Source organism: Mycobacterium sp. GA-1841 (assembly GCF_001954135.1).
In the GTDB taxonomy this organism is placed as follows: Bacteria; Actinomycetota; Actinomycetes; order Mycobacteriales; family Mycobacteriaceae; genus Mycobacterium.
The window spans coordinates 1-56137 of the sequence record NZ_MBEQ01000010.1; the positions used below are offsets into that span (position 1 = coordinate 1).

58 protein-coding genes (1 of these 58 cut by a window edge) are annotated in these 56137 nt (G+C 67.1%); 32 read left to right on the plus strand and 26 right to left on the minus strand.

Going from position 1 to position 56137, the window contains the following annotated elements; all coding sequences use genetic code 11:
• Positions 1-58 precede the first annotated feature (58 nt).
• On the minus strand, positions 59-1126 hold the full coding sequence (moaA, locus tag A5740_RS02595) for a GTP 3',8-cyclase MoaA (RefSeq protein WP_076191253.1): 1068 nt from the start codon (positions 1124-1126) through the stop codon (positions 59-61).
• A complete protein-coding gene (locus tag A5740_RS02600) occupies positions 1123-1515 on the minus strand; it encodes a YccF domain-containing protein (RefSeq protein ID WP_076191255.1) in 393 nt (130 codons plus the stop codon). The genes moaA and A5740_RS02600 overlap by 4 nt, the downstream gene beginning before the upstream one ends.
• A gap of 163 nt (positions 1516-1678) precedes the next feature.
• On the opposite strand from A5740_RS02600, the gene A5740_RS02605 reads away from it, so the two are divergent.
• Together A5740_RS02605 and A5740_RS02610 are read left to right on the plus strand one after the other, a co-directional pair.
• Positions 1679-2089: a cold-shock protein gene (locus tag A5740_RS02605; protein ID WP_076191256.1), complete on the plus strand. Its 411-nt coding sequence runs from the start codon at positions 1679-1681 to the stop codon at positions 2087-2089.
• 85 nt (positions 2090-2174) lie between these two features.
• The gene (locus A5740_RS02610) at positions 2175-3179 is read left to right on the plus strand and encodes a glutathione S-transferase family protein (RefSeq protein WP_076191258.1); all 1005 of its coding nucleotides are present in this window, start codon (positions 2175-2177) and stop codon (positions 3177-3179) included.
• On the opposite strand, the gene A5740_RS02615 is transcribed toward A5740_RS02610, so the two are convergent.
• Positions 3168-3674, minus strand: a complete 507-nt coding sequence (locus tag A5740_RS02615) for a DUF2771 domain-containing protein (RefSeq protein ID WP_076191413.1) — start codon at positions 3672-3674, stop codon at positions 3168-3170. The genes A5740_RS02610 and A5740_RS02615 overlap by 12 nt on opposite strands.
• Positions 3671-5299, minus strand: a complete 1629-nt coding sequence (locus A5740_RS02620) for an MFS transporter (RefSeq protein WP_254849058.1) — start codon at positions 5297-5299, stop codon at positions 3671-3673. The genes A5740_RS02615 and A5740_RS02620 overlap by 4 nt, the downstream gene beginning before the upstream one ends.
• A gap of 141 nt (positions 5300-5440) precedes the next feature.
• Here A5740_RS02620 and A5740_RS02625 point away from each other — a divergent pair, with 141 nt between their 5' ends.
• A complete protein-coding gene (locus tag A5740_RS02625) occupies positions 5441-6223 on the plus strand; it encodes a DUF3027 domain-containing protein (protein WP_076191415.1) in 783 nt (260 codons plus the stop codon).
• Between the two features lie 7 nt (positions 6224-6230).
• Here A5740_RS02625 and A5740_RS02630 read toward each other — a convergent pair whose 3' ends face one another.
• Positions 6231-6683, minus strand: a complete 453-nt coding sequence (locus A5740_RS02630) for an SRPBCC family protein (protein WP_076191262.1) — start codon at positions 6681-6683, stop codon at positions 6231-6233.
• Between the two features lie 9 nt (positions 6684-6692).
• The gene (locus tag A5740_RS02635) at positions 6693-6953 is read right to left on the minus strand and encodes a DUF2530 domain-containing protein (RefSeq protein WP_076191264.1); all 261 of its coding nucleotides are present in this window, start codon (positions 6951-6953) and stop codon (positions 6693-6695) included.
• 85 nt (positions 6954-7038) lie between these two features.
• Between A5740_RS02635 and A5740_RS02640 the strand changes: the two genes are divergently transcribed.
• Genes A5740_RS02640 through A5740_RS02650 form a run of 3 tightly spaced genes read left to right on the plus strand, consistent with a single transcriptional unit; the run spans position 7039 to position 8584 of the window.
• Complete coding sequence (locus A5740_RS02640) at positions 7039-7470, plus strand: MarR family winged helix-turn-helix transcriptional regulator (RefSeq protein ID WP_076191266.1); 432 nt, start codon at positions 7039-7041, stop codon at positions 7468-7470.
• Positions 7467-8288: an RNA methyltransferase gene (locus A5740_RS02645; protein WP_076191268.1), complete on the plus strand. Its 822-nt coding sequence runs from the start codon at positions 7467-7469 to the stop codon at positions 8286-8288. The genes A5740_RS02640 and A5740_RS02645 overlap by 4 nt, the downstream gene beginning before the upstream one ends.
• 20 nt (positions 8289-8308) lie before the next feature.
• Positions 8309-8584: a DUF2537 domain-containing protein gene (locus A5740_RS02650; RefSeq protein ID WP_076191270.1), complete on the plus strand. Its 276-nt coding sequence runs from the start codon at positions 8309-8311 to the stop codon at positions 8582-8584.
• A gap of 71 nt (positions 8585-8655) precedes the next feature.
• Here the strand turns inward: A5740_RS02650 and A5740_RS02655 are convergent, their stop codons facing one another.
• From A5740_RS02655 to serC, 3 genes are all read right to left on the minus strand, one after another.
• A complete protein-coding gene (locus tag A5740_RS02655) occupies positions 8656-9591 on the minus strand; it encodes a type IV toxin-antitoxin system AbiEi family antitoxin domain-containing protein (RefSeq protein WP_076191272.1) in 936 nt (311 codons plus the stop codon).
• 124 nt (positions 9592-9715) lie between these two features.
• Positions 9716-10519: a septation protein SepH gene (gene sepH / locus A5740_RS02660; protein WP_076191274.1), complete on the minus strand. Its 804-nt coding sequence runs from the start codon at positions 10517-10519 to the stop codon at positions 9716-9718.
• A gap of 71 nt (positions 10520-10590) precedes the next feature.
• Positions 10591-11697 carry a phosphoserine transaminase gene (gene serC / locus A5740_RS02665; RefSeq protein WP_076191276.1) on the minus strand — a complete coding sequence of 369 codons (1107 nt, stop codon included), beginning with the start codon at positions 11695-11697 and terminating at the stop codon, positions 10591-10593.
• A 136-nt stretch (positions 11698-11833) separates the two neighbouring features.
• Between serC and A5740_RS28165 the strand changes: the two genes are divergently transcribed.
• The 3 genes from A5740_RS28165 to A5740_RS02680 are packed head-to-tail and all read left to right on the plus strand — an operon-like array spanning position 11834 to position 14796.
• On the plus strand, positions 11834-12091 hold the full coding sequence (locus A5740_RS28165) for a hypothetical protein (RefSeq protein WP_139334890.1): 258 nt from the start codon (positions 11834-11836) through the stop codon (positions 12089-12091).
• 16 nt (positions 12092-12107) lie between these two features.
• A complete protein-coding gene (locus A5740_RS02675; RefSeq protein ID WP_076191280.1) occupies positions 12108-13130 on the plus strand; it encodes a diiron oxygenase in 1023 nt (340 codons plus the stop codon).
• 7 nt (positions 13131-13137) lie between these two features.
• The gene (locus tag A5740_RS02680) at positions 13138-14796 is read left to right on the plus strand and encodes a 4Fe-4S binding protein (RefSeq protein ID WP_076191282.1); all 1659 of its coding nucleotides are present in this window, start codon (positions 13138-13140) and stop codon (positions 14794-14796) included.
• Here the strand turns inward: A5740_RS02680 and A5740_RS02685 are convergent.
• From A5740_RS02685 to A5740_RS02710, 6 genes are all read right to left on the minus strand, one after another.
• Entirely contained in the window at positions 14793-15311 is a 519-nt protein-coding gene (locus tag A5740_RS02685; RefSeq protein ID WP_076191283.1) for an AAA family ATPase, read from the minus strand. The two genes, A5740_RS02680 and A5740_RS02685, sit on opposite strands and share 4 nt — an antisense overlap.
• Positions 15301-16053, minus strand: a complete 753-nt coding sequence (locus A5740_RS02690) for an energy-coupling factor transporter transmembrane protein EcfT (RefSeq protein ID WP_076191285.1) — start codon at positions 16051-16053, stop codon at positions 15301-15303. Before A5740_RS02690 ends, A5740_RS02685 begins: the two co-directional genes overlap by 11 nt.
• Entirely contained in the window at positions 16050-17534 is a 1485-nt protein-coding gene (locus A5740_RS02695) for an ABC transporter ATP-binding protein (RefSeq protein WP_076191287.1), read from the minus strand. The genes A5740_RS02690 and A5740_RS02695 overlap by 4 nt, the downstream gene beginning before the upstream one ends.
• Positions 17531-18148 (minus strand): ECF transporter S component, encoded by a 618-nt coding sequence (locus A5740_RS02700; RefSeq protein WP_076191289.1) that lies wholly within the window; start codon positions 18146-18148, stop codon positions 17531-17533. Before A5740_RS02700 ends, A5740_RS02695 begins: the two co-directional genes overlap by 4 nt.
• A gap of 71 nt (positions 18149-18219) precedes the next feature.
• Positions 18220-18663 (minus strand): VOC family protein, encoded by a 444-nt coding sequence (locus A5740_RS02705; RefSeq protein WP_076191291.1) that lies wholly within the window; start codon positions 18661-18663, stop codon positions 18220-18222.
• Between the two features lie 122 nt (positions 18664-18785).
• Positions 18786-19901 (minus strand): citrate synthase 2, encoded by a 1116-nt coding sequence (locus A5740_RS02710; RefSeq protein ID WP_076191293.1) that lies wholly within the window; start codon positions 19899-19901, stop codon positions 18786-18788.
• Between the two features lie 95 nt (positions 19902-19996).
• Here A5740_RS02710 and pdxH point away from each other — a divergent pair, with 95 nt between their 5' ends.
• The 6 genes from pdxH (at position 19997) to A5740_RS02740 (ending at position 26008) form a co-directional block, all read left to right on the plus strand.
• Positions 19997-20632 carry a pyridoxamine 5'-phosphate oxidase gene (gene pdxH / locus A5740_RS02715; protein WP_083653917.1) on the plus strand — a complete coding sequence of 212 codons (636 nt, stop codon included), beginning with the start codon at positions 19997-19999 and terminating at the stop codon, positions 20630-20632.
• Positions 20633-20635: 3 nt separating this feature from the next.
• Positions 20636-21937, plus strand: coding sequence for an MFS transporter (locus A5740_RS02720; RefSeq protein WP_076191296.1), 1302 nt, complete (start codon positions 20636-20638; stop codon positions 21935-21937).
• Positions 21938-22018: 81 nt separating this feature from the next.
• Positions 22019-22690 carry a TetR/AcrR family transcriptional regulator gene (locus tag A5740_RS02725; protein ID WP_076191298.1) on the plus strand — a complete coding sequence of 224 codons (672 nt, stop codon included), beginning with the start codon at positions 22019-22021 and terminating at the stop codon, positions 22688-22690.
• 91 nt (positions 22691-22781) lie between these two features.
• Positions 22782-24086: a citrate synthase gene (locus tag A5740_RS02730; protein WP_076191416.1), complete on the plus strand. Its 1305-nt coding sequence runs from the start codon at positions 22782-22784 to the stop codon at positions 24084-24086.
• Positions 24087-24135: 49 nt separating this feature from the next.
• Positions 24136-25590 (plus strand): MFS transporter, encoded by a 1455-nt coding sequence (locus tag A5740_RS02735; protein ID WP_076191299.1) that lies wholly within the window; start codon positions 24136-24138, stop codon positions 25588-25590.
• On the plus strand, positions 25580-26008 hold the full coding sequence (locus A5740_RS02740; protein WP_076191301.1) for a MarR family winged helix-turn-helix transcriptional regulator: 429 nt from the start codon (positions 25580-25582) through the stop codon (positions 26006-26008). The genes A5740_RS02735 and A5740_RS02740 overlap by 11 nt, the downstream gene beginning before the upstream one ends.
• On the opposite strand, the gene A5740_RS02745 is transcribed toward A5740_RS02740, so the two are convergent.
• Together A5740_RS02745 and A5740_RS02750 are read right to left on the minus strand one after the other, a co-directional pair.
• Positions 26009-27565: an NAD(P)/FAD-dependent oxidoreductase gene (locus A5740_RS02745; protein ID WP_076191302.1), complete on the minus strand. Its 1557-nt coding sequence runs from the start codon at positions 27563-27565 to the stop codon at positions 26009-26011.
• Positions 27566-27572: 7 nt separating this feature from the next.
• A complete protein-coding gene (locus A5740_RS02750; protein ID WP_076191304.1) occupies positions 27573-27821 on the minus strand; it encodes a DUF2630 family protein in 249 nt (82 codons plus the stop codon).
• 31 nt (positions 27822-27852) lie between these two features.
• Between A5740_RS02750 and A5740_RS02755 the strand changes: the two genes are divergently transcribed.
• From A5740_RS02755 to A5740_RS28685, 4 genes are all read left to right on the plus strand, one after another.
• A complete protein-coding gene (locus A5740_RS02755; protein WP_076191306.1) occupies positions 27853-28215 on the plus strand; it encodes an FKBP-type peptidyl-prolyl cis-trans isomerase in 363 nt (120 codons plus the stop codon).
• A 109-nt stretch (positions 28216-28324) separates the two neighbouring features.
• Entirely contained in the window at positions 28325-29224 is a 900-nt protein-coding gene (locus tag A5740_RS02760; RefSeq protein WP_254849059.1) for an OmpA family protein, read from the plus strand.
• Positions 29225-29235: 11 nt separating this feature from the next.
• Positions 29236-29391: a hypothetical protein gene (locus tag A5740_RS28680; RefSeq protein ID WP_175616140.1), complete on the plus strand. Its 156-nt coding sequence runs from the start codon at positions 29236-29238 to the stop codon at positions 29389-29391.
• On the plus strand, positions 29388-29540 hold the full coding sequence (locus A5740_RS28685; protein WP_175616141.1) for a hypothetical protein: 153 nt from the start codon (positions 29388-29390) through the stop codon (positions 29538-29540). Before A5740_RS28680 ends, A5740_RS28685 begins: the two co-directional genes overlap by 4 nt.
• Positions 29541-29544: 4 nt before the next feature.
• Here the strand turns inward: A5740_RS28685 and A5740_RS02765 are convergent, their stop codons facing one another.
• Both A5740_RS02765 and prrA read right to left on the minus strand, forming a co-directional pair.
• Positions 29545-30885, minus strand: coding sequence for a HAMP domain-containing sensor histidine kinase (locus A5740_RS02765; RefSeq protein ID WP_076191310.1), 1341 nt, complete (start codon positions 30883-30885; stop codon positions 29545-29547).
• A gap of 5 nt (positions 30886-30890) precedes the next feature.
• Positions 30891-31610: a two-component system response regulator PrrA gene (gene prrA / locus A5740_RS02770; RefSeq protein WP_076191312.1), complete on the minus strand. Its 720-nt coding sequence runs from the start codon at positions 31608-31610 to the stop codon at positions 30891-30893.
• 96 nt (positions 31611-31706) lie between these two features.
• On the opposite strand from prrA, the gene A5740_RS02775 reads away from it, so the two are divergent.
• Genes A5740_RS02775 through A5740_RS02785 form a run of 3 tightly spaced genes read left to right on the plus strand, consistent with a single transcriptional unit; the run spans position 31707 to position 37351 of the window.
• Positions 31707-33587, plus strand: coding sequence for an ABC transporter ATP-binding protein (locus A5740_RS02775; protein WP_076191418.1), 1881 nt, complete (start codon positions 31707-31709; stop codon positions 33585-33587).
• Positions 33588-33623: 36 nt separating this feature from the next.
• The gene (locus A5740_RS02780; protein WP_371454707.1) at positions 33624-35504 is read left to right on the plus strand and encodes an ABC transporter ATP-binding protein; all 1881 of its coding nucleotides are present in this window, start codon (positions 33624-33626) and stop codon (positions 35502-35504) included.
• Positions 35501-37351: an ABC transporter ATP-binding protein gene (locus A5740_RS02785; protein ID WP_076191315.1), complete on the plus strand. Its 1851-nt coding sequence runs from the start codon at positions 35501-35503 to the stop codon at positions 37349-37351. The genes A5740_RS02780 and A5740_RS02785 overlap by 4 nt, the downstream gene beginning before the upstream one ends.
• A 1-nt stretch (position 37352) precedes the next feature.
• On the opposite strand, the gene A5740_RS02790 is transcribed toward A5740_RS02785, so the two are convergent.
• Positions 37353-38459, minus strand: coding sequence for an epoxide hydrolase family protein (locus A5740_RS02790; protein ID WP_076191317.1), 1107 nt, complete (start codon positions 38457-38459; stop codon positions 37353-37355).
• A 22-nt stretch (positions 38460-38481) separates the two neighbouring features.
• A complete protein-coding gene (locus A5740_RS02795; protein ID WP_076191318.1) occupies positions 38482-39321 on the minus strand; it encodes a LuxR C-terminal-related transcriptional regulator in 840 nt (279 codons plus the stop codon).
• Positions 39322-39380: 59 nt separating this feature from the next.
• Between A5740_RS02795 and A5740_RS02800 the strand changes: the two genes are divergently transcribed.
• Positions 39381-41054: an AMP-binding protein gene (locus tag A5740_RS02800; RefSeq protein WP_076191320.1), complete on the plus strand. Its 1674-nt coding sequence runs from the start codon at positions 39381-39383 to the stop codon at positions 41052-41054.
• Complete coding sequence (locus A5740_RS02805; protein WP_076191322.1) at positions 41051-42667, plus strand: AMP-binding protein; 1617 nt, start codon at positions 41051-41053, stop codon at positions 42665-42667. Before A5740_RS02800 ends, A5740_RS02805 begins: the two co-directional genes overlap by 4 nt.
• Before the next feature lies 1 nt (position 42668).
• Here the strand turns inward: A5740_RS02805 and A5740_RS02810 are convergent, their stop codons facing one another.
• The gene (locus A5740_RS02810) at positions 42669-44174 is read right to left on the minus strand and encodes an HNH endonuclease signature motif containing protein (protein ID WP_076191323.1); all 1506 of its coding nucleotides are present in this window, start codon (positions 44172-44174) and stop codon (positions 42669-42671) included.
• A 106-nt stretch (positions 44175-44280) separates the two neighbouring features.
• On the opposite strand from A5740_RS02810, the gene A5740_RS02815 reads away from it, so the two are divergent.
• The 3 genes from A5740_RS02815 (at position 44281) to A5740_RS02825 (ending at position 47576) form a co-directional block, all read left to right on the plus strand.
• A complete protein-coding gene (locus A5740_RS02815) occupies positions 44281-44715 on the plus strand; it encodes a hypothetical protein (protein ID WP_076191325.1) in 435 nt (144 codons plus the stop codon).
• Between the two features lie 141 nt (positions 44716-44856).
• The gene (locus tag A5740_RS02820; protein ID WP_076191326.1) at positions 44857-45567 is read left to right on the plus strand and encodes a hypothetical protein; all 711 of its coding nucleotides are present in this window, start codon (positions 44857-44859) and stop codon (positions 45565-45567) included.
• A gap of 2 nt (positions 45568-45569) precedes the next feature.
• Complete coding sequence (locus A5740_RS02825) at positions 45570-47576, plus strand: YhgE/Pip domain-containing protein (RefSeq protein ID WP_076191328.1); 2007 nt, start codon at positions 45570-45572, stop codon at positions 47574-47576.
• 7 nt (positions 47577-47583) lie between these two features.
• Here A5740_RS02825 and A5740_RS02830 read toward each other — a convergent pair whose 3' ends face one another.
• Positions 47584-49056 (minus strand): carboxyl transferase domain-containing protein, encoded by a 1473-nt coding sequence (locus A5740_RS02830; RefSeq protein ID WP_076191330.1) that lies wholly within the window; start codon positions 49054-49056, stop codon positions 47584-47586.
• Between the two features lie 26 nt (positions 49057-49082).
• On the opposite strand from A5740_RS02830, the gene A5740_RS02835 reads away from it, so the two are divergent.
• The 5 genes from A5740_RS02835 to A5740_RS02855 are packed head-to-tail and all read left to right on the plus strand — an operon-like array spanning position 49083 to position 53966.
• On the plus strand, positions 49083-49814 hold the full coding sequence (locus tag A5740_RS02835) for an enoyl-CoA hydratase (protein WP_076191331.1): 732 nt from the start codon (positions 49083-49085) through the stop codon (positions 49812-49814).
• 1 nt (position 49815) lies between these two features.
• Positions 49816-50931 carry an MBL fold metallo-hydrolase gene (locus A5740_RS02840; protein ID WP_076191333.1) on the plus strand — a complete coding sequence of 372 codons (1116 nt, stop codon included), beginning with the start codon at positions 49816-49818 and terminating at the stop codon, positions 50929-50931.
• Positions 50928-53312, plus strand: coding sequence for a cation-translocating P-type ATPase (locus A5740_RS02845; RefSeq protein ID WP_076191335.1), 2385 nt, complete (start codon positions 50928-50930; stop codon positions 53310-53312). Before A5740_RS02840 ends, A5740_RS02845 begins: the two co-directional genes overlap by 4 nt.
• A 24-nt stretch (positions 53313-53336) precedes the next feature.
• Positions 53337-53516: an antitoxin gene (locus A5740_RS02850; RefSeq protein ID WP_076191337.1), complete on the plus strand. Its 180-nt coding sequence runs from the start codon at positions 53337-53339 to the stop codon at positions 53514-53516.
• Positions 53517-53519: 3 nt separating this feature from the next.
• Positions 53520-53966, plus strand: coding sequence for an SRPBCC family protein (locus A5740_RS02855; RefSeq protein ID WP_076191339.1), 447 nt, complete (start codon positions 53520-53522; stop codon positions 53964-53966).
• A gap of 10 nt (positions 53967-53976) precedes the next feature.
• Here the strand turns inward: A5740_RS02855 and A5740_RS02860 are convergent, their stop codons facing one another.
• The 3 genes in view from A5740_RS02860 to A5740_RS02870 are tightly spaced (at most 20 nt apart) and all read right to left on the minus strand, a layout consistent with a single transcriptional unit that may run on beyond the window.
• Entirely contained in the window at positions 53977-54546 is a 570-nt protein-coding gene (locus A5740_RS02860) for an isomerase (protein ID WP_076191341.1), read from the minus strand.
• A complete protein-coding gene (locus A5740_RS02865) occupies positions 54543-55568 on the minus strand; it encodes a dihydrodipicolinate reductase (RefSeq protein ID WP_254849056.1) in 1026 nt (341 codons plus the stop codon). The genes A5740_RS02860 and A5740_RS02865 overlap by 4 nt, the downstream gene beginning before the upstream one ends.
• Positions 55569-55588: 20 nt before the next feature.
• Positions 55589-56137, minus strand: the end of a protein-coding gene (locus A5740_RS02870; protein WP_076191345.1) for a cytochrome P450. The gene runs 672 nt beyond the window's last position; only the last 549 of its 1221 coding nucleotides appear in the window; its start codon lies beyond the right edge, outside the window; its stop codon occupies positions 55589-55591.

Genomic DNA, 56137 nt, shown 5'->3' on the forward strand with positions numbered 1-56137 from the left:
CTGCGGCCGCGGCGGCGGCGAAATAGCGGATCGTCACGGCGGTCGTCTGGGGTGCCATCTAACCGCCGATCGCGCTCATCGGCCGCACGGGCTGCACGAAATCGGGGTCGTTGATGCCGTGCCCCGCCGGCTTGGCCCACATGGCCGTCCGCCAGGCCGCCTCGAGCTCGTCGTCGGAGGCCCCGCCCCGCAGCAGCGCCCGCAGATCGCTCTCCTCGGTGGAGAACAGGCAACTGCGGATCTGGCCGTCGGCGGTCAGCCGGGTGCGGTCACAGGCCGAGCAGAATGCATGGGACACCGAGGCGATCACCCCGACGGTGCCGGCGGGGTGGGCAGCAGACGCGGCGACCTGCCACAGCTCGGCGGGGGCCGATCCGCGCGGCAATTCCGAGGGCCGCAGATCGAAGTGGCGTCCCAGGGTGGCCAGGATCTTCTCGGCGTCGATCACCGTGCCGCGCTGCCAGGTGTGCCCGGCGTCCAGCGGCATCTGCTCGATGATCCGTAACTGGTATCCGCGATCGAGGCAGTAACCCAGCAGATTCACCGCATCGTCGAGGCCTGACACCGGATCGAGTACGGCGTTGACTTTCACCGGATTCAACCCGGCTGCCTTCGCCGCGGCCAGGCCGTCAAGGACGTCGGTGAGCCGGTCCCGGCGGGTGATCCGGGCGAAGTGCGCGGCGTCGACGCTGTCCAACGACACGTTGATCCGGTTCAGCCCGGCCCGCTTGAGCCCGGCGGCACGGCGGGCCAGACCGATGCCGTTGGTGGTCAGGGTGATCTCGGGACGGGGTGCCAAGGCGGCCGCGGCGGCCACCACGTCTTCGAGATGACGGGTGACCAGCGGCTCGCCGCCGGTGAACCGCACGCTGGTGATGCCCAGTCGGGTCACCGCGATGCGCAACAGCCGGCTCAGTTCGTCGGCGCTCAGCAGCGCGTCGCCGGGCAGCCAGTCCAGGCCCTCGGCGGGCATGCAATAGGTGCAGCGCAGATTGCACTTGTCGGTCAGGGAGACCCGCAGGTCGGTCGCCACCCGGCTGTAGGTGTCGATCAGTGGGCCGCTGGTCGGGGCCGGCTCGAGCGGCTGGCGGGTCACGGTCGGCAGTCCGAGTGAGGTCAGCGTCATGCCGGCACCTTCGCGGAGTCGACGGGAACGATCTCCTTGCCCAGCGGCACCAGCGACACGGGGATCATCTTCAGGTCGGCCAGGGCCAGCGGGATCCCGATGATGGTGACGGCCATGGCCGCGGCGCTGACCAGGTGTCCGATGGCCAGCCAGATGCCGAACAGCAGTACCCAGATGATGTTGCCGATCAATGCGCCGGGCCGGGTCCCGGGTTTGTCGACGATGGTGCGGCCGAACGGCCACAGGGCATAGGAGGCGATGCGCAGGGAGGCGAACCCGAACGGGATCGTGATGATCAGGACGAAACAGATCAGCGCGGCCAGCAGATATCCCAGCGCCAACCACAGGCCGCCGAAGATCAACCAGATGATGTTCAGTATCACTCGCATATGCGGCGTATCTCTCCTCCAGAGGTCCTGCCAGCCTACCGAGTAATCGAGGTGAACGACCGAGTCAGGCCAGAGTACGATCGCTGCATCGCGTCCCGGCGCCGTCGGGACGCGGTCTTTATGTGTGTACGTAGTTCTGACAAACGACGAGCGGGTGAGAGCAGTGCCGACCGGCAAGGTTAAGTGGTACGACGCTGAAAAGGGCTTCGGCTTCCTGTCCCAGGAGGAAGGCGAGGACGTGTATGTGCGGTCCTCGGCATTGCCCGCGGGCGTCGAGAGCCTCAAGGCCGGTCAACGTGTGGAGTTCGGCGTGGCTGCCGGACGCCGCGGACCGCAGGCGTTGAGCCTCAAGCTCATCGACCCGCCGCCGAGCCTGAGCCGCACGCGGCGTGAGGCCGAGCGCCCTGAGCACAAGCACACTCCCGACGAACTGCACGGCATGGTCTCGGACATGATCACGCTGCTCGAGGACATCGTGCAGCCGGAGTTGCGCAAGGGGCGATACCCCGACCGTAAGGTGGCCCGCCGGGTGTCCGAGGTGGTCAAGGCCGTCGCGCAGGAGCTCGACGCCTAGAACCCGCGCGCCGAACGCCGGCTTGTGTTCGATGATCCGTCGATTTCTCGAACACAAGCCAACTTTCGACGGGCATGCTGGGGCTATGAGCTATGTGGCTTCCGGTGGCGAATTCAACCGCGACACCAACTACATCACCACGCGCATCACGCGCGATGGTGCCGACGGCTATCCCGTCGAGGCCGGCCGGTATCGGCTGATCGTGGCGCGGGCCTGCCCCTGGGCCAATCGCACGATCATCGTGCGCCGGTTGTTGGGCTTGGAAGATGCGTTGTCGATCGGTTTTTGCGGCCCGACGCACGATGCGCGCAGCTGGACGTTCGACCTCGATCCCGGTGGGGTCGATCCGGTGCTGAAGATCCCGCGGTTGCGCGACGCGTACCTCAAGCGGTTTCCGGACTACGAGAAGGGCATCACCGTGCCCGCGATCGTCGAGGTGGCCACCGGTGAGGTGGTGACCAACGACTATGCCCAGATCACGCTGGACTTCTCCACCGAGTGGACGGAATTTCACCGCGACGGCGCCCCGCAGCTGTATCCCGAGCCGTTGCGCGCCGAAATCGACGAGGTGGCCCAGCGGGTCTACACCGAGGTCAACAACGGTGTGTACCGCTGCGGTTTCGCCGGTTCGCAGGAGGCCTACGGCAAGGCCTATGACCGGTTGTTCGCCGCACTGGATTGGCTGACCGAACGCCTGAGCACCCAGCGTTATCTGGTGGGCGACACCATCACCGAGGCCGATGTCCGGTTGTTCACCACGCTGGCCCGGTTCGACCCGGTGTATCACGGCCATTTCAAGTGCAACCGGTCCAAGCTCAGCGAGCTACCGGTGTTGTGGGCGTATGCGCGGGATCTGTTTCAGACGCCGGGGTTCGGTGACACCATCGACTTCGTCCAGATCAAGCAGCACTACTACATCGTGCATTCCGACATCAACCCGACGCAGATCGTGCCCAAGGGGCCGGATCTGGCGAACTGGTTGACGCCGCACGGCCGGGAATCGTTGGTCGGCAGGCCTTTCGGTGACGGCACCCCGCCCGGGCCGACGCCCGAGGGGGAGCGGGTACCGGCCGGGCACTCAGCGAGCTGACGCCGGTTCCGGCCAGACCGTGCTGACCGACCATTCGGCGTGCGGCAGCGCGAACTCGTTGCCGTCCTGGTCCTGCACCAGGGTCAGCAGTTGGACGGCCAACCCGGTGAGCCGGCCGCGGTTGGGGTCGACGGTGGGAATGGTGACGGCCAGGGTGGTCTTGGGCGCGTAGTACGAGACCGTCGTGTCGATCGGGTTCTCGTAGACGCGCAGCAGCCGCCACGGAGCCCGCCCGATCGCGCTGGACACCGACAGCTGTACCGGGCTGTCCTCGTTGACCGGCAGTTGGCCTGTTTCCCGCGGTTCCGAGCAGTCGTCGAGGTTGAGCACGGGGCAGTACTGGAACGGGCCGATACGCACCGAGTGCCCGTGTGAGTACGCGCTGATCTGCGGCAGCTGATCGCCGTGGCCGCGGCTGAGTTTCCAGATGCCGACGCCGGTGCCGACGATGGCCAGGACCACGACGGTGGCCAGCACCGTCAGGGTGCGCTTCACCGGGCCTCCCACTGCGGGGCCGACGGGGCCGACGGCGCTGCGGTCGATGACCTGCCGCCCTGTCGGGCGGCCAGCACCGGGCGGTTGCCGCCGAGGCCGGGAATCAGCGATTCACCGCGATAGCTCACGATTGTCTGCGCCAGACCGAGTATCAGCACGGCCGTGATCGTAGTGAACCCGACTGAGAGGTCTGTATAGATCAGCACTCCGGCGGCTCCGCCGGCCACCCAGGCCAGCTGCAACACCGATTCGGACCGGCCGAAGGCCGAGGCCCGCGAGGCCTCGGGCAGGTCATCCTGCAGCGACGCGTCCAGGGACGCCTTGGCGATGGCGCTGGCGGCCGATGTGACGAGCGTGGCCCCGGCCGCCACCAGAAGGTTTCCGGTGAGCGCGGCGATCAGGGCAGCGGCGGTCACCGCGGTCGCGGCCCGGACCACCAGTTGTGCGGGACGGCCGAGTTTGAGCCGGGCGGCGGCGATGTTCCCACCGAAGTTGCCGATGCCGGCGGCGGCGCCGATGAGCCCGAGGATCAGCAGCTGTTCCCAACCGCTGGCGTCGTGCGACTTGGCGACGAAGGCGGGGTACAGAAACAGGAAGCCGACCATCACCTTGATGGTGCAGTTGCCCCACAGCGCGGTGATGGTGTTGCGGCCCAACGGTTGCCGGGCAGCTTTGGGCTTACCGGGCTTACCAGACTTTCCCGGCTGGCGGCGCAACCCGCCGGGTTCTCCGTGGTAGCTCAGGGTCGTGGGCACCTCGCCCTCGGTGACCTCGACCCATTTCGGGATCCGCATGGACAGCACCGCACCGGCCGCGGTGACCGCGACGACCACGTACAGCGCGCCGGGCAGTTGCGCGACGTTGAACAGATACTCGGCGCCCGCCGCGATACCGCCGCCGACGATGGTGCCGCCGAGAAGACCGAACGTCGTCAGTCGCGAGTTCACCCGGACCAGGTCGATGGACGGCGGCAGCACGCGCGGGGTGACCGCGCTGCGCAGCACCGAGAAGGATTTGGACAGCACCATCATGCCGAGCGCGCACGGGTAGAGCACCCAGGACGGATAGCTTCCGGTGGCGCCGTCGTAATTGGCGATCAGCACCACGATCAGTACGGTGCGCAACGCGAATGACGCGGCCAGCGCCATCCGTCGGCCGTGTTGCAGGCGGTCGAGCGCGGGCCCGATCAGCGGCGCGATCACCGCGAACGGCGCGATCGTGATCAGCAGGTACAGCGCGACCTTGCTCTTGGACTCGCCGCTGGCCGCGGCGAAGAACAAGGTGTTGGCCAGGGCGACGGCCATGGCCGCGTCGACAGCGAAGTTCGCCACCACGGGCCAGGTCAGCGCGGTCAGCCCGGATTTGTCGGCGCCGTCGGCGGTGGCGGCGCGGTGCACGAAACCGTACATGCGGGTGCCCATTTCGCGGCTCCGTGCGGCGGCCGCACGGGTGACGGTGACCTTCTCACCGGTCGCCGAGCCGGCCCCGCGGGATGGCGGCGGTTCGTCCTGCCGGGAGTACGCGGTGGTGTGTTGCTCGTCGAGCGGTGGCAGCCAACGGTTGGCACTGGGCACCGATTGCCGGCGTGGCCGGCGCGGCGTCTCATCGCTGGGGTAGTTGGCCATTCCGGGATGTTCCGCACCGTGATCGGCCGGTGGCCGCGGCGGGTAATAGGTCACCCCCCGATTCTCTCCTATCCGCCGCCGCAGTGGCCGACAGGCAACCGGTGTGGCCCGAGGTTGCCCCGGTCAGGCACTATGGAGGCGATGGAAAGCGTGACCGAACCAGCTGAGCAGCCTGCCCAAACCCTTCCGGCGTCGCCGTCGGAGGAGCAGAAGGCGGTGCTGTTGGGCGCCAGCGAACAGGCCCGCGCGGCGCTGATCGAGTTCAGTGGCCAGGGCGCGGTGGGGGAATACCTCGGCGCGAGCATCGAGGATTCCTCCTCGGCCACGCATCGATTCCTGGCTGATCTGCCTGGTTACCGCGGCTGGCAGTGGGCTGTCGTGGTGGCCGCCTACCCGGGCGCCGATCACGCGACGATCAGTGAGCTGGTGCTGGTTCCGGGCCCGACGGCGCTGCTGGCGCCCCAGTGGGTGCCGTGGCAGGACCGGGTGCGTCCCGGCGATCTCGGCCCGGGCGATCTGCTGGCTCCGGCCCCGAATGATCCGCGGCTGGTGCCGGGGTATGTGGCCACCGGGGATCCGCTTATCGACGACACCGCGCTGGAGCTCGGCTTGGGCCGGCGCCAGTTGCTCAGTGAATGGGGCCGCGGGCAGGCAGCGCAACGTTGGCACGACGGTGATTTCGGGCCCGGTTCGGCGATGGCCCGCTCGACGCGCCGGGTCTGCCGCGACTGTGGCTTTTACCTGCCGCTCGGTGGCGCGCTGGGCGTGATGTTCGGTGTCTGCGCCAATGAGTTGTCCGCCGACGGGCATGTGGTGGAGGCCGAGTACGGCTGCGGCGCCCATTCGGACACGCCGCAACCGCCGGGCACCGGGTCGCCGATGTACGAACCGTACGACGACGGTGTACTCGATCTCGCCGACTGAGGCGGGCTCAGCTTTCGGCGGCGGCCTTGATGCGTGCCAGCGAGGCGTTCATCCCGTCGACGAGCTCATCCTCGAAGCTGGGCACCCCGCCCATGAGGGCGTTGACCAGAGCGTTGGAGATCGCCGTGGTGCCGTTCTCGGCGTGCCGGGTCTCGGTCACCCGGGTGCCGGTCGCCGTCGGCTCGAGTTCGTAGCTCCACACGGTGTTGTTGGCCTCCACCAGGAACGCCAGCTTCTGCTTGTCGATCACCTCGGTGAGGCGTGACGTGGTGGGCCAGAACAGGAACTTGCGCCGGTTGAGGTTCAGTGTGCGGGTGCCGGGACGCACCGGCCCGAGCGGTTTCATCAGCCGGCACTGCGGGCTCCACTGCGGCATCAGACGCAGGTCCGAGATCAGTCCCCATACCTTGTCGACGGGCGCGTCGATGTCGATGCTGGCTTGCAGTAGTGGTGCGGCCATGGTGTCTCCTCAGGTCAATCCGCTTTGCGCGCCGCGGGATCCACGTCGCACGGCGCGGCGCTGGATCAGAAATATAGACGTGCCGAGAACACCGATCGCCAGCCCGGCCACGGTGAACGGCCGCCACTCGTGCAGCGCGTCCACCGTGAACGCCAGGACCGTGGCGATCAGCCAGCCCGCGGCGATCACCAGGATCACCGGCCACGGTTCCAGCAGCGCGGCAGGCAATGCCGGAGGTTGCGGCGCTGGGGCGTTGGTTTCCTCGGTCATCGCCGACCAACGTATCCGATCCGGTGGCCATTCATTGGTCTTGGTTTTAGCCCTTTATGCTCAACCGCTCAGTACTATTTGCGATGTGAAAGATCCGGAATCGGTGCTCGCGCATGACCTGGCGCTCGCAGTTGTGCGTCTCGCGCGCCAATTGCGTACGCGGCGTGCGGAATCCCCGGTTTCACTGACCCAGTTCTCGGCGCTGGCCACTTTGGTCAAGGAGGGCGCGATGACACCGGGCGCCCTGGCCGCGCGTGAGCGGGTACGGCCGCCCTCGATGACCCGGGTGATCGCCTCGTTGGTCGAACAGGGTCTGGTGATCCGGACCGCGCACCCGGTCGACGGGCGTCAGATCGTGGTGTCGGCGTCGCCGGCCGGTATGAGTCTCGTCGAGGCCGAACGCCGCGCCAGCCAGGAGTGGCTGATGGCGCACGTGTCCCGGCTGAACCCTGCCGAACGCCAGACGCTGCTGTCGGCGACCAGCCTGATGTCGGCCATGGTCGTCGAAGGCGCGTGAGTCTGCTGAACGTCATCGACATCGATGATCCGGCCGATCCTCGGTTGGACGACTTTCGCGACCTCAACAGCGTGGACCGTCGCCCCGACCTGCCCAGCGGCAAAGGCCTGGTGATCGCCGAGGGGGTGCTGGTGGTGCAGCGGATGCTGGCCTCTCGTTTCGTCCCTCGGGCGCTGCTGGGGACCGACCGGCGGCTGACCGAGCTGGCCGCCGACCTCGAGGGCGTCCAGGTGCCGTTCTACCGCACCAACGCGGACGTGATGGCCGCCGCGGTCGGGTTCCATCTGAACCGGGGTGTGCTGGCGTCGGCCTCACGGGCACCGGAATTGTCGGTGGCCGAGGTGATCTCCGAAGCGCGCACCGTGGCGGTGCTCGAAGGCGTCAACGATCACGAGAACCTGGGGTCGATCTTCCGCAACGCCGCGGGGCTGGCCGTGGATGCGGTGGTGTTCGGCGCCGGATGCGCCGATCCGCTGTACCGGCGTGCGGTGCGGGTGTCGATGGGCCATGCCCTGCTGGTTCCGTTCGCCCGCGCGTCCTCCTGGCCGGATGAACTGGAGCTTCTGCGAGACAACGGCTTTCGTTTGTTGGCCATGACTCCGGACCCGGCTGCGGCGACGCTGTCCGAGGCGATGACGCAGCTCGACGGGCAGCGGGTGGGCATTCTGGTCGGCGCCGAGGGCCCAGGTCTGACCGAGCGGACCATGCGTGCCAGCGACGTACGCGTGCGTATCCCGATGTCGCGCGGCACCGATTCGCTCAATGTCGCCACCGCCGCGGCGTTGGCGTTCTACGAGCGTGCCCGGCTCGGAGGTTGAGGTCGCGTTAGATTGACACCGTGACCGACGATTCCACGCCGTGGGGTACCGGCTTGACGGTGGCCGGATTTGTGGCCGCGGTGCTGGGCGCCGCGATCGTGGTGCTCGGCATGGGGCTGTTGCGGGTACACCCGCTGCTGGCGGTCGGACTCAACATGGTGGCTGTCGGTGGGCTGGCTCCCACGGTGTGGGGCTGGCGGCACCGGCCGGTGTGGCGATGGTTCGTGCTCGGCTCGGCCGTCGGGGTGGCCGGTGGCTGGTTGGTGCTGTTGGCCATCGGGTTGAGCCAAGCCTGAGCGGGTCCCCTCAGTGCTGAAGATTGGGGCTACCTGATGACCACAACCTTCAGCGTTGGCGGCTTTCCACGTCAGGCCGCCAGCTCAACGCGGCCGAACTCGCAGTGCGGCCCGCAGGCGTGGCCATTCACCGTGATCCCGTGTCGCCGCATCACCTGGGCGATCTTCCCGGCGGTCCGGCACGGTCGGTCGAATACCTGACGGTAGGACAGTCGGACGGTTGAGCGGCCGTCGACCGCGGCGTCCAGATCACGCTCGGAATCCCTGCTCCGGGCCGATGCCGTGTTGTGAAACAGGAGACCATCGAGTTCGATCACGAGCCGTTGACCGTACTCGACATCTCGGTAGCTCACTCCCATCGACGAGGTCGAGCGCTTCTGGCGGGTGGCCCTAGGCAACCCGTGCGCCCGTTCCACGCGATTGAGGTACCCGTGCTCCAGGACCGAGCAGGTGCCCTCGGCGATGTCGACAATCACCGCCCGTAGCCAGCGGCGTCTGCGAACCCGCTGACGAGCATCAAGGGCTCGCAGCAGACGTCGCGCGGTAGTCCGCCGCGACTGGCAAGCGTTGGCCAGCACCGCGATCGCCTCGAACTCGGATCTCGCCAGGCATGCCACATCAAGGGCGGCTTCTTCGAAACGCAGCCGTGGCGGCCCGACGTGCCAGAGCACCCGCTCTTCCAGGTGGGCCAGATGGTGGATGCGCACGCCGGGCGGCTCGGCCAGCACGCCCCGGTCGCGGGAGACTGCGACATGGATCACCGCGCCCTCGTCGGTCAACGCCGATTCCCGGCACAACGCCGCCGGAGCTGCGTAAAGCACTGCGGCCCAAGCTCGTTGCAGCCAGGTCAACGGCCCCGTGTGATCGATGTACACGCCGTCGTGGACCCGCGCCCATTCGTTGCGCCGGAGCAACCGGCGAATGTCGTGCTGCTGCAGCCCCGCATCCAGGGCTTGCCGACGCGAGACGACGCCGGACTGCTGCCGAAGCACGTCATCGATATCCACGCCGTCGATGCTCGCCGACCAGACCCGCTGTGACCAGACCCGTTCCGCGCACCTGGGGATAACTGCCAACGCTGAAGATTGCGGCTACCTGATGGCCGCAATCTTCAGCACTCCGCGAAAACGATCAGGGCTGAGTGCCCGACGACCGCACGCCCAGCAGCACGTCCTCCCAGGCCGGAACCGTCGCGCGGGCCTTGCGGCTGCGCTTCGGGGCCGGGGGAGTCGGCGCCTGCACTTCGGGCGCCGCGACCTGCTGGGCCTCGGAAGCGTCCTGAACCTCATGTGTCTCGTGGTCGTCGAACAGGTGCGGCACCGCAGCGACCGGGCGCAGCGGCCGGCCGAAGTCCGGGTTGATCAGCTGGCGGGCCGCGTCGTCGGAGGCGGTGACCGTGCCCCCGTGGGCGCCGGGGCTGAACCGGAAGTGGGCGACGTTGTCCGACCGTCCGGCCTTCCAGGCCAGCTGCACGGTCCAGCGGCTGTCCTCGTTGCGCCAGGCGTCCCACGCGATGGAATCGGGATCGAGGCCGCGGGCCACCAATGCCGTCGTGACCGTTTCCAGCAGCGTCAGCACGGCCGGTCCGTCGGCCAGTACCGGATGCGCCGCGGTGGCCAGTTCGGCCGCGCGGGCGCGCTCCAGCAACACCGGATGGGCGAACCGCTCGACCCGCTCGATCGGCACCCCGGCTGCTGTGGCCAACTGCTCGACCGATGCTCCGGCGCGGATCTTCGCCTGAATCTCCTTGGGTCGCAGCACGTTCTGCACCTCTACATCGATCTCGGACTGATTCGAGGTGACCGTGTCGCCGCGCATTGCCGCACGCAGCCGGTCGTCGACACGCAAGCTGAACATGTCCTTTGCGGAGTCGTCGGATTCGCAGATGATGCGCCTGCCGTCGACGTTCAATCCAACGACTCTGAGTTCTCGCATACCGACCAAACCTCCTGCGCGAACCCTACTGCGTTATCAGCCCGTGACCGCGCTGACACGCTGGGGAGGCCTCAGAGGTTCTGCACGACCCAGTCGACGCAACTGGTCAGCGCGCTCACGTCCTCGGGATCGACGGCCGGGAACATGCCGATCCGCAGCTGGTTGCGGCCCAGCTTGCGGTAGGGCTCGGTGTCCACGATGCCGTTGGCCCGCAGCACCTTGGCAACCGCGGCGGCATCGACCGAATCGCTGAAGTCGATGGTCCCGACGACCTGTGAGCGCAGCGCGGGATCGGTCACGAACGGCGTGGCGAACGACGACGCCTCGGCCCACGAGTACAGCCGCTGCGAAGAGTCGGCCGTGCGCTTGATGGCCCAATCCAGCCCGCCGTTGCCGTTGAGCCAGTCCAGCTGTTCGGCCAGCAGGATCAGCGTGGCGATGGCCGGGGTGTTGTACGTCTGGTTCTTGAGGCTGTTCTCCACCGCGATCGGCAGCGACAGGAAGTCGGGCACCCAGCGGCCCGATGCGCCGATCGCCTCGATGCGGGCCAGTGCCGCGGGGCTGACGATGGCCAGCCACAGGCCGCCGTCGCCGGCGAAGTTCTTCTGCGGCGCAAAGTAATACGCGTCGGTGTCGGCGATGTCGACGGGCAGGCCGCCGGCGGCCGAGGTGGCGTCGATCAGCACCAGCGCATCGCCGGCCGGGCGGGTCACCGGCACCGAGACGCCGGTCGAGGTCTCGTTGTGGGCCCAGGCGACGGCGTCGACCGACGGGTCGGACTGCGGCTCGGGGGCAGTGCCCGGGTCGGTCTTGATGATGATCGGGTCACCGATGAACGGGTTCTTGGCCACGCACGAGGCGAACTTGCTGCTGAACTCGCCGTAGGTCAGGTGCAGCGAGCGCTTGTCGATCAGGCCGAAGGCCGCGGCATCCCAGAACGCGGTCGAGCCGCCGTTGCCGAGGATGACCTCGTAGCCGTCGGGAACGGAGAACAGCTGGCGCAGCCCGTCGCGGACCCGGCCGACGAGATTCTTGATCGGTGCCTGCCGGTGGGACGTGCCGAACAGATCCCCGGCAGCGGCCAGCGCGGTCAGTTGCTCGGGGCGAACCTTGGAGGGGCCACATCCGAAACGGCCGTCGCGGGGCTTGATATCGGCAGGGATGATCAGTTCAGCCATACCGACCAGCCTAAAGTCGGCCGCTACCGCGTCAAAATTCGGGCACCGTCGGTGGTGACGGCCACAGTGTGTTCACCGCGGGGAAGGGTTTGGAGGCCCCGCGGGGGTGGTAATTCAGGAATGGCGAGGAGGCGTCATGCGTGGCGAGGATTTCCGCGGCAATCCGGTCCAAATCGGCGGCGGTGTGCCCGGCGGCAGCCTTGGTGACAATCGTCTGCAATGTTTCGGCGACCACCGATCGCGCGGCAGATATCGCTTCTACCTGGGCATCTGCCTTCAGGTGGACCGCGGCGCGTTCGCAGTTGGCAAACTTTTCAAATCAGGCGTGGACAATTACTCGATACCTGCGGTACCGTTGTACAACAAGTGGGTAGATGTAAACCTCAGACAATGATAGAGAGGTCTGCAACATGGCTCGGACCAAGACGGTCAGGCGTTGGCGCAAGAACATGGACGTCAGCGACGACATCCAGTACGTCGACATGCTCACCACACTGTCCGAGGGGTCGGTGCGGCGCAACTTCAACCCGTACCAGGACATCGCGTGGGACTCGCCGGAATTTGCCGTCGTGCCCAACGACCCGCGCTGGATCTTGCCGGCCACCGATCCGATGGGCGGCCATCCCTGGTACCAGGCGCAGCCCGTCGACCGGCAGATCGAGATCGGCATGTGGCGGCAGGCCAACGTCGCCAAGGTCGGCCTGCACTTCGAGAACATCCTGATCCGCGGATTGATGGAGTACTCGTTCTGGGTCCCCAACGGGTCGCCGGAATACCGGTACTGCCTGCACGAGTCGGTTGAAGAGTGCAACCACACCCTGATGTTCCAGGAGATGGTGAACCGTATCGGCAAGGATGTTCCGGGCATGCCGCGGTTGCTCAAGTGGCTGCAGCCGCTCATCCCGCTGGCCGCCGGCCCGCTGCCGATTCCGTTCTTCTTCGGCGTGCTCGCCGGTGAGGAGCCGATCGACCACACGCAGAAGAACGTGCTGCGCGAGGGCAAGGCCCTGCATCCGATCATGGAGCGGGTCATGGCGATTCACGTCGCCGAGGAAGCCCGCCACATCTCGTTCGCGCACCAGTACCTGCACAAGCGGGTGCCGAACCTGCGGCGCCGGCAGCGCTGGCTCCTGTCACTGTTCGTGCCATTGACCATGCGCATCCTGTGCTCGGCCATCATCGTGCCGCCGCGGGCGTTCTGGAAGGAATTCGACATTCCTCGCTCGGTGCGCAAGGAGCTGTTCTTCCGCGCCCCCGAGTCGCGCAAGATGCTGCGTGACATGTTCGGCGACGTCCGGATGCTGTGCACCGACACCGGTCTGATGAACCCCATCGCCAAGCTGATGTGGAAGATCTGCAAGATCGACGGGCCGCCGAGTCGTTACCGCAGCGAGCCGCAGCGCGAGCACCTGGTCCCCGTGACGGCTGCCTAGTCCTGTCATGCCCCATGTGATCACGCAGTCGTGTTGCAGCGACGGCTCCTGTGTCTACGCGTGCCCGGTGAACTGCATCCATCCCTCACCGGATGAACCGGGCTTCGCCACCGCCGAGATGCTCTACATCGATCCCGACGCGTGTGTGGATTGCGGCGCCTGTGTGAGCGCGTGCCCGGTGGGTGCGATCGCGGCCGATACCCGGCTGACCGAGAAGCAGCTGCCGTTCATCGAGCTCAACGCGGCCTTCTATCCGAAGCGCGAAGGCAAGCTGCCGCCGACGTCCAAGCTGGCGCCGGTGATCGCGGCGCCCAAGATCGAACGTCACGACGGCCATCTCACGGTGGCGATCGTGGGCTCGGGCCCGGCGGCCATGTACGCGGCCGACGAGCTGTTGACGCAGCGCGGGGTCCGGGTGAACGTGTTCGAGAAGCTGCCCACCCCCTACGGACTGGTGCGCGCCGGTGTGGCGCCGGACCATCAGAGCACCAAGCGGGTGACGCGGCTGTTCGACGTGATCGCCAAGCAGCCGGGTTTTCAATTCTTCCTGAATGTCGAAGTCGGCAACCATCTTTCACATGCCGACCTGTTGGAGCACCACCACGCCGTGCTGTACGCCGTGGGGGCACCCAACGACCGCCGTCTCGACATCGAGGGCATGGCGCTACCGGGCACCGGCACCGCCACCGAGATGGTGGCCTGGATCAACGGTCATCCCGAGTTCACCGATCTGCCGGTGGATCTGAGCCATGAGCGGGTCGTCATCGTGGGTAACGGCAACGTCGCGTTCGACGTGGCCCGCATCCTGACCACCGATCCGGATGTGTTGGCCCACACCGACATCTCCGATCACGCCCTGGCGACGTTGCGCTCGTCGAAGGTTTCCGAAGTGGTGATCGCGGCTCGCCGTGGCCCGGCGCAGTCGGCGTTCACGCTGCCCGAGCTGATCGGGCTGACCGCCGGCTGCGATGTCGTGCTGTCCGAAGAGGACCACGCGCTGGTGCTGGCCGATCTGGCCCGTGAATCTGATCCGCTGACCCGCAACAAGCTGGAGATCCTGGCCAAGCTCGGGACCGCCTCGGCCCCGATCACCCGGCCGCGAATCCGGTTGGCCTATCGGCTCACCCCGCAGCGCGTGCTCGGTGACGCCAAGGTCACGGGCATCGAGTTCGGTGTCACCGGCACCGACGAGGTGCGCACACTCGACACCGGTCTGGTGCTCACCTCGATCGGATACCGCGGCAAGGCGATTGCCGATCTGCCGTTCGACGACGTCGCCTCGGTCGTGCCCAACGAGGGCGGGCGTGTTGTCGGGGCGTCGGGTGCCTACGTGGCCGGCTGGATCAAGCGGGGGCCCACCGGGTTCATCGGCACCAACAAGTCGTGTGCGGCGCAGACCGTGCACCAGTTGGTCGCCGATTACAACGCCGGGGTGCTGACGGATCCGGTGCACAAGCCGTCCGCGTTGGACAAGCTGGTGCGGGCGCGTCAACCTGCCGTGGTCGACGCCGCCGGTTGGCAGGCGATCGATGCCGCCGAGATCGCTCGCGGCGGCGAGGACCGGCCGCGCGACAAGTTCACCTCGGTGGCCGACATGCTCGCCGCCGCCGCGGCTGCCCCGAAACCGACGGTGCGACAGCGGGTTCTGGCCGGCCTGCGCGGTTAATCGGGCGCGACGACGAGGTCGGCGCACGCCCGGGGTCGGAAGCGGGCGATGAACTCGTCCTCCTGAGCGGCCCACCGGTCCCAGTGCGGTCGGTACGTGTCACCGTCGCGTTCCAGTGCCCGGCGTTTGCGTTCGGCGTCGTCGGCGTCGACCCAGATGCCCAGGTCGGCCACGGCCCGGGTGGCGGGGGTGAGCGCGCCGATACCCTCCACGATCAACCGTTGCCCAGGTCCGACCTCGTGCCAGCCGCTCGGTGCTTCGGTGGCCCAATCCCACTGCCGCCAGCGGCCGGTGTGCCCGGCTGCCCGGGGTTCGAGCAGTGAGCGACGCACGTGGTCTGCGGCCCAGAGCAATCCATCCCAGCCGGGGTAGATGTCGTCGAGTCGGACAATCACACTGCCTTCCCACTCTCGGTGCAGCCGGCGCGCAAGTGTCGACTTGCCCGAACCTGAACGGCCGTCGATCAATACGGTCGTCGCGTCGGGGCCGAGGCGGCCCAGGATGTCAGCGAGCACCGATGAAATTCCACGTGCCACAGGTCATCGACACCCCGACAGCGACGGCAGCGATCACGATTCCGGCCGCGATCAGGGCGATTTCGCGCCCCCCGAACGGCGACGGACGGGCCCAGGTCCGGTTCGGATAGGCCCCGAATCCCCGGGCTTCCATCGCGGTGGCCAGTTTCGACCCGCGACGCACCGCGAAGACCAGCAGCGCGAAGGCTTGCCCGGCCAGGCGGCGCAGCCGGGCGTGGTCGGCCACGCCGCGTGCCCGGCGCGCGTACCCCAGGTATCGCCAGTCCTGTCCGAGCAGGCCCACCAGCCGCAGACCGGCCAGCGCGCCGAGCACGAACCGGGCCGGCAGCCGCAGCACCTGCCCCAAACCGTCTGCCAATTCCGTGGATTCGACGTCGATGAACAGGATGACCGAGGGCAGCGCGATCGCCAACACTCGCAGGAAGGTGGCCAACGCCAGGGCGATGGACGCGTCACTGACCGTGATGAGCAGGAAGTGCCAGTACACGGTTCCGGCGGCCTGCCCGTAGAGCAGGATGGTGATGGCGGTCAGTACGGCCGCGACGACGACGACGGCAGCGCGGGTCAGCGCCGCGCGCAGCTTGATGCCGATGACCGCGAACAGCACGAGCTCACCGATCAGTGCGGTCAGCGCTGACACCCAGTCCACCGACAGCACCAGGGCGCCGGCAACGATCACAGCGGTGAGCAACCGCGCGACCGGGTTCACCGTCCGTGTCATGACGCCCCCTGTGCCGGGAGCTCCCAGGCCGGCAGTTCGATCCGGCGGTCGGCCAGCAGTGCGGTGAAGTCGAGGTCGTGGGTGGCCGCGACGACGGCCGTGCCGGCCTCGGCGATCTCGGCCAGCAGCCGGATCAATTCCTCCCAGGTGCGGCGGTCCTGTCCGAAGGTGGGCTCGTCGAGGATGATCACCTTCGGCGCGGTGGCCAGCATGGTGGCCACCGAGAGTCGACGCTTCTCGCCGCCGGAGAGGGTGTAGGGGTTGACTGCCGCGAGGTGTGTCAGCCGCAGGCGTTCGAGCAATTCGTCGGTGCGGGTGGCGATCTCGGTGGCCGGAAGCTTGATCGCCTTGGGGCCCAAGGCGAGTTCGTCGCGCACCGTGGTGGTCAGGAATTGGTGTTCGGGGTCCTGGAAGACGGTGCCGATCCGGGTCAGCAGTTCCTTGGAACGCCACGTGATGGGTGCCCGCCGTGCCGGCGACGGGGCGAATGCGGCCTGCGCTTCGAGCCGCCCGGCGGGAACCGGCAGCAGGCCGCCGAGGGTCAGGGCCAGTGTGGATTTTCCCGCTCCGTTGGGACCGGTGATGACGGTGGTCTGGCCGGCTTGGATCTCGAACCCCAGCCCGACGTGCATCGGCGGGTAACCGGGGTGCGCGAGCGTCAGATCCTCGGCGTACAGCAGTGTTTCGGCGGTTGCGCTCCGTCGGCGGGTGAGCTCGGGCAGCGGGGTGTCGGGTACCCACACACCCGATCCGATCAGGTAGTCATGGTGGCGGCGGATGGTCTGCTCCGGTGTGCCGTCGGCGATCACCGCACCGTCGGGGCCGAGCACGATCACGCGGTCGATGATCGGCAGCCACACCTGGGTGCGGTGTTCGATGACGATGAGGGTGGCGCCGGTCTGCGCGGCCACATCGGCGACCGCGTCGCGAACTTCGAGCACTCCCTGCGGGTCGAGGTTGGCCGTCGGTTCGTCGAGCAGGATGAGACCGGGATTCATCGCGAGCACGCCGGCCAACGCCAGCCGCTGCTTCTGGCCGCCGGACAGCTCCGAGGTGGGTTGGGACACATCGAGTTTGAGCCCCACGGCGGACAGGGCGGTTCGGACCCGCGGCCAGATGCGGCCGCGTTCGACGCCGAAGTTCTCCATGCCGAAGGCCACGTCGTCACCCACGCGGGGCAGGATCACCTGCGCATCGGGATCCTGCAGCACCATGCCGATCCGGTGCCGCTGCCGGTTCGGCGCGGCCTCGTCGACCAGGAGGCTGCCGGCCTGATGCCCTTCCTCGGCGCCGCCGAGCAACCCGGCGATGCCGTGCAGCAGTGTCGATTTCCCGGCTCCGGATGGCCCGAGCAGCAGTACCCGTTCACCGGGGTCGATCCGCAGTTCGAGATCGTGCACGGCCCAGCTGTCGCGTCCGGCATGGCGCCAGCCCCAGTGGTGCGCCGTGACGGCGGCACCGACACCGTGCGGGGGGCTCATCGAGTGGTCGAGCCGATCCGTCCCGAGGCAAACCGGCTCAGCGCCCCGGTTCTCGCCAGGCCCCGCACGGCGAACCAGGACAGCAGACCGGCCACGAGAATGCCGGAGACGATCGCCGAGGCGGTGTAGATCGTCGCGAACATCCTCGCCGAAGCGGGATACCACAGGATGAGATCGTTGACGGCCAGGGCCAATCCGGCGACCCCGCCGGCGAGCAGGGCGACGGGCAGTCCCCAACGGCGGTAGAGGAACACGGCGAAGACCAGCTCTGCGCCGAGGCCTTGCACCAGACCGGATTCGATGGTGAGCACACCCCACTGGTTGCCGACCAACGCCGAGACCGTGGCCGCCACGAGCTCGCCGTACAGCGCCGCGCCCGGCTTACGGATCACCAGGGCGGTGAGCACGCCGGCGAACAACCAGCCACCGGCGAGCAACGCCTGCAGACCCGGCAATGCTGCGGTCAACGGGGCGCTGATCGGATTGGACGCGATGTTCCACACGACGAAGACCAGGCCCGCTGCCGTCGCGAGGACGCTGGCGACGACGATGTCGACCACTCGCCAGCGCAGCGCGCGGGCAACCGGCGTGGTGTCGGCGGGCTGGGTGTTCATCGGTCTCCTTCGTACGAGGAGTTCAGTATGACGCCCCACCACCCCGGTGCCGCGAGCGCAGGTTGTGGCTCCTATTTCATGGCCTGCGCGATTTCTTCCATGCTGACCTCGCGCACCGGCTGCCCGAGCGACCACTGGTGTCCGAACGGGTCGCGCACCACGCCGTACCGGTCGCCCCAGAACTGGTCCGCGAGTTCCGCGACCACTTCGGCGCCGGCTTCGACGGCGCGGGCGAACTTCGCCTCGACATCGGTCACGGTGAGGTGAATCGTCACCGGCGTGCCGCCCAGGGCCTTGGGTGTGGACGACTTGCCGTCGTTGTAATCGGGGAAGTCGTCGTTGAGCATGACCGTGGACCCGTTGATGGTCAGTGCGGCGTGAACCAGCTTGCCGTCGGGACCGGGCACCCGGCCCAGTTCGGTGGCGCCGAATGCCTTGACGTAAAAGTCGATCGCCGCGGCGGCGTCGTCGACAACCAGGTGGGGAGTGACTGCGGGGGTTACTTCGATCGCCATGTTCTTCTCCTGATGAGTTGAGCGGACTCAATGCAGACCCGCCCGACGGGCAGATCTCATCGGCGGACCACTCCATGCAACCACCACGGTCCGACAAAAACTCGGCGCAGGAGAAGGAGAACTCAGTGCGCGATCTGGTCCCACCCGGCGACCGCCTGGACGCTGCGCGGTTCGGGGCCGACGTAGATGGCGGCCGGGCGTACCAGCTTGCCCAGCCGTTTCTGTTCCATGATGTGTGCGCACCAGCCGGCGGTCCGCCCGCAGGTGAACATCGCCGGCATCATCGTGGCGGGCACCTCGGCGAAGTCCAGGATCACCGCCGCCCAGAACTCGACGTTGGTTTCGATGGCGCGGTCGGGGCGGCGTTCGCGCAGCTCGGCCAGCGCGGCTTGCTCCAGGGCCGCGGCCACTTCGTAGCGCGGCGCCGCGAGGCGTTTGGCGGTGGCCCGCAGCACCCGGGCCCGCGGATCCTCGGCCCGGTACACCCGATGCCCGAATCCCATCAGCTTGTCGCCGCGATCGAGGATGGCTTTCACCACCGCCCGGGCATCACCGGATTTTTCGACCTCTTCGATCATCGGCAGCACGCGGGCCGGGGCTCCGCCGTGCAGCGGCCCGCTCATCGCACCCACGGCGCCCGAGAGGGCGGCGGCCACATCGGCGCCGGTGGAGGCGATCACCCGGGCGGTGAACGTCGAGGCGTTCATCCCGTGTTCGGCGGCGGTGACCCAGTACGCGTCGATCGCCTCGATGTGCTTGGGGTCCGGGTCTCCCTGCCAGCGCGTCATGAAACGTGCTGTCACCGTGGGGCATTCGTCGATTCGGCGTTGCGGCACCGCGGGCTGGTAGATGCCGCGGGCGGACTGGGCGACGTAGGACAGGGCCATCACCGAGGCACGGGCCAGCTGGTCGCGGGCGGTCGTGTCGTCGATGTCCAACAGCGGGGCGTAGCCCCAGATCGGGGCCAGCATCGCCAGCCCGGCCTGGACGTCGACGCGGACGTCGCCGCTGTGGATGGGCAGTGGGAACGGTTCGGCCGGGGGCAGGCCGGTGCCGAAGCTGCCGTCGACCAGCAGTCCCCACGCGTCGCCGAAGGTGACCCGGTGCTCGACCAGTTCCTCGATGTCCACGCCCCGGTAGCGCAGTGCACCACCGTCCTTGTCCGGCTCGGCGATCTCGGTGGTGAAGGCGACGACGCCTTCCAACCCGGCTACGAAGTCTTCCGGTACGGCTGGCATGGCCAGATTGTTGCACCAAGCCCAGGCGTAGCGTTAGCGCGGTGGCAAGACCCTCGGGACAGACCCCGGAAAACCACGATCACGACCTGGCGGCCATGCGCGTGGATTACGTGGAGAAGGACGGTTGCGGTGACCTCGATGTCGACTGGCTCGGGGAGGATCCGGCCACCGGTTGGCTGACGCTGCTGCGGACCTGGCTGTCGGATGCCTACCGGGCCGGGGTGGCCGAGCCGAACGCCATGGTGGTCGGCACCACCGACGTCGAGGGAAGACCGGTCACCCGAACGGTGTTGTGCAAGAGCATGGACGAGACCGGCATCACGTTCTTCACCAACTATGACTCTGCCAAGGGCACCCAGTTGGCCGTCAATCCCTATGCGTCGGCGACGTTTCCGTGGTATCAGCTCGGGCGGCAGGTACACGTGCGCGGGCCGGTCACGAAGGTCAGCCGCGAGGCCACCGAGGACTACTGGTCCAAGCGCCCGCGGGGCTCGCAGCTGGGTGCCTGGGCGTCGCAACAGTCCAGCCCGATCGCATCCCGTTCGGCCCTGCTGGATCAGCTTGCCGAGGTGACCGAACGGTTCGCCGACCTCGACGCGGTCCCGGTACCGCCGAATTGGGGTGGCTACCGGATCGCCCCGGACAGCGTCGAGTTCTGGCAGGGCCGGGAGAACCGGGTGCACAACCGGATTCGCGTCATCGCCAACTCCGCGCAACGTCTCCAGCCGTAACCGGTGAGAAGCCTCTTCGCCGACACCACCCCGCTGCGTACACCGGACTTCCGGCGGTTGTGGCTGGCCGGCATCCCGACCGTGATCGGCGCGAATCTCACGATCTTCGCGGTGCCGGTGCAGCTGTACGTACTGACGCAGAACTCCGCCTATGTCGGGTTGTCCGGCCTGTTCGCGCTGGTTCCGCTGGTCGTGTTCGGCCTGTGGGGCGGCGCCTGGGCCGACGCCATGGACCGCAGGCTGTTGCTGATCATCGCCTCGATCGGGCTGGCCGGTTCCTCGGTGCTGCTGTGGTTGCAGGCCGCGCTGTCGGTGGACAACGTGTGGGTGGTGCTGTGTCTGCTGGCGCTGCAGCAGGCGTTCTATGCCGTCAACAGCCCCACCCGGTCGGCGGCCATTCCGCGGATGCTGCCCGGTGAACAATTGCCCGCGGCGAACTCGCTGAACATGACGGTGATGCAGTTCGGCGCCATCGTCGGTCCGCTGATGGCCGGATTCCTGCTGAACTGGGTGGACCTGTCGACGCTGTACCTGATCGACGCGGTCACCTGTCTGGCGCCGATCTGGGCCACGTTCCGCCTTGCCCCGATGCCACCGTCGAGCACCGAGGGTAGCTCGTCGCGCTGGGGCCTGGCCGCGGTGCTGGACGGCTTTCGCTACCTGGCCGGTAACCGGGTGGTGTTGATGTCGTTCGTCGTCGATCTGGTGGCGATGATCTTCGGTATGCCGCGGGCGCTGTTCCCCGAGATGGCGCACGAGAGTTTCGGCGGCCCGGTCGAGGGTGGCACCGCGATGGCGCTGCTGGCGGCGGCGATGTCGGTGGGTGCGGTGGCCGGGGGTGTGTTCTCCGGCTGGCTGCCGCGCATCCGCAGGCAGGGGCTGGCGGTGGTGGCGGCGATCGTGGTCTGGGGCGTGGCGATGGTCGGGTTCGGTATCGCAGGTGGGGCAGGGGGTGGCTCCGCCGGCCTGGCGATGTGGATTGCCTTGGCGTTCTTGGCGATTGGTGGGGCTGCCGATATGGTCTCGGCAGCGTTTCGGTCGACGATTCTGCAGCAGGCGGCCTCCGATGAACTGCGCGGCCGGTTGCAGGGCGTGTTCACCGTCGTAGTGGCCGGTGGCCCTCGGTTGGCCGACACGTTGCACGGCGCGGCCGCGGCGGCGGTGGGTACCACGGTGGCGGCGGCCGGCGGCGGGGCCCTCGTGGTCGTGGGCGTGGTGATCGCCGCCTTGGCGGGGCCGGCGTTCATCCGTTATCGGGTGAGCCCCGGTGCGCCGCAGGAACAGTCCGAGCCGGACAAAGTATGACCACCGGCGAATGGCATCGAACGCCACATAGTTGCCGAAAAGGACCGAGAAACAGTCCTTTGGGCACTAGCATCGCGTCTCGTGGTTGACGTGGTGTCCCAGGCCGAACCGGGTTTGCGCGAACGCAAGAAGCAGCGCACCCGGGCCCTGTTGATCGAGGCCGCGATCGAGTTGTGTGACCGCCAGGGATTCGAGCAGACCACGGTCGAACAGATCGCCGCCGTCGCCGACGTGTCCCCGCGCACCTTCAGCCGCTACTTCGCCACCAAGGATGCCGTCGTCCTGGCGTTCGTCGACGAGGTGATCGGGATGGTCGCACTCGAGCTCGCGGCCCAGCCGGCCGGAATCGGTGATCTCGAGGCGTTGTACCGGGCCCATGTGGCGGCGTTCCTGAAGACGAAGTCCGCGGCGCCGTCCGGGCTGACGTCGGAACGGCTGCTGGCCTCGGCGCGCATCGTCACCTCGTCGCCGACGTTGATGCAGTCGGCCTCCGAGTTCCGGGCGGATGCGGTCAACGTGGTGCTGGCGCGGCGGATGGGAGTGGCCGGCGACGATCGCCGGCTCAAACTGACGGCTGTCGTCTGGGCGTCGATCATCATGACCGGCATCGCTGATCTGGGCTCTCGCGCAGATTGGGCCCGTGTGACCGTCGATGACATCGTCGAGGAGATCAAGACCACATATGCCGACTTCCGGGAGGTCGCGGCGGGCGTCCACCAGCCCGGGCAACCGGCCGTTGCACAATTGCAGTGACCGGTTGGTAACCCCCCGCGGGCAGCGCCGATCGATTGCGACTACCTTTTGTAGAGCAGTGAGTCGGTTCCAGGACGATGAAGGGATTCCCGTGGCCGAAAACCCGTCGAGTGGGCAGGAGCTTGCCACTCTCAAGTACCCCGGTGGCGAGATTGATCTGGAGATCGTCAATGCCACCGAGGGCAGTGACGGCATCGCGCTTGGCCCGTTGCTGGCCAAGACCGGCTACACCACTTTTGATGGTGGCTTCGTCAACACCGCTTCCACCAAGTCCGCGATCACCTACATCGACGGTGATGCCGGCATCCTGCGGTACCGGGGTATCCCGATCGAGCAGTTGGCCGAGAATTCGACGTTCATCGAGGTCAGTTACCTGCTGATCTACGGTGAGTTGCCGACGGCCGAGCAGTTGGAGTCGTTCACCACCCAGATCCAGCGGCACACGTTGCTGCACGAGGATCTGAAGCGGTTCTTCGACGGCTTCCCGCGCAACGCGCATCCGATGCCGGTGCTCTCCAGTGCGGTCAACGCGCTGAGCGCCTACTACCAGGATTCGTTGGATCCGCTGGACAAGAAGCAGGTCGAGCTGTCGACGATCCGGTTGCTGGCCAAGCTGCCGACGATCGCGGCGTATGCGTACAAGAAGTCCGAGGGTCAGCCTTTCCTGTACCCGGACAACTCGCTGACGCTGGTGGAGAACTTCCTGCGGATGACGTTCGGCTTCCCGGCCGAGCCGTATGAGGTCGATCCCGAGATCGTCCGCGCGCTGGACATGCTGTTGATCCTGCACGCCGATCACGAGCAGAACTGCTCGACGTCGACGGTACGGCTGGTGGGCTCGTCGCAGGCCAACCTGTTCACCTCGATCTCCGGTGGCATCAACGCGCTGTGGGGGCCGCTGCACGGCGGCGCCAACCAGGCCGTGCTGGAGATGCTGGAGAAGATCCGCACCGGCGACGACGACGTGAAGACCTTCGTCAAGAAGGTCAAGAACCGCGAAGACGGTGTGAAGCTCATGGGCTTCGGACACCGGGTCTACAAGAACTACGATCCGCGCGCCCGCATCGTCAAGGAGCAGGCCGACAAGATCCTGGGCAAGCTGGGTGGCGACGACGAACTGCTGGACATCGCCAAGCAGCTCGAAGAGATCGCGTTGACCGACGACTTCTTCGTCGAGCGCAAGCTCTACCCGAACGTCGACTACTACACCGGCGTGATCTACCGGGCGATGGGCTTCCCGACCCGCATGTTCACCGTGCTGTTCGCGCTGGGCCGGTTGCCGGGCTGGATCGCGCACTGGCGCGAGATGCATTCGGAGCCCAACAAGATCGGCCGCCCGCGCCAGATCTACACCGGTTACACCGAACGCGGCTACGTCGACATCACCAAGCGCTGACATCAGCGCTCGGCTTGCGCACCAACAGTTGTAGTTTCACAATAGTTGTGTGAACACAACTGTCGATCCGCTCGGTGCTCGGCGCAAGGCGATCATCCTCGTCTCGTGCTGCCTGAGCCTGCTGATCGTGTCGATGGACGCCACCATCGTCAACGTCGCGCTACCGAGCATCCGCGACGATCTGGGCGCCACCCCGTCGCAGCTGCAGTGGATCGTCGACGTCTACACGCTGGTGTTGGCCTCGTTGCTGTTGCTGGCCGGTGCGACCGGGGATCGGTTGGGGCGCAGACGGACGTTTCAGTTGGGCTTGACGGTGTTCGCGGTGGCCTCGCTGTTGTGCAGTCTGGCACCCAACATCGAGACGCTCATCGCCGCCCGATTTCTGCAGGCGATCGGCGGTTCGATGCTCAACCCGGTGGCGATGTCGATCATCACCCAGGTGTTCACCGGCCGGGTCGAGCGGGCCCGTGCCATCGGTGTCTGGGGCGGTGTGGTCGGAATCTCGATGGCCCTCGGCCCGATCGTCGGCGGGGCCCTGATCGAGTACGTCGACTGGCGCGCGGTGTTCTGGATCAACCTGCCGATCTGCGCGCTGGCCGTCGTGCTCACCGCGATCTTCGTGCCGGAATCGAAGTCGACGACGATGCGCGACCTCGATCCGATCGGACAGGCCCTCGGCGTGGCGTTCCTGTTCGGCGTCGTCTTCGTGTTGATCGAGGGGCCCGGATATGGCTGGACGGATCGGCGCACGCTGGGCGTCGCCGTCGTCGCGCTGCTGGCCCTCGTGGCCTTCCTGCGTTATGAATCGCGGCGGCGGGACCCGTTCATCGATCTCCGGTTCTTCCGCAGCGTGCCGTTCGCCTCGGCCACGGTGATCGCGGTCTGCGCGTTCGCCGCCTACGGAGCGTTCCTGTTCATGATGTCGCTGTATCTGCAGACCGAGCGGGGTTACTCGGCGATGCACACAGGCTTGATCTACCTGCCGGTCGCCGTCGGTGCCCTGATCTTCTCGCCGTTGTCGGGCCGGCTGGTCGGGCGGTACGGCAGCCGGCCCTCGCTGTTGGCCGCCGGTGCGACGATCACCGTGGCCACGATCCTGCTGACCCGGCTGACCGCCGACACCCCGGTCTGGCAGTTGTTGATGATGTTCGCGGTGTTCGGCATCGGCTTCTCGATGGTCAACGCGCCGATCACCACGACGGCGGTCAGCGGTATGCCGCTGGATCGAGCCGGGGCGGCCTCGGCAGTGGCCTCCACCAGCCGCCAGGTCGGCGTGAGTATCGGTGTGGCCCTGTGCGGTTCGGTGGCCGGCACGGCACTGGCCGGCACCGGGGCGGACTTCGCCGCGGCCGCGCGCCCGCTGTGGTTCGTCTGTGCCGCGCTGGGTTTGGCGATATTCGCGCTCGGCGTCGCCTCCACCACGCCGTGGGCGCTGCGTTCGGCGCAGCGGTTGGCACCGCTGATCGGAGCGCATCACACCGCGGAGGTGACCCATGTCCGGTGACCGGCAGGCCGAGTTGGCCGACGAGGTCTGGCGCGCGCTGACCGGGTTGGTGTTCGATCATCGCGACCACTGGCGGCGGGCCGTGATCGAGCGAACCGGCCTGCCGTTCAGCCGAATTCGCATCTTGAAACGGCTTGCGCACACCCCGTTGACCGTCAAGCAGCTGGCCTACGCCGCCACCGTCGACGCCCCGGCCGCCACGGTTGCGGTCAACGACCTTGAGGAGCGCGGCCTGGTGGTGCGCGAGGTCGATCCGGCCAATCGGCGGAGCAAGCTGGTGTCGCTCACCGACACCGGCCGGGCGCTGTTGGCCCGGATCGATCAGGTCGCGGACCCGGCGCCGGACGTGTTCGCCAAGCTCGACGCCGGGGACCTTGAGACGCTGGGGGCGATCTTGCAAAAGCTCACCACGCCGTAGTCAGCATTCGAGAACCGCCATCGCTGCATTGTGGCCGCCGATCCCCGAGACCGCGCCGCCACGTCGAGAACCAGAGCCGCACAACAGGATCCGGTCGTGGCCGGTAGCCACGCCCCAGCGGCGCGCAGCCGTGTCGAGTGGTTCGTCGTCCTCGGTGAACGGCCAGCGCAGCGCGCCGTGAAAGATGTTGCCGGCTGTCATCCCCAGCACCTGTTCCAGGTCGGCGGTGGTCTTCGACTCGATGCACAACCGCCCGGCGGAATCTTCCATGAGAACATCCTGGATCGGCTCGGCCAGAACCGAATTCAGCGAGTTCAACACGGCCGAGGTCAGCCGGTCCCGCATCCGGTCGGGGTCGGCCAGGGCCAGGGAATGTGGCGTGTGCAGACCGAAAACCGTGAGGGTCTGCGCACCTGAGGCGCGTAGCTCGTCGGACAGGATGGTGGGATCGGTCAGTGAGTGGCAGTAGACCTCGCACGGCAGGGGATCGGGCACCTGCCCGGCCGCCGCGGCGTCGTAAGCGCCGGCGAGCTGGCTGTAGTTCTCGTTGATGTGGAACGTGCCGCCGAATGCCTGTTCGGGCGTGACTCGCTGGTCCCGGAGGCGGGGCAGCCGACGCAGCATCAGATTCACTTTGACCTGAGCGCCGGGCGCGGTCCCGGGGTCGGGTTCACCGAGCAGTTCGGCCAGCACGGTCGGCGTCACGTTGGCCAGCACGTGCCCGGCGCGTACCCGGTGCGTCGTCCCGGCCCGGCGGTAGCGAACCTCGCCGCCCGGATCGATGGCGTAAACATCTGCGTCGGTGATGATTTCGGCGCCAAATCCCGAGGCGGCAGCGGCCAGGGCTCCGCTCACCGCGCCCATTCCGCCGACCGGGACGTCCCATTCGCCGGTACCGCCGCCGATCAGGTGATAGAGAAAGCACACGTTCTGGATCAGCGAGGGATCGTCGAGCCCGGCGAAGGTTCCGATCAGGGCGTCGGTGCCCATCACGCCGCGTACCAGGTCATGCGACACCGCGGCGGTGATCGCCGCACCGATGGGTTCCTCGATCAGCGCATCCCAGGCGGTGGCGGTGTCGGTATCGGTCCCGCCGAGCACTTCGTCGCGCAGCGCGGAACGGGTGCGCAGCGGTTGCAGCAATGTGGGCCAGATCCGTGTCGTGATCTGTCCGCAGCGGCGATAGAAGTCGTCGAACCTGGCAGCGTCGTGCGCTGCACCGATCGCGTCGAACGACGGCTCGGGCCCGATCAGCAGGCCGGTGGCCCCGCCGGTGGTGGGATCGGGCGTGTAGGACGAATAGCGCCGTCGGGACAGCCGGATTCGGGCCCCGAGATCGGAGACGATGCGCCGGGGCAGGAGGCTGACGAGATACGAGTAGCGCGACAGCCGCGCGTCCACGCCGTCGAAGGCGTGCGCGGAAACCGCTGCGCCGCCGACGTGGTCGAGCCGCTCGAGCACCTGGACCCGGCGTCCGGCGCGGGCCAGATAGGCGGCAGCAACCAGGCCGTTGTGCCCGCCGCCGACGATGACGGCGTCCACTGCCTGTTCGGTCACCGGCTGGTCAGCTCCGGTAGCCTTCGACCTCGTCCGCCGGGCGCTTCTCGGCCAGGTCGGGGTCCTGTCCGGTCTGGCGTAGCGCGCGGCGCTGTCGCAACAGGTCCCAGCACTGGTCGAGAGCGACTTCCAGCGACTTCAGACGTTGGTGTTCTTCGTCTTCGTCTATCTCTTTGCGCTGCAGTTTCGACCGGAGCTCCTGCTCTTCGGCAACGAGCCGGTGAACTTCGGCGAGGATGTCCTGATCTTTGGCCACACGACCAGTCTGCCGGACTACGGTTGATCTGGTGAGTACAAAACCAGAGATCGAGTTTCCGGATGGACCTGCCCCGGGCGAATTGGTGATCACCGACGTCGTGGTCGGCGACGGGCCCGAAGCGGTGCCCGGCGGCACTGTCGAGGTGCACTATGTCGGCGTCGAATATGACTCGGGTGAGGAATTCGACAGCTCGTGGAATCGCGGCGAGTCCATCGAATTTCCATTGCGGGGCCTCATTCAGGGTTGGCAGGACGGCATACCCGGTATGCGGGTGGGCGGACGTCGGCAACTCGTCATTCCGCCGGCTCAGGCGTATGGCCCGGCCGGATCGGGGCATCGGCTTTCGGGGAAGACGCTGATTTTCGTGATCGATCTGCTCGGCGCTCGCTGATTCGGGGTACCCGATGGTGGGTTCGGACGAATCTCGGACGATAACCGGCTGGCAAACAGCCTCCAAGCTGTACCGCCGACCACCCGGTTGGGGATGGTTGTTGGCCTTGGTGGTGGTTCCATTGTTGCTGGGCCTGATCGGTTGGGGTGGGCTCGACCGCTCGGACAAGGACGCCGATGTCAGTCTTCCCGACGTCAATCCCACCGCGACGTTGACAGCTCCCGAGGTCAACACGCCGGACCACTCGTTCGCGCCGTTGTCGATCACCCGGAAAGGCAACGATTTCATTCTTGTCGGCGATCTGCCCGATGCGGCCGCCAAGTCGTCGTTGCTGGACTGGTTGCGTGGAAAGTTCGGCGGCGGTGTCAATCTGGTCGACAACCTGAACGTGCGGATCGGGGTGAGTACGCCGGACGTGTCGGCGGTGGGTTCGGTCTTCGATGCCGCCGGCGACGCCATCCCTGATTTCAGTTTCAAGCTCGACGGTGACATGTTGACACTGACGGGTACCGCGGCAACGGCCGAGGCGCGTGATGCCGTCGAGGCAGCGGCCAAGGCGGCCTGGCCGAACATCAATCTGATCAACGATATTCAGGTGAGCGCCGCGCCCGCCGCGCCGGTGCCCCCGGCTCCTGCCGGGCCCGGCCCGTGCGCCGGGCTGCAGGACGACGTGAGTGCCCTGCTGCGGACACCGATCAATTTCAGCGCCGACGGGTTCGTCCTGGTTCCGGCCTCCCAGCAGTTGTTGACGCAGGTGGCCGACAAGCTCAAGACCTGTGAGGGCGCGAGGGTGACGGTCACCGGATACACCGACAACTCGGGCAACGACGTCATCAACGTCCCGTTGAGTGGCAATCGAGCCAAAGCTGTTGCCGATTACCTGGTTTCGCAAGGATTGCCGGCCGACCACGTGACGTCCTCAGGCGCCGGGTCGGCGAACCCGATAGCCGGTAACGACACTCCCGAGGGCAAGGCGCAGAACCGTCGCGTCGAGATCACGGTCAATTAGGGAGATTCGACATGGACTTCGTCATCCAATGGTTGTGGTATCTGCTGGCTTTCGTGGCGGGCTCGCTGGTCGCCTGGCTGATGTCGGTGGTCACCGTCAAACCCACCAGTGCCGAACAGGCGTTCGCCGAACTGCCGGGGTCACGTGATATCGGAACGCGACGATGAGCGACGTCAACTGGTGGTTGATGGCCCTGTCGTTTGTGCTCGGCCTGGTGCTGACGTTGGCGCTGACCCTGCGTCGGGTCAAACGCGAGGTGCCGGTCTACGAGGCGCTGGGCCGTCGTCCGGTCGTCGACGAACCGACCACGGAGTAGTCACTCAGCTCGGCCCGGGCAGCCGCAGCAGCAGCCGCGCCCCGCCCAGTGGGCTCGACTCGAGGGCCGCTGTGCCGCCGTGTAATTCGGCCTGCTGGGCCACCAGTGCCAGGCCCAGCCCGGACCCGGAACGCGATGCCGTCGACCCTCGGGAGAACCTGTCGAACACCATCACGCGTTCTTCTTCGGGCACTCCGACGCCGTCGTCGTCGACGGCGATCTCCACGCCCTCGCGGGAGCTCACCGCCGACAACTGGACCCGCGTGGCGCCGCCGTGTTTGACGGCGTTGGCGATCGCGTTGTCCACCGCCAGCCGCAGCCCGGTCGGCAGCCCGATGATGATCACGGTCGGCGACGGTGCCAGCGACACTTCGAGATCGGGGTAGACGCGCATGGCGTCGTGGGCCGCCCGGTCGAGAAGTTCGGTGATATCGACGGTGACGTGATCGTCGGTGGTGGTCAGCTCGCCCTGCGCCAGCCGTTCGAGCGCACCGAGGGTGGCCTCGATCCGCGATTGCGTGCGGATGACATCGTTGACCACTTCTTTGCGTTGGTCCTCGGGCAGGTCGAGGGTGGCCAGGATCTCCAGGTTGGTCCGCATCGCGGTGAGCGGGGTGCGCAGTTCATGCGCGGAGACCGAGGCGAAGTCGCGGGCCGAGGCCAACGCGGCCTTGGTGCGGCCCTGTTCGGACCAGATGCGTTGCAGCATGCCGTTGACCGCGACGGCGATCTCGACGGCTTCGGTGGCACCGCGGACCTCGACGTCGGGCGCCTCGTCACCGGCTTCGATCTGGCGGGTCTGCTGGGCCAGGCGTTTGAGCGGGCGAACCGCGAACGCGGCCAGCAACCAGCCCAGCACCGTGGCCGCGCCGACGGCGAACACACAGATGATGAGAACCCGGCGGTGCAGGTTGTTGGTGTCGGCGATGGTGGCGTCGTAGGTCGCCCCGACCGCCACCCACATCGGCCCGGGGGCGGGGATCTGCACGGTGCGCACCCGCCAGCGCACGCCGTCGATGTACGTGTCGGCGTAGCCGTCGGGCAGCTCGGGCAGCACGATGTTCGTGTTCGACGCGATGTTGCCGGCCTGACGCACGGTGATCACCGCGTCCTGATCGCTGGGGGAGCGCGGGATCTCGCCGAGCCCGCGCGGCAGAAACGGGATGGCGAATCCGGCGGCCTCGTCGAGGCGGCGGTCGAGCCGTTCCTTGCGGTCGTTGGTGATGCCGACCCACACGATGGTGCCGACGATGACGACGACGATCGCGGCGCCGATGGCGGTGGCGAACGCCACCCGGGTCCGCAGCGAGGGAGTGCGGCGGAAGATCCGGGTCAGCGGGCTCATGTGGGCTACTGGGTCCTGAGCACGAATCCGACCCCCCGGACGGTGTGCAGCAGCCGTGGCGCGCCGCCGGCTTCGAGTTTGCGGCGCAGGTAGCCGATGAACACGTCGACGACGTTGGTGTCGGCGGCGAAGTCATAGCCCCAGACCAGCTCCAGCAACTGTGCCCGCGACAGCACCGCGGTCTTGTGTTCGGCCAGCACGGCCAGCAGGTCGAACTCGCGTTTGGTCAGGTCCACGTCGACGCCGTTGACCCGGGCGCGCCGGCCCGGGATGTCGACCTCGAGCGGGCCGACCTGGATCGTCTCGGAGGAGAACGTGGCCGACGCGCCGCGCCGGCGCAGCAGGGCTTTGACCCGGGCCACGAGTTCCTGCAGCACGAACGGCTTGACCAGGTAGTCGTCGGCGCCGGCCTCCAGGCCCGCCACCCGGTCGTCGACGCTGCTGCGGGCCGAGAGCACACAGACCGGCACGTCGTTGTCCATCGCGCGCAGTGCGGTCACCACGCTGACGCCGTCGAGCACGGGCATGTTGATGTCGAGCACGATCGCGTCGGGGCGGGTCTCGGTGGCGCTACGCAGCGCCTCGGCCCCGTCCACGGCGGTGGACACGGTGAACCCGGACAGCCGCAACCCGCGTTCCAGCGAGGCGAGCACGTCGGGGTCGTCGTCTACGACGAGGACCCGGGGCGAGGCCATGCCACCGGCAGCGCTATCCATACCCGCCATCTTGCCCGATGACCCATCCCGAATCGCGCAGGCGGCCAGGGAAGTCCTCGGGAAGTCTTTGACCTCAACTTTTGTTCAGGTTCTACGGTGATGCTCATGAGTTTGGAAACGGTGGCCCGGCAGACGCTGTATCGGCAGACGCATGCCCGCGACGGCGACTTGCGTTCGCTGGCCGACCGGCGGCTGCTGTCCCGGATCTGGCGCTTCTCGGCGCGCCATCATCGCCGGCTGGCCGGATTCGTCGCGATCAGCGTGGTCAGTGCCCTGTTGACGGTGACGACGCCGGTGCTGGCCGGGCGGGTGGTCGACGTGATCACCGCCGGGGGTCCGGCGTCGACGGTGATCACGCTGGCGCTGGTGATCGCTGCGGTGGCGCTGGCCGAAGCGGCGGTGGCGCTGGTGACCAGGTGGTTGTCGTCGAACATCGGTGAGGGCCTGATCCTGGATCTGCGCACCGCAGTGTTCGACCATGTCCAGCGCATGCCGGTGGCGTTCTTCACCCGCACCCGCACCGGGGCTCTGGTCAGCCGGTTGGGCAACGACGTGATCGGTGCGCAGCGGGCGTTCTCGGACACGCTGTCGGGCATCGTCGCCAACGTGGTGACCCTGTCCCTGACGCTGGTGGTGATGCTCAGCATCTCGTGGCAGATCACGCTGCTGTCGTTGGTGCTGCTGCCGTTGTTCGTGCTGCCCGCGCGGCGCATCGGCGTCCGGATGGCCGCGCTGTCCCGAGAGGCGGCCGTCCACAACGCCACGATGAACACCCAGATGACCGAACGCTTCTCGGCCCCCGGCGCCACCCTGGTCAAGCTGTTCGGCAGCCCCGCCCGCGAGTCCGGTGAGTTCGCGGTGCGGGCCGGTCGGGTCCGCGACATCGGGGTGCGCACGGCGATGCTGCAGTCGACGTTCATGAACTCGCTGACGTTGATGTCGGCGCTCGCGCTGGCCCTGGTGTACGGGCTGGGCGGCATGCTGGCGATCGGCGGGCAGTTGCAGGCCGGTGCGGTCGTGTCGCTGGCGCTGCTGCTGACCCGGCTGTATGCGCCGCTGACCGCGCTGGCGAACGCGCGCGTCGAGATCGCCAGTGCGCTGGTGTCGTTCGAGCGGGTTTTCGAGGTGCTCGATCTGGTGCCGTTGATCGCCGAGAAACCCGACGCCACCGCAGTGCCGGACGGCCCGGTGCCCGTCGAATTCCGGGACGTCCGATTCTCGTACCCGTCGGCCGACAAGGTGTCGCTGGCCTCGCTGGAAGAGGTCGCCACCCTCGACGACCGCGGTGGTGACGAGGTGCTGCACGGCATTTCGTTCACGGCGCGTCCCGGGCAGATGGTGGCACTGGTCGGTTCCTCGGGCGCCGGCAAGTCGACGATCGCGTCGTTGTTGTCGCGGCTGTATGACGTCGACAGCGGTTGCATCACGCTCAATGGGGCCGACGTGCGCGACGTGACGTTTTCCTCGCTCAAGGGGACCGTGGGCATGGTGACCCAGGACGGGCACCTGTTCCACGAATCGATCCGGTCGAACCTGCTGCTGGCCGCACCGGATGCCGGCGAGGACCAGTTGTGGGAGGCGCTGCGCCGCGCCCGCCTCGACGATGTGGTCGCCGCGATGCCCGACGGCTTGGACACGGTTGTCGGTGAGCGCGGATACCGTCTGTCCGGAGGACAGCGGCAGCGGTTGACCATCGCGCGTCTGCTGTTGGGACGATCACGGGTGGTGGTGCTCGATGAGGCGACGGCGTCGCTGGACTCGGCTTCGGAGGCCGCCGTGCAACAGGCATTGGCCGAGGCACTCGGTGGCCGCACCTCGATCGTCATCGCGCACCGGCTGTCCACGGTCCGTGCGGCCGATCTCATCCTGGTCATCGAGGATGGGCGCATCGTCGAACGCGGCACCCATCGCGAACTCCTGGCGCGCGAGGGCCGGTACGCCGAGCTGTACGACACCCAGTTCTCCGAGGAGGTCCCGGCGGCGTGAGGTTAATCGGTTGCCCCTGATGGGAAGATTGATTCAGTGAAGCACGCGAGTACGGACCTGTGGCGGCTACTGCCCTACCTGTTGCCGTACCGGGCCCGCTGGATCGTGATGGTCGTGGTCGCGGTGGTCAGCCTGGGCGCAACCGTCGGAATTCCCCTCATGACCAAGGCCGTGATCGACGGCCCGGTGCGCCACCAGGATCAACACGGGCTGTGGGTGCTGGGGTCCGCGGCAGTGGCCGTCGGGGTGTCCGAGGCCGTGCTGTGGTTCATCCGGCGCTGGCTGGTGGCTCGGGCCACCATGGGCGTCGAGGCCGACATCCGCAAGGATCTCTATGCGCGGCTGCAGATCCTGCCGATGAGTTTCCACAGCCGCTGGCAGTCCGGTCAGCTGTTGTCGCGGGTGATGAACGACCTGTCCACGATTCGCCGGTTTCTGTCCTTCGGGCTGGTGTTCCTGCTCCTCAACACCCTGCAGATCGTCGCGGTGACGTCGATCCTGCTGGCCATGTACTGGCCGCTGGGGGTCGTGGTGCTGGTCTCGATCGTCCCGATCACGTTCACCGTGCTGCATTTCGAGCGCGAATACACCCGGCTGTCACGGCTCGCGCAGGATCAGACCGGCCACGTCGCCACGCATGTCGAGGAAGCCGCGCTGGGGCTGCGGGTGGTCAAGGCCTTCGGCCGCGAGGACTATGTGTTCGACCGCTTCGACGAGCAGGCCACCCGTCTGTACGACACCCAGTTCGCGAGGGTGAGTGTCTCGGCCAAGTTCTGGACCCTGCTGGAGGTCATCCCCAACCTCACGTTGATCGTGGTGCTCGGGTTCGGTGCTTACGCCGCAGGCCACGGGTACGTCACGATGGGCACGCTGGTCGCCTTCATCACGATGATGCTGTCGCTCGTGTGGCCGATCGCCTCGTTGGGTTTCCTGCTGTCGATGATGCAGGAATCGTTCACCGCGGCCAACCGGATCGCCGAGATCTTCGATGCGCCTGTCGAAATCGAGGACGGCCCAGTGTCCCAGCCGCCGCGCGGCGGTCGGTTGGAACTGCGCGATGTGGGCTTCAAATTTCCGGACAGTGAACAGGATTGGGCTTTACGCCATATCGATGCGGTCGTCGAGCCGGGGCAGACCCTGGCGCTCGTCGGTGCCACCGGATCGGGGAAATCGGTGCTGGCCGCGCTGTTCTCACGTCTGTACGACGTGACCGAAGGCCAGATCCTGATCGACGGCCGCGACATCCGCGAGTTCAGCCTGCCGGTGCTGCGCCAGACCGTGGCCACCGCATTCGAGGACCCGACGCTGTTCTCGATGTCGGTCGCGGAGAACCTGCGGCTGGGCAACGCGGATGCCACTGCTGAGCAGCTGACTGAAGCCGTCGAGATCGCCGCCGCACAATTCGTCTATGACCTGCCGTTCGGGTTGGACACCCGGATCGGGGAGCAGGGCATGAGCCTGTCCGGTGGGCAGCGCCAACGACTTTCGCTGGCCCGCGCCATCCTGGCCGCACCCAAGATCCTGGTGCTCGACGACACGTTGTCGGCGCTGGACGTGCACACCGAGGCGGTCGTGACCGAAGCGCTGGGACGGGTGCTGCGCGGGGTGACGGGCATCATCGTGGCGCACCGCGCGTCGACGGTGCTCCTGGCCGACAAGGTCGCGCTGCTGGATGTGTCGGCTGACGGGGCGGGCACCATCACCCACATCGGGACGCACACCGAACTGCTGGCGCAGGTGCCGCAGTACCGGTACCTGTTGGCCGCCGACGATCAGCTCGACGATGCCTGCGAGCGCACCTGCGACTGGGAGGACGACGAGGAACTGCGCCGGCTGCAACGCGGACACGACGAACGTACGGCCATCGACGAAGTGGGCGAGCCACCGCGTTTCAGTGCGGAGGTACAGCGGCGATGACCTTGACGGACTGGCGCGGCCAGGTCATCGACGATGACGATCAATCCGGCGGTGGCACCGCCCGTGCCTCCGATCTCCCGATCGACGAAAGCCTGCCGAGACGCCGTGAAGCACGGGCACTGCTCGGGTCGTTGCTGCGTCCGTTCCGGTGGACGGTGGCGGTGCTGGCGCTGGTCGTCATCGTGGAAAACGCCGCCCGGCTGTCGGTTCCGATCTTGGTACAGCGCGGCATCGACCACGGTATCCCGCCGATTCTCGAGGGCGGCCCGGCCCGTGAGCTGATGCTGATCGTCGGCACGCTGTGTGCGGTGGTGGTCGTGCAGGCGATCAGCCGGATGTTCTTTTTGCGCCGCTCCGGGCGGGTCGGCCAGCGCGTGTTACTTGAGTTGCGCCGCCGGGTGTTCCGGCATTTCGGCCGGCTCGATGTGGCCTTCCACGATCGGTACACGTCGGGCCGCGTGGTCAGCCGGTCCACCAACGACGTCGAGGCCATCCAGGACATGCTGGAAACCGGTTTCGACAGCCTGATCACTGCGGTGCTGACGTTGTTCGGCACGGCGGTCCTGTTGGTGGCATTGGACTGGCGGCTCGGCCTGATGTGCCTCGCGGCGTTCCCCATCCTGGTCGCCCTGGTGTGGTGGTTCCGCAACGAGTCGGCCAAGACCTATCGGCTGGTGCGCGAAAGCGCCGCGCTGGTGATCGTCCAGTTCGTCGAGACCATGACCGGCATCAAGGCCGTGCAGGCCTACCGGCGTGAACCGCGCAATCAGGAGATCTTCGACGACGTCGCCGACGAGTACCGGGCGATCAACGAGAAGACGTTCAAGCTGCTGGCGATTTTCATGCCCGGGGTCAAGCTGGTCGGCAACCTCACCACGGGTGTGGTGCTGCTGTACGGCGGTTACCGGGTGCTGCACGGTGAGATGACCATCGGCACGCTGACTGCTTTTCTGCTTTATCTGCGGATGTTCTTCGAACCCATGCAAGAGATCTCGCAGTTCTTCAACACGTTCCAATCGGCCTCCTCGGCGCTGGAGAAGCTGGCCGGTGTGCTCGCGCAGCGCCCGGCGATCGCAGATCCCGAGCAACCGGTGCCACTCCCGGATCCCAAAGGCCGCATCGACTTCCGCGGCGTGCAATTCGAGTACACGCCTGGCCGTCCCGTACTGCCGGGCCTTGAGCTCACCGTTCCGGCCGGGCAGACCGTCGCGCTGGTCGGCACCACCGGCGCGGGCAAGACCACCATCGCCAAGTTGATCGCCCGGTTCTACGACCCGACCGCTGGTTCGGTGACGCTCGATGGCGTCGACCTGCGCGAGCTGGCGCAGTCCGAATTGCGCCGTCACGTCGTGATGGTCACCCAGGAGAACTTCATGTTCGCCGGGACGATCGCCGACAACATCCGGTTCGGACGGCCCGAGGCGACCGACGCTCAGGTGGCCGCGGCTGCGGCGGCCGTCGGCGCGGACGGGTTCATCGAGGCGTTGCCCGACGGCTACGCAACCGATGTGGCCAAACGCGGCGGACGGCTCTCCGCGGGGCAGCGCCAGTTGGTGGCGTTTGCGCGGGCGTTCCTGGCCGACCCGGCGGTGCTGATCCTCGACGAGGCGACGTCCTCACTGGACATTCCCAGCGAGCGAATGGTGCAGCGCGCGTTGGAAACCGTGCTCGCCGACCGCACGGCGCTGGTGATCGCCCACCGCCTCTCCACGGTGCAGATCGCCGACCGGGTGCTGGTGCTCGAGCACGGCCGCATCATCGAGGACGGGGCGCCGGCGGAGCTGATCGGCCGGACCGACGGCGCCTATGCGGCGTTGCACCGGGCGTGGGTGGATTCCCTGGCCTGATTCAGCGCACCGTGTCGAAGAACTTCGTCACATCCTCGACGAACAAATCGGGCTGCTCGAAGGCCGCGAAGTGCCCGCCTCGCGGCATCGTCGTGTAATGGGTGACGTTGTAGCCGGTTTCGCACCAACTACGTGGGGCGCGCATGATCTCCAGCGGGAACGACGCGATTCCGGTGGGCAGGCTCACGTATTCGCCGCCGCCCCAGGTGTCGTGGCTTTCCCAGTACAACCGGGCCGAGGAGGCCGCTGACGCGGTGACCCAGTAGAGCATCACGTTGTCCAGCAATTCGTCTCTGGACACGACGTTCTCGGGATGCCCGTCGCAGTCCATCCAGGACCAGAACTTCTCCACGATCCAGGCCAGCTGTCCGACGGGGGAGTCCACCAGGCCGTATCCGAGCGTCTGTGGTCGGGTGGACTGCTGCTTCATGTAGCCCGAATCCCATTTGCGGTAGTGGTCCATCCGGGCCAGTGCCTTCTGCAGGTCCTCGGTCATCTCACCGATGCCGTCGGCGGGGGGCCGGGCGATCGGCATGTTGACGTGGATCCCCACGCACGATCCGACATTTCGGCCGATCTGCGTCGTCACCGCCGCGCCCCAGTCACCGCCCTGTGCGCCGTAGCGGTCATAGCCCAGCCGGGTCATCAACGTGTCCCAGGCCTTGGCGATCTTCTCGATGCCCCATCCGGCCGTGGCCGGCTTGCCGGAGAACCCGTACCCGGGGAGGGAGGGGCACACCACGTCGAACCCGGCTTCGGTCAGGGGCTCGATCACCTTCTGGAATTCGACGATCGATCCGGGCCAGCCGTGGGTGGCCAGCAGCGGGAACGCGTTTTCAGGTCCGGAGCGCTGGTGGATGAAATGGATGTCCAGACCGTCGATTTCGGTGGTGAACTGGTCGAACCGGTTCAGCGCGGCTTCGCGGGCCCGCCAGTCGTATTCGTCGGCCCAATAGGCGGCCAGTTCCCGGGTGTAGGCCAGTGGGATGCCCTGGGTCCAGTCGTCGACGCTCTCGGCTTCGGGCCACCGGGTGCGCTTGAGCCGGGTCTTGAGGTCGTCGAGGTCGGCGTCGGGAACGTCGATGCGGAACGGTTTGATCGGGGCCATGACGTCCAATCTGCCAGAGTGGTCAAGGAATCTGGCGTAGCCGTCGGGCCTTGGACACGGCCTCGTGCCGGTTGCGGGCGCCGAGTTTGGCCGCCGCGCTGCGCAGATAGCTCTTCACCGTTTCGGGTTTCAGAGAAAGACGCTGCGCCGCTTCGGCGTTGGTGCAGCCCAGGGCGACCTGCGCCAACACGTCGACCTCGCGCGACGTCAAAGGGGCACTGGCCGGCGGATCGCCGCGCAACGCCACCGCCAACCGGTCGGCGAGCTCACGCAACGGCCCGGCCAGCTCGGTGCTGTCGGCGGCGAGCCGGCGCAGGTCGGCGTGCACTTCGCGGATCTGCTCGGTGTCGGCGGGGTGATCGGGGAAGTGGGTGAGCGCCGCCTCGCGCATCCGCATCCGCCGGTCCACTTCGTCGCGGACGCGTAGTTCGTCGCTCAACCGTTGTGCCGAGGTCACCATCGCGGCGGCGGTACGACCGCCGATCGGGGCGCTGGTGCGGTGCGCCCCGTACAGCACGGCGCGGGCCTTGCCGTCGACCACCACGGGCACGGCGAGGATCGAGCGGATGCCCTCGGAGAGCACTGGCTCGTCGTAGTCATGCGTGATGGTCGACGCGCGCCGGTAGTCGGGTACCGAGATGGGGCGGCGCGACACCACACTGGCCCCGCCCAACCCCGCGCTGGGTAACACCGCGAGCCCGCGCATGGCGCCGGTGCGGGTGCCGAAGAACTCACTCAACAGCAGGGTGTCGTCCTGCACCTGGCCGCCGAAGGCCAGCGGTAGGCCGGTCTCGCTGGCCATGCGGCGCAGTTCGGCGCGTACCGCGTCGGCGTCACGAGGCCGCAGCAGCCAGGGGCGCATCGCAGGTACCCACTTTCGGGGGTAGCGGTCGGACAAGTGTGACGTAGAGCATAGCTGTCATGACTGACGCCGCGAGCAACACCGACCGCTACCGGGATGCCCGTGACCAGCTGATTGCCGGCGCGGAGTTCACCTGGCCGGACCTCACGGGCACCTTCAACTGGGCCACGGACTGGTTCGACGCCATCGCCCGGGACAACGACCGCACGGCGCTGTGGATCGTCGAGGAGGACGGTTCGGATCAACGGGTGACGTTCGCCGAGATGGCGCAGCGCTCTGACCGCGTCGCGACGTGGTTGCAGGGCCTGGGCATGTCGAAGGGTGACCGGGTCGTCCTCATGCTGGGTAATCAGGTCGAGTTGTGGGAGGCCATGTTGGCCATCGCCAAGCTGGGCGCGGTCATCATGCCGACCACCGGTGCGCTGGGGCCGGCCGACCTGTCGGATCGCATCATGCGCGGCGGTGCCGCGTTCGTCGTCGCCAACGCAGCCGACACGGCCAAGTTCGCCGACGTGCCCGGTGACTACACCCGCATCGTGGTGGGTGAGGCGGTGCCGGGCTGGCGTGCATACCGTGACGCCGGTGCGGTCGAGCCGCAGCGGTTCGGGCCGTGCACCACGGTCGACGACCCGATGCTCGTGTACTTCACCTCCGGCACCACCAGCAAGCCGAAGCTCGTCGAGCATTCCCAGGTCAGTTATCCCGTCGGGCATCTGACCACGATGGCCTGGATCGGGGTGAAGCCCGGCGATGTGCACCTGGCGATCAGCTCACCGGGTTGGGCCAAGCACGCCTGGAGTTGTTTCTTCGCACCGTGGATCGCCGAGGCGACGATCTTCGTCTACAACTACCGGCGGTTCGATGCGGCAGCGCTGCTGGGTCAGTTGCGACGGGCCGGGGTGAACACGTTCTGTGCGCCGCCGACGGTGTGGCGCATGTTGATCCAGTCCGATCTGGGTGACCGGCCCGCGGGGCTGCGCGAGATTCTGGGTGCCGGTGAACCACTGAATCCCGACGTGATCGCCCGGGTCGAGAAGGCGTGGGGGCTGACGATCCGGGACGGGTTCGGCCAGACCGAGACCACCCTGCAAATTGGCAACATCCCGGGTCAACCGGTGAAGCCGGGGTCGATGGGCCGGCCGTTGCCCGGGGTCCCGGTGGTGCTGGTGGATCCGATCACCGGCACGCCCGCCGACGAGGGGGAGATCTGCTTGGACCTGGCGGCGCATCCGCGCAATCTGATGACGGGGTACCTCGGTGACCCGCAACGTAACGAGGCCGTGATGGCCGGCGGCTACTACCACACCGGCGACGTGGCCAGCCGGGACGAGGACGGCTACATCACCTACATCGGGCGCACCGACGACGTGTTCAAGTGCAGTGACTACAAGGTCTCACCGTTCGAGTTGGAGAGCGTGCTGATCGAGCACCCGGCCGTGGTGGAGGCCGCAGTGGTTCCGCAACCCGACGACACCCGGTTGGCTGTGCCCAAGGCGTATGTTGCGCTGGCCGATGGCTGGGAAGCGAACGCGGCCACCGCAAAAGACGTCATGGCCTATGCCCGCGACCATCTGGCGCCATACCTCAAGGTCCGCCGGGTGGAGTTCGTCGACCTGCCCAAGACCATCTCCGGCAAGATCCGCCGGGTGGAGCTGCGACACCGTGAAGATGCGGCTCATCAAGCAGGCCAACCGATTTCCACCGAATACCGATACGAGGACCTACTCGGATGACGTCATACGATGCCGGCCCGGTGGATGTGCCGGTGCTCGAGGAAACCCTGGGAGCCAACTTCGAACGCATGGTGGTGGAAGGGCCGGACGCCGCGGCGCTGGTCGAGGTGCAGACCGGACGACGCTGGACCTACGCCGAACTCAACGACGAAGTGGACTCGGTGGCACGAGGACTCATGGCCTCCGGGGTGGCGAAAGGTGATCGGGTCGGCATCTGGGCCCCCAACTGTGCCGAATGGGTGATCCTGCAACTGGCCACAGCCAAGATCGGGGCGATCCTGGTCAACATCAACCCGGCCTACCGTACCCACGAGTTGGCCTACGTGCTCAAGCAATCCGGTGTGCGCACGCTCGTCGCCACGACCGCGTTCAAGTCCTCCGACTACGTGGCGATGGTGGCCGAGGTCCAATCGGATTGCCCCGACCTCGTCGACGTGATCTTCCTCGGCACGCTCGATTGGGACCGGCTGCACACCGAGCAGGTCGACGACAGTCAGTTGCGGGCCCGGGCCGGTGAGCTGTCGAACACCGACCCGATCAACATCCAATACACCTCGGGCACAACCGGATTTCCGAAAGGAGCGACGCTCAGCCACCGCAACATTCTCAACAACGGATTCTTCGTCGGCGGTCTGATCAACCTCGGACCGGACGACCGCGTCTGTATCCCTGTGCCCTTCTATCACTGTTTCGGCATGGTGATGGGCAATCTCGGCGCGCTCACGCATGGAGCGGCCATCGTGATCCCCGCACCGAGTTTCGACCCCGGCATCACCCTGGCCGCGGTGGAAGCCGAAGCATGCACCGCGCTGTACGGCGTGCCGACGATGTTCATCGCGATGCTCGGCCATCCCGACTTCACCGACTTCGAGCTGTCCACACTGCGCACCGGGATCATGGCGGGCTCGGTCTGCCCGGTCGAGGTGATGAAGCGGGTGGTGGCAGACATGCACATGGCCGAGGTGGCGATTTGTTACGGCATGACCGAGACCTCGCCGGTGTCGTGTCAGACGCTTGTCGACGACGATCTGGAGCGCCGTACCGCCACGATCGGCCGGGCTCATCCACACCTCGAGATCAAGATCGTCGATCCGGACACCGGCGAGACGGTGGAACGCGGGCAGCCCGGTGAATTCTGTACGCGCGGTTACTCGGTGATGCTGGGCTACTGGGATGAACCGGCCAAAACTGCCGAGGCGATCGACACCGACGGCTGGATGCACACCGGAGACCTGGCGGTGATGCGTGAGGACGGTTACTGCACGGTGGTCGGCCGGATCAAAGACATGGTGATCCGCGGCGGCGAGAACATCTATCCCCGGGAGATCGAGGAATTTCTCTACACCCATCCCGACATCGACGATGCCCAGGTGATCGGGGTGCCCGATGAGCGGTATGGCGAGGAGGTGTGCGCCTGGATCCGGATGAAGCCCGGACGTACTCCGCTGGATGCCGAGGGGTTACGGACATTCGCCACCGGCAAGCTGGCGCACTACAAGATCCCACGTTATGTCCTTGTCGTGGAACAGTTCCCGATGACCGTCACCGGCAAGATCCGCAAGGTCGACATGCGGAATGACAGCGTCAAGCTGCTCGGGCTCGACTCTCGGTAGGTCAGAACGGAGGTGGCGGTCCGTATTCTTCGGCGAACCAGATTTGATATTGCCGTTCGACGTCGAGGTCGTTGTTGATTTCGGCGCGGAAGCGGCGTTCTTCGGCGATGCGTTCTTGGCGTTCCTGTTCGCGGGTGTGGCTGCGTTTGGGCATTTTCATGCCGCGGTTGGGATGGGGTGTTTCGGGCTGGGGTTCGGGGAGGTTCCCGGTCGACTGGGCCAGGGTGGGGAACATGGCCGCGCCGTGGGGTTCGGTGGTATAGGTGTGCCCGGTGGGTGTGGTGAATTCCACTGTGCCGTCGGGTGATTGGCGGTCAGCCCAGCCGGGGCAGAAAGTTTTGAGCAAATGATGTGCGCGGCAATACAATTTGTTGTTCGACGGATGTGTCGGCCCGGCCGGATAGGGCTCGGTGTGGTCGATGTCGCAGCGCTGCGCGGGGGCATTGCAACCCGGGAACCGGCATGTCAGATCGCGCCAGAAGATGAACTCCCGCAACGCCGTCGAGGGCCGGTAGCCCGGTCCGCCCGAGACTGTGGGGAAGGTGTCGGATTCTCCCGGCCCGGTGGTGTCAGTGTCCGTGGTGTCAGTGTCAGCGGAGTCGGGGCCTGTGGGCACCGGCACCCGCACTGGTTTGACGGTGGCCGTTTTCGCCAGATCCCGCACCGCTTGGGCGGGCAGGATCCCATGCCCGCGCAGATACCCCGGATTGTCGGAGGCTCCCTGCAGGGTGGATTCCTCGGCGAGCACATGAACCAGCGCGGCGTCGGCGGCGGCCCGGTTCTGTGAGGCGGTGCAATCCGGTAAGCCGCAGCGACACGGCAGCTGAGCTTCCATCCGCGCCAGCGGCCCGCACGCATCCGCACGTCGCTGATCCAGGCTGCGCGGATCATTCGCGCACACCGTGCGGGCCAGGGCGTCGAGGCGTTGATCCAAAGCGGTGCCGTCGACGGCATCGAGGTTGGCCCACACCGACGCCCTGCCCGGGCTGGCGGGTTCGATTTGGACGAACCGGTCCTCGTTGGGGTTGGGCGGGACTCGTTGTCCGTTGGGGTCGAGTTTGATCACCCATTGGTCGATGCGGTCACGCAGTTGACGTTCGGACAGCCGCATCCAGCGATGCGCGCGGGCGGCCAGTTCCGTATCGAGGGCCGCCCACACCGAGGAATCGACGTTGTCGGTGCGCGAGATCAGGGCGCGCACCACCCGGTAGTCGATGTCCCCGGCAGCCAACCGGGCAGCGACCTGGGGCAGTTTGTCGCGCAGCACCCGGGCGTGATGGATCAGGGTGCCTGCGCGGTTGCGGCTGATCCGCAGCGCGGCCGAGATTTCGGCGGCCACCTCTTCGAACGGATCGGTCCGCCAATACACCGTTTCGGCCAGCTCGCGTTCCCGGCGGGTGTCCAACGCGCCGATGGCGGTCAGCCGGGCAGCGATCGCCATTGATTCCGCGCGGGCAGCTGCGCTGATCTTGTCGATCAGCTCGGCGGCAGAATCGGTGTCGAACACATGTTCGATTATGCCACATCGGGACGACAACCGCAGCAATCTCTCGGCATCGATAGAGCCGAGCGTTCCGTCAGCGCACCCACCTCATTCCTGCGACGATTACAGGATGACCGCTGCGCACAGGGCCGCCGTCCTCGGACGGCGCACCTGTGCGGGCCTCGCGGCCTGTTCAGCGGCGTTGCATGTCGTCGTGCTGACGCACACCGTCAACCCGGTGGCCTGGACTGTGCTGGCCGTGATGATCGTCGGCTGTCTGTTTTGTGCGCGTGACCTGTGGCAGCGCGGTAGCCCAGGCGTCTGGTGCGCCGTCGCGTTGATGAACCTGGCGATGGTTGCCGTGCACACGCCGATGCCCGCGCATCAGCACAGGGCCGGCCCGGTCACGGCTGCAGCGCCGTCCACGGTGATGACGGCAACGATGCTGCTGGCCCTCGTGGAGGTCGTGATCGCCGGGATCGTTCTCTGCTATTGCACCCGCAACCGCTCACAGATCGAGTGTCACGCCGACCCCGGCCTCCAGCATGGCCTGGTGGACGGCTGACCCTGCGGCCATGTCGCACACCGCCATTCCGGTGTTGCCGTTCACGATCAACTGGTCGTGGCCATCGGGGTGTGGCTGGGAACCGCACTGAGTAGGTCGCCATTGGCCCAGTTGGACGCCTCGATGTGTTGAGATTGGCTCATGCCTGAGCAAAGTCCCGAGCTCGCCGTCACCGCGCGTGCGATCACGATGCGTGGGCCTTGGGGTCCGGTGTACGGTCCGATCGATCTGGACGTCGCCGACGGTGGCGTCACGGTGTTGGTGGCGCCCGCGGGCACCGGCCGCACCGCGTTGCTGATGACGCTGGCCGGGCGGATGAAGGCGGTCAGCGGTCAGTTGAGCGTATTCGGACGCACCCGGGCGACCGATATCTTCCGGACCGCGGCGCTGGCCGGGATCGATGAACTGGACACGGTCTCGGAGTCGGTGACGGTGCGCGACCTGGTCACCGAGCAACGCCGTTGGGACGCACCGTGGTACACGCTGGTGGGTCGCTCCCGACGAGATGATCTGGACGCGATGTGCGCCCCGGTGTTCGGTGATCTGCCGTTGCCGTCGTTGACCGAGTACTTCGACGGGCTCACCGAGCTCGATCAAATCCTGCTGCGTATCGCGCTGGCCAATACCGCGACCCCGCCGTTGCTCGTGGTCGGCAATCTCGACCATCTGACCGATGACCGGAATCGAGATGTCCTGCTGGAGCGCTTGATCGCGCTCGGAGAGAAACAAACCGTGGTCACCGCGACGGTCAACGGGGTGCCGGATCATCTGGCCTCGGCCGTGCGGGCCCAGATCACCGTGTCCAACACCACCCCGGCCGAGCTGGCCGGTGTGCAGAAAGGCGGCAAGTAGTCATGTTGGCCGGAATGTCGTTGGGTACCGACCTCAAGCGCTTTTCCCGCGGCACGATGCCGCGGATTGCGCTGGTGACGGTCATCCTGCTGCCGCTGCTGTACGGGGCGATGTATCTCTGGGCGTTCTGGAACCCGTTCGGTGAGGTGAGCAAGGTTCCGGTGGCGTTGGTCAACGAGGACCGGGGGACGGTCGTCGAAGGCCAGCAGATCACGGCCGGTGACGAGGTCGCCGATGCATTGGTGGACTCGGGACAACTTCAGCTGCACCGGGTTTCGGCCCAGGAGGCGGCCGACGGGGTGGCCGACGGCAAGTACTACTTCTCGATCACCCTGCCCGAGGACTTCAGCACCAGCATCTCGTCGCCGGCCGGTGGCTCGCCGCATCAGGCCGACGTCGTGTTCACCTTCAACGACGCCAACAATTACCTGGGTTCGATCATCGGTCAGAACGCCGCCCGCGAGGTGATCAACCAGATCAACGCAAAGGTCGGTGAGCGCACGGTCGGCACGGTGTTGACGGGGTTGACCGACGCCGGCGCCGGCCTGAAGAAAGCGGCGGACGGCGCGCAGCAGTTGGCCACCGGCAGTGCCGCGGCCAACGACGGAGCGCACCGGTTGTCCACCGGCGCCGACGCCCTGACCGCCGGCCTGATCACGGCGCGTGATGGGTCCGCGCAGCTGGCCGCGGGCACCCGGCAGTTGTCGACAGCGGTCACCAGCGCGACCGATCCGCTGTTGACGGTGCTCGATCGGGTCAGCGGTTTGGGCCTGGACCCCAATGAGGTCGGCATGGCCGCGCAGCGGTTGTCCGGTGCGGTGCGTTCGACCACCGACCGCATCGCGGCGCTGAACATCGACCAGGCCCAGGCTGCCGCGATCGTCGACCAGGCCGTCGGTTTCCTGCGCAACAGCCCCGATCCCACGGTGCGCGACACCGGTGAGTTCCTGGCCGGCGCGCAGCGGCTGCTCCAGGCCCGCGGTATCGACCCGACCACGGATGAGGGGCTGATCCGGCTGCGCGACAACGCCGCACAGCTGGAGAACGAACTCGGTGATCCCAACAGCAAACTGCGGACGTTCATCACCAGGGCGCTCGACGGCGGCCTGCGCTCCGACGTCGTCAAACTGCGTGACGGGGCGCAGCAGCTCAACACCGGTGCCCACGCGCTCAACAAGGGCCTGGTGCAGCTGGCCAACGGCGGCCGTCAATTGTCCAGTGGTGCACATGAACTCGCTGCGGGCACCGACAAGCTCGCGGCCGGCAATCAGCAGTTGGCCACCGCACTCGAGCAGGGGTCGACGCAGGTGCCGTCCTGGACCCCGCAGCAGCGCACGGACGTGGCACGAACCCTGGCCGCGCCGGTGGCCCTGGACATCCAGACGCACAATCCGGCCGCCACGTTCGGTACGGGTTTCGCGCCGTTCTTCCTGCCGCTGGCGTTGTTCATCGGCGCTCTGATCATCTGGATGTTGTTGCAGCCCCTGCAGTCCCGCCCCGTGGTCAACGGGTTGGGCGCGTTGCGGGTGGTGCTGGCCTCCTACTGGCCTGCGCTGCTGATCGTGCTGTGCCAGGTGGTGGTGATGTACGCGGTGGTGCATTTCGGGGTGGGGCTGCAGGCCAAGTACCCGCTGGCCACGGTGGCGTTCCTGTTGTTGGTGGCGGGCACGTTCCTGGCGTTGATCCAGGCGTTCAACGCACTGTTCGGGGTGTCGGTGGGCCGGGTGGTGACGCTGGCCTTCCTGATGCTGCAGCTGGTGTCGGCCGGTGGCATCTATCCGGTCGAGACCACGGCCAAACCGTTCCAGATCCTGCACCCGGTCGATCCGATGACATACGCGGTCAACGGGCTTCGACAGTTGATCGTCGGCGGCATCGACTCGCGGTTGTGGATCGCGATCGCGGTGTTGGCCGGTGTGCTGGCCGCCTCCCTGGCCGCAAGTTCCTGGGCGGCCAGACGCAACCGGCAGTACACCATGGACCGATTACATCCACCGATCGAAGTGTGACCCCAGATCAGCCCAACCCGATCCGCCGGTAGCGGTCCAACCGGGTCTGCAGCCGTGCGTCGCCGGGCACCGCACGCAACGCGGCCAGTTCACCGGCGATGGCTGTCGAGAGCCGCTCTGTGAAGGCCTTTGGTTCGTCGGCGGCGTCGGAATGCTCGGGCACGATTACGTCGACGATGCCGTGGCGCAACAGGTCGGTGGACCGAACACCCTGTGCGGCAGCCAGTTCCGCGGCGTGGTCGGTGTCGCGGTAGACGATCGCGCTGGCACCTTCCGGCGGCAGTGGGGCCAGCCAGCCGTTCGCCGCGGCCAGCACCCGGTCGGCCGGCACCATCGCCAGGGCCGGCCCGCCGCTGCCCTGACCCATCAGCACCGACACGGTCGGGGTGTCGAGGGTGACCAATTCGGCCAGGCACCGGGCGATCTCACCGGCCAGCCCGCCCTGCTCGGCCTCGATCGACAGAGCTGGTCCCGGGGTGTCGATCACGAGCACCAGCGGCAGCTGCAACCCGGCCGCCAATGCCATCCCGCGTCGGGCCTCGCGTAGCGCGCCGGGGCCGACCAGTCCGCCCACGACGCGGCGCTGGCCCAGCACCACCGCGGGTTGTCCACCGAACCGCGCCAGCGCCAGCAACATCGTGGCGGCCTCGCCGCGTTCGGTGCCGGACAGCAGCACCCGGTCCGTCGCGCCATGACGCAGGAGATGCCCGACGCCGGGCCGGTCCGGCCGCCGCGAGGCCTGCACCGAGTCCCAGGCCGGCACGTCGGGCATCGGCTCGGGGACCGTGGCGGCCGGGGGCGGGGCCGGAGGATCCAGGACCACCCGCAGCGTGCGGTCCAGCGTCTCGCGCAGCAGCGCCAGTGGCACCACACCGTCGATGACACCGTGGGCGTGCAGGTTCTCGGCGGTCTGCACGCCGGACGGAAACGGTTCGCCGTACAGGTGTTCATACACGCGCGGCCCCAGGAAACCGATCAGCGCTCCGGGCTCGGCGGCGGTGACGTGTCCGAGCGAACCCCAGGACGCGAACACTCCGCCGGTGGTGGGGTGGCGCAGGTACACCAGGTAGGGCAGATGGGCTTGTTTGTGCAGCTCGACGGCGGCGGCGATCTTCACCATCTGCAGGAACGCCACGGTGCCTTCCTGCATGCGGGTTCCGCCGGAACTCGGCGACGCCAGCAGCGGCAGTCCCTCGGCGGTGGCCCGGGTCACCGCGGCGGTGATCCGCTCGGCCGCGGCCACCCCGATCGACCCGGCCAGGAAGTCGAACTCGCAGACCACCACGGCCACGCGTCGGCCGAAGATGGTGCCCTCACCCGTCAGCACCGATTCGTCCAGCCCGGTCTTGGCGGTGGCTTCGGCCAGTTCACGGCGATAGTCCTCGCTGCTGGCGACCTGCAGGGGCGGGGCGTCCCAGCTACGGAAGGAACCGTCGTCCAGAACTGCATCACGAAGCGCGCGGGCGCCGATCCGACTCACAGTTCGACCCTATATAGGCTGGCCACATGATTGGTGTCACCAGAGATGGCAATGTCCTGACCCTGGAACTGCAACGCGAAGAGCGGCGCAACGCGCTGAACTGCGAGCTTCTCGACAGCCTGCGGGTGGCGGTGGAGAACGCCGCGTCCGAGGATGTCCGGGCCATCGTGCTCACCGGCGCCGGCACGGTGTTCAGCGCCGGTGCCGATTTGTCCGGCGACGCATTCGCCGCCGAGCTGCCCGACAAGGCCCTGGCGCTGAACCTGGCGATCGACAAGACGCCGGTTCCGGTCATCGGCGCGATCAACGGCCCGGCGATCGGCGCGGGCGTCATCCTGGCCATGATCTGCGATCTGCGGGTGGTGGCCCCCGACGCCTACTTCCAGTTCCCGGTCGCGAAATATGGTCTGGCCCTGGATAACTGGAGCATTCGGCGGTTGACTTCGCTGGTCGGTTATGGCCGGGCGCGGGGGATGTTGCTCGCGGCCGAGAGGCTTTCCTCCGACACCGCGCTGCAGACCGGGATGGCCAACCGCATCGGCACGCTGGCCGACGCGCAGAAGTGGGCCGGTGAGATCGCCGGTTTCGCCCCGCTGGCGCTGCAGCACGCCAAACGTGTGCTCAACGACGACGGTGCCTACGAAGAGCCGTGGCCTGCGCACAAGGAACTGTTCGACAAGGCGTGGGCGAGCCCCGACGTCATCGAGGCGCAGGTGGCGCGCGTCGAGAAGCGGCCGCCCAACTTCACCGGGGCCTGACATGCTGCGGGCTGCGCTGCAGGTGGCCACCAGGTCAGCCTCGCTGCTGGCCGGCGGGTGGTTGTTGCGTGCATTGAACGGGACGTATGCCTCGGTGGGCGCCCTTCCTCGCGACATCCGCCCGGTGGCGCAGCGCTCCCTTCAGTACGCCGACGGTGTGTTCGTCAACATCGAGCCTTCCGCACCGGGTATCAGCCTGAGCCGGGAAGAGCAGCGCATGTTGATCACCGAGATGTTCGGGTCTCGCGGACAGAGCCGGCCATCCGGGCCGATCCCGCTTGCCGATCCTCTCGAAGGTGAGGGTGGCACGGCGGCATCAGCTGCGGTGTCCTGGTACGGCCACTCCACCGCGCTGGTCGAGATCGATGGTTACCGGGTGCTGACCGACCCGATCTGGAGTGACCGGTGCTCACCGTCGCGCCTCGTCGGCCCGCAACGGCTCCATGAGCCGCCGCTTCCGCTGGAGGCGCTGCCCGCGGTCGATGCCGTGCTGATCAGCCATGATCACTACGACCATCTCGACATCGACACCGTGCTCGGATTGGCCCGTACCCAGCGGGCGCCGTTCTTGGTGCCGCTGGGTATCGGTGCGCATCTGCGTAAGTGGCGGATCCCCGAGAACCGGATCGTCGAACTGGATTGGAACGAGAGTCACCGGGTCGGTGACCTCACCCTGGTGTGTACGCCGGCGCGGCATTTCTCCGGGCGGCTGTTCCAGCGCAACACCACCCTGTGGGCCTCCTGGGCGATCGTCGGACCGCAACACCGGGCGTTCTTCGGCGGGGATACCGGCTATACCAAGAGTTTCTCCGAAATCGGTGCGGAGTACGGGCCTTTCGATCTGACCCTGTTGCCGGTCGGCGCGTATCACCCGGCCTGGCCGGACATCCACATGAATCCCGAGGAGGCGGTGCGTGCCCATTTGGATGTCACCGACAACGGATTGTTGGTGCCGGTGCACTGGGCGACGTTCCGGCTGGCTCCACATCCCTGGGCTGAGCCGGTGCGGCGCCTGCTGACGGCGGCCGATCCGGCGGGCGTCCAGGTCGCCGTGCCGCGGCCGGGCCAGCGGGTGGACCCGGGGTCACCCGCGGTCGATCCGTGGTGGGAGTTGTGACGACGATCAACGCCGTCGGTCTCACCGATGCCGACGTGGCGCAGCGGGTGGCCGAGGGCAAGAGCAACGACGTCCCGACGCGCGCGGCCCGCAGCATCTCCGAGATCGTCCGCGGCAACGTCTTCACGCGCATCAACGCGATCCTCGGTGTGTTGTTTCTGATCGTGCTGTCCACCGGGTCGTTGATCAACGGCGCTTTCGGCCTGCTGATCATCGCCAACAGCGCGATCGGCATCATCCAGGAGATCCGGGCCAAGCAGACTTTGGACAAGCTCGCCATCGTCGGGCAGGCCCGCCCCACCGTGCGCCGGGCGTCGGGCAGTCGTGACGTGCTGCCCAGCGAGGTGGTGCTCGACGACATCATCGAACTCGGCCCTGGCGATCAGATCGTGGTCGACGGCGAGGTCATCGAGGAATCCAACCTTGAGATCGACGAGTCCCTGCTGACCGGTGAGGCCGATCCGATCGCCAAAGATGTCGGCGATGCGGTGATGTCGGGCAGTTTCGTGGTGTCGGGGTCGGGCGCCTACCGGGCCACCAAGGTGGGCCATGAGGCGTATGCCGCCAAGCTCGCCGAGGAGGCTTCCAAGTTCACCTTGGTGAAATCCGAACTGCGCAACGGGATCAACAAGATCCTGCAGTTCATCACCTACCTGCTGGTGCCGGCGGGGCTGCTCACCATCTACACCCAGCTGTTCACCACCGGTGCCGATTGGCACGAGGCCGTGCTGCGCATGGTGGGGGCGCTGGTGCCGATGGTGCCCGAGGGCCTGGTGCTGATGACCTCGATCGCGTTCGCGGTCGGCGTGGTGCGGTTGGGGCGGCGCCAATGTCTGGTCAACGAACTACCGGCGATCGAAGGCCTGGCCCGGGTCGACGTGGTGTGCGCGGACAAGACCGGCACCCTCACCGAAAACGGTATGCGGGTGAGCGATCTCAAACGTTGCCACGAGGACCAGGAAGACACTGTGGCCGCGGTGCTGGCGCAGTTGGCCGCAGACGATGCCCGGCCGAACGCCAGCATGCTGGCCATCGCCGAGGCCTACGCGACGCCACCCGGATGGACCGCGACCGCGACGGCCCCGTTCAAGTCCGCCACCAAATGGAGTGGCGCGTCCTACGGCGAGCACGGCAACTGGGTGATCGGCGCGCCGGATGTGCTGCTGGATCCCAGCTCACCGGTGGCCGAGCAGGCCGAGCAGATCGGCGCCCAGGGGTTGCGGGTGTTGCTGGTCGGCTCTTCGGATCTGGCGGTCGACGCTTCGCAGGCACCCGGCACCGTCACCCCCGTGGCGCTCGTGGTGCTGGAGCAGCGAATCCGTCCTGACGCCGGCGATACACTCGATTACTTTGGTTCCCAGCATGTTTCGGTCAAGGTGATCTCCGGTGACAACGCGGTGTCGGTGGGCGCGGTTGCGGGCAAGCTGGGCCTGCATGGCGAGACGATGGATGCCCGCAAGTTGCCGCAGGAACCCGAGCAGCTGGCCGACGCTCTGGACGAGTACACCACCTTCGGCCGGGTGCGTCCGGACCAGAAGCGGGCGATGGTGCACGCCCTGCAGTCGCGCGGGCACACCGTGGCCATGACCGGTGACGGCGTCAACGACGTGCTCGCGCTCAAAGACGCCGACATCGGCGTCGCGATGGGTTCGGGCAGCTCGGCCTCGCGTGCCGTGGCGCAGATCGTCTTGTTGGACAACAAGTTCGCCACCCTGCCGTACGTGGTGGGGGAGGGCCGACGGGTGATCGGCAACATCGAGCGGGTCTCGAACCTGTTTCTCACCAAGACCGTGTACTCGGTGCTGCTGGCCGTCTTGGTCGGGTTGGCCGGATTGTCCTCGAAGTGGTTCGACACCGATCCGCTGCTGTTCCCGTTCCAGCCGATCCACGTCACGATCGCGGCCTGGTTCACCATCGGCATCCCGGCGTTCATCCTCTCGCTGGCCCCCAACAACGAACGGGCCCACACGGGTTTCGTACGCCGGGTGATGATCGCCGCGCTGCCCTCGGGCCTGGTGGTCGGCACCGTCACGTTCATCTCGTACCTGGTGGCCTATCAGGGCCGCGAAGCAAACCCGGTCGAGCAGACGCAGGCCTCCACGGCGGCGTTGATCACGCTGCTGGTGTCCTCGCTGTGGGTGCTGTCGGTGGTGGCCCGGCCCTACGAATGGTGGCGCGTCGCGCTGGTGGCATTCTCGGCGCTGGCTTATGTGCTGATCTTCAGTTTGCCGCTGGCGCAGCGACTGTTCATGTTGGATCCGTCGAATCTCAAGGTCACCGCGATCGCGCTGGGTATCGGCCTGATCGGGGCCTCGCTGATCGAGGTGCTGTGGTGGGTCCAGGGCATGGTGTTGGGCGAGAAGCGGCGGTTGTGGAGATAGCTGGCACGACGATAGGGTGGACTGATGGGATTCCTGGACAAGGCAAAAGACCTGCTGTCGCAGAATGCCGACAAGGTCGAGCAGGCCATCGACAAGGCCGGTGACATCGTCGACGAGAAGACGCAGGGCAAGTATTCGGGAGCGGTCGACAAGGCGCAGGAAGCTGCCAAGAACGCCGTCAACAAGGCAGATCCTCAGCAGTAACTCATGGCCAAATTGTCTGTCTCCGTTGATGTCCCGTTGCCGCCGGAGAAGGCGTGGGAGTACGCCTCTGATCTGTCCCGTTACGACGAATGGCTCAGTATCCACCGGGCCTGGCGGTCGAAGTTGCCCGAAACCCTGGAGAAGGGCACGGTGATCGACTCGATCGTCGAGGTCAAGGGCATGTTGAACCGGGTGAAGTGGACGCTGGTCAACTACAAGCCACCGCAGTCGCTGACGCTGAACGGCGACGGCCGCGGCGGGGTGAAGGTCAAGCTGATCGGCAAGATCAGCCCGGCCACGGTGGATGGAGGCGACGGGGCCAAGGTGTCCTTCGACGTTCACCTCGGCGGGCCGGCGCTGTTCGGGCCGATCGGCATGGTGGTGGCCGCCGCGCTCAAGGGCGATATTCAGCAGTCGCTGAACAAGTTCAAGGCGCTCTACGCGTCGTAGCCGCTGCGCGTCACCGGCGAAGTCGCCGGCCGACCAGCTTGCTGAACTCGGTCGTTGAGCGTCGTGCGGATTCGAGCTCTAGAGACACCAGCAGCGTGTCGACCATCGCGAAGGGCAACGTGGTGACCACCGCGCCGCGGCCATACTCGAGGTGCCACGATCCGGGGTGAATCGTCAGGCCGCGGGCATGCCCGCGTTCCAGGCAGGTGCGCTGGCCCGGGAGCAGCGTCGGCAATGGCACGGTGTCGTCGGATTCGAGGTCGTAGGAGTCGATCTGGCCGGCGAGCAGGAACTTGTGGATGTCGACGTGCTTGTACCGACCTGAAAAGCCCTGTGTCCCAGTGGGAGATCCGAAGAGCACGACGTATTCGCGGGGGCTGAAGTACAGGAACCTGACCTTTCCGAGGATTCCCCCGGCCTTGCTGCCCACCCACCGGCCCGGCCCGGCGTGGATCAGGTCGGGATACTCGTCGGCAAGTCGCTGGACTGTGTGTGCGACGAGCGTGCCGTCGTCGGATGTCAGGCCGACGACCTGTTTGGCCACGGTGTGCAACACATCCGGGTCGATCTTGTATGTCACCGGCGGACCAATCCGCGGGGCCGGATCAGGCCGAGGTCGAGGTGGTGGTGCCAGCCGGGCGGGGCGTCGCAGACGTCGGGGATCGCGTTGATGGCGGCCATGGCCGTCCAGTCGTAGCCGGGATGGGTCATGGTGCCGTCGGCCTGCCGGACACCTTTGAGGGTCAGCTCGGTGGGCGGGTCGCCCTCGATCACGATCTCGTACCGGGTCTCGCCCCAATCCCATGCCGGTTCGAGTTTGTCGGGGCCGGCGGTCACATAGATCGCGTGGAAGACGATCAGTGGCTGCCCCTCCACCCACGCGGTCCATTCGTGGCGTTGTGCGGCGACGGTACCCTTCGGGATCGCGCCCTCGTCGTGCGAGATATCCGCGACGGCGGTCGCGACATCGACCTCTGCGGCGGTCACCTCGTCGATGGTCACGCCGAGGCCGTCGGCGATCATGTGCATCGACTGGGCGAAGAACGGCAGGCCGAGACCCAGAATGGTTGGCTCGGTGAGGAATTTGTCCTTGCTCTTGCCAAACCCCATCCAGTCGATGTGGTCCATCGGCGCATCTTTCAGAACGTCGACGACCTCGTACACATGGATGGTGTCGATGCGACTCATCACGCGGGCCAGGGTGAGCGGCAGGATGTCCCCGGCGTAGCCGGGGTGGATGCCGCCGCCGTGGAACGAGGTTCCGCCGTCGGCGCAGGCGGCCCGGATCTGCTCGGCGGGGTCGCGGAAATCCGGTGAGGGATGGAAGAACCCGCTCGTGGTCACCACGTTCTTGCCGGACCGTAGCAGCCGGCACACGGTGTCGACGTCCATGATGATCGGTGTGTAGAACACGCAGTCGGCGTCGAGCGCGACGATGGCGTCCACGTCGTCGGTGGCGGTCACACCGATCGGTGCGATACCGGCGATCACACCGGCGTCTTTGCCCACCTTGTCTTCGCTGTGCACGAGCACACCGACGAGGTCGAACACCGGGCTCTCGGCGAAGTGCCGTACGCCGGCCCGGCCAACGTCGCCGGTCATCCACTGGATGATTCGGTAGCTCATCTGGTGGACCGCCTGCCGGGGGTGAAAGTGACCGGCACCGAGCGGAATCCGCGGGTGACGGAGTTGCCGTGAAACTTCGCCTGCTCTCCCGCTGCGAGCGTGAAGTCGGGCATCCGGGACAGCACCCGCTCCAGGCCCACCTGGAATTCCAGCCGGGCCAGGTTGGACCCGAGGCAGCGGTGCACACCGGCCCCGAAACCGAGGTGCCGGTTCTCGCGGCGGTCGAGGAGGCACCGGTCTGCGTCGGGGAACTCCTGTTCATCGCGGTTGGCGGCGGCGTAGTTGACGATGACCGATTCGCCGGCCGAGAAGGTGCAGCCGTTCAGTTCCACCTCTTTGGCCACGGTGCGGGGGATGCCGTGGATCGAGCCGGCGAACCGGATGAACTCCTCCACGGCGCGGGTGAGGAGTTCGGGATCACCGATCAGGCGGTCGCGCTCGGCCGGGTTGGTGGCGAGGTAGTGGTAGGCGAAAGACATTGCACTGGCGGTCGTCTCGAGGCCGGCCTGAACCAGGAGCATGGCGTTGGACACGACGTCGCCGAA

Bases quoted from the DNA above. Each gene is read 5' to 3' on its own strand.
- A5740_RS02740 (WP_076191301.1), top strand. From the start codon at position 25,580: ATGTCCGGTGACCGGCAGGCCGAGTTGGCCGACGAGGTCTGGCGCGCG.
- prrA (WP_076191312.1), bottom strand. From the start codon at position 31,610: ATGGCGGGTATGGATAGCGCTGCCGGTGGCATGGCCTCGCCCCGGGTC.
- A5740_RS02850 (WP_076191337.1), top strand. From the start codon at position 53,337: ATGGGATTCCTGGACAAGGCAAAAGACCTGCTGTCGCAGAATGCCGAC.
- A5740_RS02705 (WP_076191291.1), bottom strand. From the start codon at position 18,663: ATGGCGATCGAAGTAACCCCCGCAGTCACTCCCCACCTGGTTGTCGAC.
- A5740_RS02865 (WP_254849056.1), bottom strand. From the start codon at position 55,568: ATGACCGGCGACGTTGGCCGGGCCGGCGTACGGCACTTCGCCGAGAGC.
- A5740_RS02790 (WP_076191317.1), bottom strand. From the start codon at position 38,459: ATGGCCCCGATCAAACCGTTCCGCATCGACGTTCCCGACGCCGACCTC.
- A5740_RS02675 (WP_076191280.1), top strand. From the start codon at position 12,108: ATGGCTCGGACCAAGACGGTCAGGCGTTGGCGCAAGAACATGGACGTC.
- moaA (WP_076191253.1), bottom strand. From the start codon at position 1,126: ATGACGCTGACCTCACTCGGACTGCCGACCGTGACCCGCCAGCCGCTC.
- A5740_RS02820 (WP_076191326.1), top strand. From the start codon at position 44,857: ATGCCTGAGCAAAGTCCCGAGCTCGCCGTCACCGCGCGTGCGATCACG.
- A5740_RS02700 (WP_076191289.1), bottom strand. From the start codon at position 18,148: ATGAACACCCAGCCCGCCGACACCACGCCGGTTGCCCGCGCGCTGCGC.
- A5740_RS02625 (WP_076191415.1), top strand. From the start codon at position 5,441: ATGGAAAGCGTGACCGAACCAGCTGAGCAGCCTGCCCAAACCCTTCCG.
- A5740_RS02620 (WP_254849058.1), bottom strand. From the start codon at position 5,299: ATGGCCAACTACCCCAGCGATGAGACGCCGCGCCGGCCACGCCGGCAA.
- A5740_RS28165 (WP_139334890.1), top strand. From the start codon at position 11,834: ATGCGTGGCGAGGATTTCCGCGGCAATCCGGTCCAAATCGGCGGCGGT.
- A5740_RS02630 (WP_076191262.1), bottom strand. From the start codon at position 6,683: ATGGCCGCACCACTACTGCAAGCCAGCATCGACATCGACGCGCCCGTC.
- A5740_RS02835 (WP_076191331.1), top strand. From the start codon at position 49,083: ATGATTGGTGTCACCAGAGATGGCAATGTCCTGACCCTGGAACTGCAA.
- A5740_RS02600 (WP_076191255.1), bottom strand. From the start codon at position 1,515: ATGCGAGTGATACTGAACATCATCTGGTTGATCTTCGGCGGCCTGTGG.
- A5740_RS02775 (WP_076191418.1), top strand. From the start codon at position 31,707: ATGAGTTTGGAAACGGTGGCCCGGCAGACGCTGTATCGGCAGACGCAT.
- A5740_RS02815 (WP_076191325.1), top strand. From the start codon at position 44,281: ATGACCGCTGCGCACAGGGCCGCCGTCCTCGGACGGCGCACCTGTGCG.
- A5740_RS02680 (WP_076191282.1), top strand. From the start codon at position 13,138: ATGCCCCATGTGATCACGCAGTCGTGTTGCAGCGACGGCTCCTGTGTC.
- A5740_RS02765 (WP_076191310.1), bottom strand. From the start codon at position 30,885: ATGAGCCCGCTGACCCGGATCTTCCGCCGCACTCCCTCGCTGCGGACC.
- serC (WP_076191276.1), bottom strand. From the start codon at position 11,697: ATGGCTGAACTGATCATCCCTGCCGATATCAAGCCCCGCGACGGCCGT.
- A5740_RS02695 (WP_076191287.1), bottom strand. From the start codon at position 17,534: ATGAGCCCCCCGCACGGTGTCGGTGCCGCCGTCACGGCGCACCACTGG.
- A5740_RS02855 (WP_076191339.1), top strand. From the start codon at position 53,520: ATGGCCAAATTGTCTGTCTCCGTTGATGTCCCGTTGCCGCCGGAGAAG.
- A5740_RS02800 (WP_076191320.1), top strand. From the start codon at position 39,381: ATGACTGACGCCGCGAGCAACACCGACCGCTACCGGGATGCCCGTGAC.
- A5740_RS02840 (WP_076191333.1), top strand. From the start codon at position 49,816: ATGCTGCGGGCTGCGCTGCAGGTGGCCACCAGGTCAGCCTCGCTGCTG.
- sepH (WP_076191274.1), bottom strand. From the start codon at position 10,519: ATGCGAGAACTCAGAGTCGTTGGATTGAACGTCGACGGCAGGCGCATC.
- A5740_RS28685 (WP_175616141.1), top strand. From the start codon at position 29,388: ATGAGCGACGTCAACTGGTGGTTGATGGCCCTGTCGTTTGTGCTCGGC.
- A5740_RS02825 (WP_076191328.1), top strand. From the start codon at position 45,570: ATGTTGGCCGGAATGTCGTTGGGTACCGACCTCAAGCGCTTTTCCCGC.
- A5740_RS02785 (WP_076191315.1), top strand. From the start codon at position 35,501: ATGACCTTGACGGACTGGCGCGGCCAGGTCATCGACGATGACGATCAA.
- A5740_RS28680 (WP_175616140.1), top strand. From the start codon at position 29,236: ATGGACTTCGTCATCCAATGGTTGTGGTATCTGCTGGCTTTCGTGGCG.
- A5740_RS02805 (WP_076191322.1), top strand. From the start codon at position 41,051: ATGACGTCATACGATGCCGGCCCGGTGGATGTGCCGGTGCTCGAGGAA.
- A5740_RS02635 (WP_076191264.1), bottom strand. From the start codon at position 6,953: ATGACCGAGGAAACCAACGCCCCAGCGCCGCAACCTCCGGCATTGCCT.
- A5740_RS02610 (WP_076191258.1), top strand. From the start codon at position 2,175: ATGAGCTATGTGGCTTCCGGTGGCGAATTCAACCGCGACACCAACTAC.
- A5740_RS02690 (WP_076191285.1), bottom strand. From the start codon at position 16,053: ATGACACGGACGGTGAACCCGGTCGCGCGGTTGCTCACCGCTGTGATC.
- A5740_RS02795 (WP_076191318.1), bottom strand. From the start codon at position 39,321: ATGCGCCCCTGGCTGCTGCGGCCTCGTGACGCCGACGCGGTACGCGCC.
- pdxH (WP_083653917.1), top strand. From the start codon at position 19,997: ATGCGCGTGGATTACGTGGAGAAGGACGGTTGCGGTGACCTCGATGTC.
- A5740_RS02710 (WP_076191293.1), bottom strand. From the start codon at position 19,901: ATGCCAGCCGTACCGGAAGACTTCGTAGCCGGGTTGGAAGGCGTCGTC.